The 57,671-nt window shown below is 68.5% G+C and carries 50 protein-coding genes (2 of these 50 cut by a window edge); 23 read left to right on the top strand and 27 right to left on the bottom strand.

Going from position 1 to position 57,671, the window contains the following annotated elements:
- Positions 1-970: the 5' portion of an FHA and sigma-54 interaction domain-containing protein gene (locus tag KEG57_RS21060; protein WP_272421345.1), read on the bottom strand. It extends 425 nt beyond the left edge of the window; 970 of the gene's 1,395 nt are visible here — the first part of the coding sequence; its start codon is at positions 968-970; its stop codon lies off the left edge, out of view.
- A gap of 92 nt (positions 971-1,062) precedes the next feature.
- On the opposite strand from KEG57_RS21060, the gene KEG57_RS21065 reads away from it, so the two are divergent.
- The gene (locus tag KEG57_RS21065) at positions 1,063-1,245 is read left to right on the top strand and encodes a hypothetical protein (RefSeq protein ID WP_272421343.1); all 183 of its coding nucleotides are present in this window, start codon (positions 1,063-1,065) and stop codon (positions 1,243-1,245) included.
- A gap of 18 nt (positions 1,246-1,263) precedes the next feature.
- Here KEG57_RS21065 and KEG57_RS21070 read toward each other — a convergent pair whose 3' ends face one another.
- Positions 1,264-2,760: an OmpP1/FadL family transporter gene (locus KEG57_RS21070; protein ID WP_272421342.1), complete on the bottom strand. Its 1,497-nt coding sequence runs from the start codon at positions 2,758-2,760 to the stop codon at positions 1,264-1,266.
- A complete protein-coding gene (locus KEG57_RS21075) occupies positions 2,757-6,662 on the bottom strand; it encodes a hypothetical protein (protein WP_272458731.1) in 3,906 nt (1,301 codons plus the stop codon). The genes KEG57_RS21070 and KEG57_RS21075 overlap by 4 nt, the downstream gene beginning before the upstream one ends.
- 110 nt (positions 6,663-6,772) lie before the next feature.
- On the opposite strand from KEG57_RS21075, the gene KEG57_RS21080 reads away from it, so the two are divergent.
- The gene (locus KEG57_RS21080; protein WP_272421340.1) at positions 6,773-7,690 is read left to right on the top strand and encodes a hotdog family protein; all 918 of its coding nucleotides are present in this window, start codon (positions 6,773-6,775) and stop codon (positions 7,688-7,690) included.
- Between the two features lie 7 nt (positions 7,691-7,697).
- On the opposite strand, the gene KEG57_RS21085 is transcribed toward KEG57_RS21080, so the two are convergent.
- The 3 genes from KEG57_RS21085 to KEG57_RS21095 are packed head-to-tail and all read right to left on the bottom strand — an operon-like array spanning position 7,698 to position 10,443.
- Complete coding sequence (locus KEG57_RS21085; protein WP_272421339.1) at positions 7,698-8,519, bottom strand: metal ABC transporter permease; 822 nt, start codon at positions 8,517-8,519, stop codon at positions 7,698-7,700.
- 5 nt (positions 8,520-8,524) lie between these two features.
- The gene (locus KEG57_RS21090) at positions 8,525-9,352 is read right to left on the bottom strand and encodes a metal ABC transporter ATP-binding protein (protein WP_272421338.1); all 828 of its coding nucleotides are present in this window, start codon (positions 9,350-9,352) and stop codon (positions 8,525-8,527) included.
- Positions 9,349-10,443, bottom strand: a complete 1,095-nt coding sequence (locus KEG57_RS21095) for a metal ABC transporter substrate-binding protein (RefSeq protein WP_272421337.1) — start codon at positions 10,441-10,443, stop codon at positions 9,349-9,351. The genes KEG57_RS21090 and KEG57_RS21095 overlap by 4 nt, the downstream gene beginning before the upstream one ends.
- Positions 10,444-10,571: 128 nt before the next feature.
- Between KEG57_RS21095 and KEG57_RS21100 the strand changes: the two genes are divergently transcribed.
- From KEG57_RS21100 to KEG57_RS21120, 5 genes are all read left to right on the top strand, one after another.
- Positions 10,572-11,540, top strand: a complete 969-nt coding sequence (locus tag KEG57_RS21100) for a hypothetical protein (protein ID WP_272421336.1) — start codon at positions 10,572-10,574, stop codon at positions 11,538-11,540.
- A 10-nt stretch (positions 11,541-11,550) separates the two neighbouring features.
- Positions 11,551-12,603, top strand: a complete 1,053-nt coding sequence (locus tag KEG57_RS21105) for a carbon-nitrogen hydrolase family protein (protein ID WP_272421335.1) — start codon at positions 11,551-11,553, stop codon at positions 12,601-12,603.
- A gap of 64 nt (positions 12,604-12,667) precedes the next feature.
- Positions 12,668-12,943, top strand: coding sequence for a hypothetical protein (locus KEG57_RS21110; protein WP_272421334.1), 276 nt, complete (start codon positions 12,668-12,670; stop codon positions 12,941-12,943).
- 13 nt (positions 12,944-12,956) lie between these two features.
- Positions 12,957-13,604 carry a class I SAM-dependent methyltransferase gene (locus KEG57_RS21115; RefSeq protein WP_272421333.1) on the top strand — a complete coding sequence of 216 codons (648 nt, stop codon included), beginning with the start codon at positions 12,957-12,959 and terminating at the stop codon, positions 13,602-13,604.
- A 50-nt stretch (positions 13,605-13,654) separates the two neighbouring features.
- Positions 13,655-14,872 carry a hypothetical protein gene (locus KEG57_RS21120; protein ID WP_272421331.1) on the top strand — a complete coding sequence of 406 codons (1,218 nt, stop codon included), beginning with the start codon at positions 13,655-13,657 and terminating at the stop codon, positions 14,870-14,872.
- Here the strand turns inward: KEG57_RS21120 and gloB are convergent.
- Complete coding sequence (gloB, locus tag KEG57_RS21125; RefSeq protein WP_272421330.1) at positions 14,869-15,633, bottom strand: hydroxyacylglutathione hydrolase; 765 nt, start codon at positions 15,631-15,633, stop codon at positions 14,869-14,871. The genes KEG57_RS21120 and gloB overlap by 4 nt on opposite strands.
- 189 nt (positions 15,634-15,822) lie before the next feature.
- On the opposite strand from gloB, the gene KEG57_RS21130 reads away from it, so the two are divergent.
- Positions 15,823-18,057 (top strand): beta-propeller domain-containing protein, encoded by a 2,235-nt coding sequence (locus KEG57_RS21130; protein ID WP_272421328.1) that lies wholly within the window; start codon positions 15,823-15,825, stop codon positions 18,055-18,057.
- A gap of 58 nt (positions 18,058-18,115) precedes the next feature.
- On the opposite strand, the gene KEG57_RS21135 is transcribed toward KEG57_RS21130, so the two are convergent.
- The 7 genes from KEG57_RS21135 to KEG57_RS21165 form a co-directional block, all read right to left on the bottom strand.
- Positions 18,116-18,619 (bottom strand): GNAT family N-acetyltransferase, encoded by a 504-nt coding sequence (locus KEG57_RS21135; RefSeq protein WP_272421327.1) that lies wholly within the window; start codon positions 18,617-18,619, stop codon positions 18,116-18,118.
- 95 nt (positions 18,620-18,714) lie between these two features.
- A complete protein-coding gene (locus tag KEG57_RS21140) occupies positions 18,715-19,860 on the bottom strand; it encodes an acyl-CoA dehydrogenase family protein (protein WP_272421326.1) in 1,146 nt (381 codons plus the stop codon).
- A gap of 11 nt (positions 19,861-19,871) precedes the next feature.
- Positions 19,872-21,086, bottom strand: a complete 1,215-nt coding sequence (locus KEG57_RS21145; protein ID WP_272421324.1) for an acyl-CoA dehydrogenase family protein — start codon at positions 21,084-21,086, stop codon at positions 19,872-19,874.
- A gap of 26 nt (positions 21,087-21,112) precedes the next feature.
- Complete coding sequence (locus KEG57_RS21150) at positions 21,113-22,267, bottom strand: STAS domain-containing protein (RefSeq protein WP_272421323.1); 1,155 nt, start codon at positions 22,265-22,267, stop codon at positions 21,113-21,115.
- A 119-nt stretch (positions 22,268-22,386) separates the two neighbouring features.
- Positions 22,387-23,526 carry an acyl-CoA dehydrogenase family protein gene (locus KEG57_RS21155; protein WP_272421322.1) on the bottom strand — a complete coding sequence of 380 codons (1,140 nt, stop codon included), beginning with the start codon at positions 23,524-23,526 and terminating at the stop codon, positions 22,387-22,389.
- 12 nt (positions 23,527-23,538) lie between these two features.
- Positions 23,539-24,720, bottom strand: a complete 1,182-nt coding sequence (locus tag KEG57_RS21160; protein WP_272421321.1) for an acyl-CoA dehydrogenase family protein — start codon at positions 24,718-24,720, stop codon at positions 23,539-23,541.
- Positions 24,721-24,792: 72 nt separating this feature from the next.
- Positions 24,793-25,914: an AraC family transcriptional regulator gene (locus KEG57_RS21165; protein WP_272458732.1), complete on the bottom strand. Its 1,122-nt coding sequence runs from the start codon at positions 25,912-25,914 to the stop codon at positions 24,793-24,795.
- A 221-nt stretch (positions 25,915-26,135) separates the two neighbouring features.
- On the opposite strand from KEG57_RS21165, the gene KEG57_RS21170 reads away from it, so the two are divergent.
- Together KEG57_RS21170 and KEG57_RS21175 are read left to right on the top strand one after the other, a co-directional pair.
- Positions 26,136-26,486: a hypothetical protein gene (locus KEG57_RS21170; RefSeq protein ID WP_272421319.1), complete on the top strand. Its 351-nt coding sequence runs from the start codon at positions 26,136-26,138 to the stop codon at positions 26,484-26,486.
- A 200-nt stretch (positions 26,487-26,686) separates the two neighbouring features.
- On the top strand, positions 26,687-27,007 hold the full coding sequence (locus KEG57_RS21175) for a four helix bundle protein (RefSeq protein WP_272421318.1): 321 nt from the start codon (positions 26,687-26,689) through the stop codon (positions 27,005-27,007).
- Positions 27,008-27,557: 550 nt separating this feature from the next.
- Here the strand turns inward: KEG57_RS21175 and KEG57_RS21180 are convergent.
- A complete protein-coding gene (locus KEG57_RS21180; RefSeq protein ID WP_272458733.1) occupies positions 27,558-28,739 on the bottom strand; it encodes a serine hydrolase domain-containing protein in 1,182 nt (393 codons plus the stop codon).
- A 324-nt stretch (positions 28,740-29,063) separates the two neighbouring features.
- Positions 29,064-29,306: a hypothetical protein gene (locus KEG57_RS21185; protein ID WP_272421315.1), complete on the bottom strand. Its 243-nt coding sequence runs from the start codon at positions 29,304-29,306 to the stop codon at positions 29,064-29,066.
- Positions 29,307-29,516: 210 nt separating this feature from the next.
- On the opposite strand from KEG57_RS21185, the gene KEG57_RS21190 reads away from it, so the two are divergent.
- On the top strand, positions 29,517-29,927 hold the full coding sequence (locus KEG57_RS21190; RefSeq protein WP_272421314.1) for a DUF2795 domain-containing protein: 411 nt from the start codon (positions 29,517-29,519) through the stop codon (positions 29,925-29,927).
- 54 nt (positions 29,928-29,981) lie between these two features.
- Here KEG57_RS21190 and glmS read toward each other — a convergent pair whose 3' ends face one another.
- Both glmS and KEG57_RS21200 read right to left on the bottom strand, forming a co-directional pair.
- Positions 29,982-31,802, bottom strand: coding sequence for a glutamine--fructose-6-phosphate transaminase (isomerizing) (gene glmS / locus KEG57_RS21195; RefSeq protein ID WP_308215637.1), 1,821 nt, complete (start codon positions 31,800-31,802; stop codon positions 29,982-29,984).
- Positions 31,803-31,917: 115 nt separating this feature from the next.
- On the bottom strand, positions 31,918-33,081 hold the full coding sequence (locus KEG57_RS21200; protein ID WP_272421312.1) for an MFS transporter: 1,164 nt from the start codon (positions 33,079-33,081) through the stop codon (positions 31,918-31,920).
- 163 nt (positions 33,082-33,244) lie between these two features.
- Here KEG57_RS21200 and KEG57_RS21205 point away from each other — a divergent pair, with 163 nt between their 5' ends.
- From KEG57_RS21205 to KEG57_RS21230, 6 genes are all read left to right on the top strand, one after another.
- Positions 33,245-33,592 (top strand): hypothetical protein, encoded by a 348-nt coding sequence (locus KEG57_RS21205; RefSeq protein ID WP_272421311.1) that lies wholly within the window; start codon positions 33,245-33,247, stop codon positions 33,590-33,592.
- A gap of 74 nt (positions 33,593-33,666) precedes the next feature.
- Positions 33,667-34,830: an NHL repeat-containing protein gene (locus tag KEG57_RS21210; protein ID WP_272421310.1), complete on the top strand. Its 1,164-nt coding sequence runs from the start codon at positions 33,667-33,669 to the stop codon at positions 34,828-34,830.
- 162 nt (positions 34,831-34,992) lie between these two features.
- Entirely contained in the window at positions 34,993-37,098 is a 2,106-nt protein-coding gene (locus tag KEG57_RS21215; RefSeq protein WP_272421309.1) for an esterase/lipase family protein, read from the top strand.
- Between the two features lie 68 nt (positions 37,099-37,166).
- Positions 37,167-37,562: an MAPEG family protein gene (locus KEG57_RS21220; protein WP_272421308.1), complete on the top strand. Its 396-nt coding sequence runs from the start codon at positions 37,167-37,169 to the stop codon at positions 37,560-37,562.
- A gap of 42 nt (positions 37,563-37,604) precedes the next feature.
- Complete coding sequence (locus KEG57_RS21225) at positions 37,605-39,596, top strand: serine/threonine protein kinase (protein ID WP_272421307.1); 1,992 nt, start codon at positions 37,605-37,607, stop codon at positions 39,594-39,596.
- 83 nt (positions 39,597-39,679) lie between these two features.
- Positions 39,680-41,506 (top strand): putative bifunctional diguanylate cyclase/phosphodiesterase, encoded by a 1,827-nt coding sequence (locus tag KEG57_RS21230; RefSeq protein ID WP_272421306.1) that lies wholly within the window; start codon positions 39,680-39,682, stop codon positions 41,504-41,506.
- Between the two features lies 1 nt (position 41,507).
- On the opposite strand, the gene KEG57_RS21235 is transcribed toward KEG57_RS21230, so the two are convergent.
- From KEG57_RS21235 to KEG57_RS21260, 6 genes are all read right to left on the bottom strand, one after another.
- Positions 41,508-41,945, bottom strand: a complete 438-nt coding sequence (locus KEG57_RS21235; RefSeq protein ID WP_272421305.1) for a hypothetical protein — start codon at positions 41,943-41,945, stop codon at positions 41,508-41,510.
- Positions 41,946-41,959: 14 nt separating this feature from the next.
- Positions 41,960-42,610 carry a DNA-3-methyladenine glycosylase family protein gene (locus KEG57_RS21240; RefSeq protein ID WP_272421304.1) on the bottom strand — a complete coding sequence of 217 codons (651 nt, stop codon included), beginning with the start codon at positions 42,608-42,610 and terminating at the stop codon, positions 41,960-41,962.
- A 62-nt stretch (positions 42,611-42,672) separates the two neighbouring features.
- Positions 42,673-44,043 (bottom strand): hypothetical protein, encoded by a 1,371-nt coding sequence (locus KEG57_RS21245; RefSeq protein WP_272421303.1) that lies wholly within the window; start codon positions 44,041-44,043, stop codon positions 42,673-42,675.
- The gene (locus tag KEG57_RS21250) at positions 44,040-45,545 is read right to left on the bottom strand and encodes a hypothetical protein (RefSeq protein ID WP_272421302.1); all 1,506 of its coding nucleotides are present in this window, start codon (positions 45,543-45,545) and stop codon (positions 44,040-44,042) included. Before KEG57_RS21250 ends, KEG57_RS21245 begins: the two co-directional genes overlap by 4 nt.
- Before the next feature lie 43 nt (positions 45,546-45,588).
- A complete protein-coding gene (locus KEG57_RS21255) occupies positions 45,589-46,347 on the bottom strand; it encodes a hypothetical protein (RefSeq protein WP_272421301.1) in 759 nt (252 codons plus the stop codon).
- 45 nt (positions 46,348-46,392) lie between these two features.
- A complete protein-coding gene (locus KEG57_RS21260) occupies positions 46,393-48,858 on the bottom strand; it encodes an MMPL family transporter (protein ID WP_272458734.1) in 2,466 nt (821 codons plus the stop codon).
- A 129-nt stretch (positions 48,859-48,987) separates the two neighbouring features.
- On the opposite strand from KEG57_RS21260, the gene KEG57_RS21265 reads away from it, so the two are divergent.
- On the top strand, positions 48,988-50,994 hold the full coding sequence (locus KEG57_RS21265) for a vWA domain-containing protein (RefSeq protein ID WP_272421299.1): 2,007 nt from the start codon (positions 48,988-48,990) through the stop codon (positions 50,992-50,994).
- 12 nt (positions 50,995-51,006) lie between these two features.
- On the opposite strand, the gene KEG57_RS21270 is transcribed toward KEG57_RS21265, so the two are convergent.
- Positions 51,007-52,350: an alkaline phosphatase family protein gene (locus KEG57_RS21270; protein WP_272421298.1), complete on the bottom strand. Its 1,344-nt coding sequence runs from the start codon at positions 52,348-52,350 to the stop codon at positions 51,007-51,009.
- A gap of 234 nt (positions 52,351-52,584) precedes the next feature.
- Between KEG57_RS21270 and KEG57_RS21275 the strand changes: the two genes are divergently transcribed.
- The 3 genes from KEG57_RS21275 (at position 52,585) to KEG57_RS21285 (ending at position 55,559) form a co-directional block, all read left to right on the top strand.
- Entirely contained in the window at positions 52,585-54,204 is a 1,620-nt protein-coding gene (locus tag KEG57_RS21275; protein ID WP_272421297.1) for a sigma 54-interacting transcriptional regulator, read from the top strand.
- A gap of 141 nt (positions 54,205-54,345) precedes the next feature.
- On the top strand, positions 54,346-55,068 hold the full coding sequence (locus tag KEG57_RS21280; RefSeq protein WP_272421296.1) for a patatin-like phospholipase family protein: 723 nt from the start codon (positions 54,346-54,348) through the stop codon (positions 55,066-55,068).
- Positions 55,065-55,559 carry a cupin domain-containing protein gene (locus KEG57_RS21285; protein ID WP_272421295.1) on the top strand — a complete coding sequence of 165 codons (495 nt, stop codon included), beginning with the start codon at positions 55,065-55,067 and terminating at the stop codon, positions 55,557-55,559. Before KEG57_RS21280 ends, KEG57_RS21285 begins: the two co-directional genes overlap by 4 nt.
- A 16-nt stretch (positions 55,560-55,575) precedes the next feature.
- On the opposite strand, the gene KEG57_RS21290 is transcribed toward KEG57_RS21285, so the two are convergent.
- Complete coding sequence (locus KEG57_RS21290; RefSeq protein ID WP_272421294.1) at positions 55,576-56,163, bottom strand: PepSY-associated TM helix domain-containing protein; 588 nt, start codon at positions 56,161-56,163, stop codon at positions 55,576-55,578.
- Complete coding sequence (locus KEG57_RS21295) at positions 56,156-56,872, bottom strand: molybdopterin-dependent oxidoreductase (protein WP_272421293.1); 717 nt, start codon at positions 56,870-56,872, stop codon at positions 56,156-56,158. Before KEG57_RS21295 ends, KEG57_RS21290 begins: the two co-directional genes overlap by 8 nt.
- A gap of 354 nt (positions 56,873-57,226) precedes the next feature.
- Here KEG57_RS21295 and KEG57_RS21300 point away from each other — a divergent pair, with 354 nt between their 5' ends.
- Positions 57,227-57,448, top strand: coding sequence for a KGG domain-containing protein (locus KEG57_RS21300; protein WP_272423951.1), 222 nt, complete (start codon positions 57,227-57,229; stop codon positions 57,446-57,448).
- Between the two features lie 56 nt (positions 57,449-57,504).
- A protein-coding gene (locus KEG57_RS21305; RefSeq protein WP_211365420.1) for a KGG domain-containing protein crosses the window boundary here: on the top strand, positions 57,505-57,671 show its 5' portion. 163 nt of this gene lie beyond the right edge of the window; 167 of the gene's 330 nt are visible here — the first part of the coding sequence; it begins with the start codon at positions 57,505-57,507; its stop codon lies beyond the right edge, outside the window.

Raw genomic sequence — 57,671 nt, forward strand, 5'->3', positions numbered from 1 at the left:
GCACGAGCACGTCGCCCGTTCGCCTTCGCAGCGGCGGCAGCTCGATCCGCGCCACCGCGAGCCGGTAGAACAGATCGTCGCGAAACCTCCCCGCCTGGATCTCGTGATCGAGATCGCGCCGCGTCGCTGCCAGGATCCGCACGTCCACGCGGATCCATCGGTTCGATCCCACGCGCTGCACCTCCGAGCGCTCGAGCGCGCGGAGCAGCTTCGCTTGCAGCGGCAGCTCGAGATCACCGATCTCGTCGAGCAAGAGCGTGCCGCCGTGCGCCTCCTCGAACACGCCCTTGCGTGACTCGGTCGCGCCCGTGAACGCCCCGCGCTCGTGCCCGAAGAGCGCGGACTCGACGAGGTTTGGCGGCACGGCCGTGCAATCGAAGACCACGAACGGCCCCTGCTTGCGCGGCCCGAGCTCGTGCAGCGACTCGGCCAGAACCTCCTTGCCCGTGCCCGTCTCGCCCTCGATGAGCACGGGCACGTTCGCGCTCGCGAGCCTTTCGCAGAGCGGATAAAGCGCGCGCATCTCGGGGCTCGCGCCGACCATCGCGCCGAACCGCACGGCCGAAGGGATCTCCGCGGGCGCCTGATCCGCGAGCCTGTCGATGCGGATCTGCGTCTCGCCCACCGTGACGACCTCGCCGCCCGCGAGCAGCGCGCCTTGCACGGCCACGCCTTGCACCGACGTACCGTTCGTCGAGTCGAGATCCGTCACGCGCAGCTTGCCGCGCAGGATCTCGAAGGCCGCGTGCCTGCGCGAGACCAGCCGATCGTCGATGCGCAGATCGCACATCGGACTCTGCCCGACGAGCACGCGCGATGGGTGACCGGGCGCGATCGTGAACGTCTGTCCGCGGCTCGCGCCGGCGACGACCACGAGCGAGAACCCGGGCGCGGCCGCGCGATCGGGCCTGCGCACGAGCTCCGTCTCCACCTTGTCGTCGAACTCGTCCTCGTCCTCGCGCCCGCTCATGCGCCGCCATCTGAGCACGCACGCCCGCGGACGTCACGGGCCCGCGCGCCCCCCGCTTTTCGCCGGAGAGTCGCGGCTCCATGCGTTCGTGCATGAACCTCGAGATCGCGGACGAAGAAGCACGGGAGCTCAGGATCGCGCTCGACATCCGGCTGCGGGAGATGCGCAACGAGCTCGTCCACACGGACGACCACGCGTACCGGGCCGACTTGCGAAGGTCGCTCGAACGGCTGGAGAAGATCGCGCAGAAGGTCGGAGGAAGCGGGCCTGGCTGAACCGCGCCCGCGCGGCGTCTACGTCCCGTTCCCTGTGGCGCTCGCCTTTGCCGGCGCCGCCTTCCCGAACGTGTACATCGCGCCGAGGCCGACGATCGTCGCGCTCGCCGCGTAGTTCCCGCCGTTGATGATGTTCGGTTGCGGCGGGGGGTTCGCCACGAGCGGGCTCACCTGCGGGATCTTCGCTTCGCGTGGATCGACGTCCTGCGAGAACAGGATGGCGTGCGCCACCACGAGGTCGAGCCGAACGGGCCCGATGTGGAGGCCCGCGCCGATCGACGGCGTCAGCTTGTTCGAATCGATCGTCAGCACCGAGACGTACTCGTTCGGCACCGCGCTCGTCTCGAAGCGCAGCCCTGCCCGCACGTCGAGCTGCGTTTTTCCGAGGGGGATCGTGTATTCGCCGCCGACCTGCGCCGAGAACGCGCCCCGAAAATTGCGCGGCAGGTTCACGGGCGGCAAGAGGTACGTCTCGGGAAAACCCACCACGTTCTTCAGCGCGACCCCGTTCGGATCCACGCGAATGCTGTCGTGAACGCCCCAGTCCTCGTAGGCGAGCGCGAGCTCGGCCCGGAGTTTGTCGTTCGGCCGCGCCTCCACGCCGAACCGCACGTTCCACGGCAGCTCGAAGGCCACGTCCGCGTCCTCGCCTTCCTGCCGCGCCGTCGCGAACGGCGCGGCCGACGGCAGCCGCGTCCGGATCGTCCCGCTCGACCGCACCCAGAACGGCAGATGCCCGGACAAACCCACACGCACCTTCGGGTGCGGGATGTAAATCAGGCCCGCGTTCGCCGACGGCGCCACGATCGGCCCGACGGCGAGCTCGGCGAGCACGTCCCACGCCGGCTGCTCCGGCGCGCAGAAAAACCTGTCCGGCACGCAGCCCGAGAACACCACCGTGCTCCGGAACGTCCCCGCGAGCAGCTCGAACCCTGCGCCGATCCGCAGCTTCGGCGTCGGCGCGTATGCCGCGTACACGCCGCCCACCGCGAGGATCGATCCTTCGAGCGAGAGGAGCGAATACCGCTGCGGCGCGGGCTGTCCGTTCGACGTCTCGGGGTACGTCGCGATGCCCACGTACGGCGCCCAGACCCCGACGCCCACGACCCATTGATCGTGCGGGACGAACGAAAATCCGAGCGTCGGGATCGGCAGAAACGGCGCGCTCCCCTGCACCGGATCGAACGTCTGCACGCCCTCGTTCACGGTCGCGCCCGTGTTCGGATCCGTCTGCCGGACGACGGTGCGTCGCGTGTATTCGCTCGAAAAATGAACGTAACTCGCGTCGAAGAGCACGCTCATTCCGGCGTCGTAGAGCCCCGCCGGGTTGTAGACGACGGAGCCGAGATCGTCGGCGCCCGCGACGAACGCCCCGCCACGACCGAGCGGGCGCACGCCGCGCTCCGACAGATAGAGGCCCGCCGCTCCGGCGGATTCGGTGAAAAGCCCGAGAGAAACGGCGGCCAGCGCGCCCATGGCGAGGGCGCGCTTCCGCGGGGAGGTTTGTCCGTTCATTCGCGGGGCCGCTTCTGCACGATGGTGTAGATCTGCTCGAGACCGCGGGTCGGGCTCGTCAGGAAATCACGCGCGGAGCCGAAGATCGTCTCGTAATCGTTTGGCGCGAGTGGCCCCGGGTTCGCCGCCGCGTCGATGCGGCTCACCTCGGCCACCGTGTCCATGATGATCTCCAGCGGCGAGAGCCTCGCCACGCCGTTCACCGGCTCCATCGGCGTCACGAGGTTCGGCAGGATGTAATCCATCACGTGGTACTTGTCGTACGTGTCCGAATTGAGCGCCTTCAGGAGTTGCAACGCCGCCGGCAATGCGCCCTTGTTCCCCGTCTCGTCCTCGGGCCGCGCGCCCGGGGCCGCCGCGTTGAGGAGCGGCGCGATCTCGGTATCGGCGAGCAGCGCTTGCAAGGTGTCCGCGAGCGACGACAACGTCGCTTCGAGCGCCTGCCCATCACTCGAGGCCGACAGGAGATGATCGAGCAGCCGCTCGAGCTCACGCCGCGCCGTCTCGTCCTGCCGAATCTTTTCGAGGAGGTCCACGAGCGCGGCCACCATCGGGCTATCGAGCCCATCGGCCAGCGATTTGCCGAGCTCGTCCTTCGCCCAGGTGCACGGCGTCCCATTCTCGCGATCCGGGCAGTGCGCGTTCACCTGCTCGCGGAACGCGCGCAGCGTCGTCGACAGCGCCCGCGGAATGCCCGGGTTCGCGAACTTCGCCGCCTCGCCTTCGCCCTCCACGGCGAGGAACTGATCCACGAGCTGCGAGCGCGCCCGCTTCCATTGCCCCTTGCGCCGATCCGCATCGGCCTTGCACGTATCGTACGCCGCCTGGCAATCGGAGAGCTCCTGCCCCGTCTTCCCGGAACAGCCGCACGCGTTGTCGAATCGCAGATCCATGGCGTGGAGGCCATCGGCGAACAACGTGAACACCGTGTGCTGGGCCTGCGGCGTCCCATCGACCCACGTCGTGCCCTTGTTCCCCTTCCGATCCGTCATTCCCGCGGCCTCGGCGTACGTCGGGTCGAACAGGATCTTCGCGGTCTTCTCGAGCACGTCGGCGCCCGTGAGCACCTGGCCCGCGTTCGGCCCGCGCGCGACCGTGACCTTCGAGACGTCGCGCATCGCCTTCGAGAACTCGTGCAGCGCCGGCACGATGTCGGTCACGAACGCGTCGGCGAGGATCGGCTCGTACGTGTTCACGCCCGCGCCCGAGCAATAGAGCGGGTTTGTCTGGGGATCGCCGCTCGAATTGCACTCCTCGCCGTGATCGGACCCCGGCCAGTGGCGCTTCAGGATCTCGATGAGATCGAGCAGCATGACCTCACCGTCGCTGTTGGACGAGACGTCCGCGAACGTGGTCACGAGCGGCCGCAGGTAATCGTAGAAGCCAAACCGTTCGAGGACGAACAGCGTGTTCTCCCCGCGCAGCCGAAGGAGGTCCGACGACGTCTGACACTTGCGCGTCTCGAGCTGCGTCTGCGGACAAACCACGGTGGGGACGGGCTCGATCAGGTTGGAGACGAAATCATTCGTCTTCTTGTTTTTGGCATTGCCGCCGAGGATGTAGAGGTCGAGGTCCGGCAGCACGCTGAACTGATCCGACGTCGCGCCGAAGAAGACGAGCCGGTTCAGCGCGCTCGGCTCCGGCTTGAGCGTGAGGCCCGTGATCCCCGAGGACTGCTCGAAGAGCGCGCCCTTGTCCGTGAAGACGCCGAGGAAGTTCAGGATGCCCTCGAGCGTGCCCGATTTGATCTTGAACTCGGCCCGCTTCGGGTGATCGGCCGGCAGGACCGAGTCGAGGTAAAACACCGCGAGATTCTCGAACGAGAGCAGCTCGCATTCATCGTAGCTGCCGATGAGCGGCCACGTCACCGTGAGGCTGCCGAGCGCCGCCTTCACCTTCGCGCCCTGCTTGTTACACGCCTTCACGTTGTTCGCGTGGTGAATGATGTCGAGCGTCCGCTCCCAGCACGAGCGGTTTTCCCCCGCGAGCGACTTCGTCCGATCCACGGGCGTCGACGGATCGAGCGTGTTGTTCGTCGTGACGTTCCACGCCGGACCATTGAGATCGTCGTCGTAATACGTCATTTCGTCGCGGTTCGTCATGAGCCGCATGAGCGACTCGCCCATGTGCGAGACGCCTCCGGTCGGCGTCACGAACGCCGGATCGCCAAACGATCCGATGAGCTTCGCCGTGAGCCCCGGCCGCTGCGTGATCCGCCCCATCACCTGGGCAATCTCGTCCCAGATCGGCGCCTCGTACGGTATCTGCGCGAATTTCTCTTTGCCCTGCGCCGCGAGTGCGTCGTGGTCGAGCGCGATCTTCCGGATCTTCAGCGCCGCGCCGAGCAGCCGCGCGAGTTCCTGCTCGTGGTTCTCCACGAGATCGATGAGCCCGAGCACGAGCGCGTCCGACTCCGGATCCGCGAGGATCTGCCCGAGCGCATGCGCGAGATCCGGCAGCGGCGAGGTATCGGCCTTGAAGCGCCGATACGGGACACAGCTTGCACACTCGGTCCCCGCGGGTTTGACCTCCTCGGTCTCGAGATCGTAGACCGCGTCCTCGCGATCGCCGAGCAGCATCGTCGCCCCCGCGACCGCGTACATCAGGGTCTCGTGCTCGCTCTGCCACGCGTCCTCGCCCTCGCTCGGCGCGTACTCGGTCGCGTCCACGAGCGGCGCGAGGTCCTGCGCGACCGCGCCGATGAGCGTGCGCGACGTGTCGACGTATTCGTACACCTGCGGCTCGGGCCGGCCAAACGCGTCCGTGCCCGGCGTCCCTTGCGGGCTGAACGGCGCGAGCGCGGAGACGGGCACGTTGATGTTCGTCACGAACTGCCCGAACTCGTCCGTGTCCGCGAGCCCATCGCCGTCCGTATCCGCGAACGGCGCGGGCACCGTGCCCGCTTGCCCCGGCACATTGCCGAACGGCACCACGAACCCGCGCCGATCACGCCGCGCGATCCACGTCGGCGCCGCGTCTTGATCCTTCGCGTACCGCACGTCTTGATCGAGCAGGATCCGCGAGAGCATCTCGAGCGTCTCCATCGGCCGGCTCGGCTGCGCCGTCGCCGCGTCCACCGTGAGTGGCGCGAGCGGCGCGAGCGTCGGCTTCGCGGTCGCGAGATCACGCTCCACGACGCGCAGGATCTGCGTGAGCTCGGGCGCCATCACGCCCTCGGGCGCGAGCACGTCGAGCGCGCTCCCGAGCAGCGGGCGCAGGCGCGGATACGAGAGCAGCGGCCGCACCGCGCCGAGGGACGCGCCCGTCGGCCTGTAACCTTGCCGCCCCCATATCTTCGAGAAAGCCTGCCGCGCGGGTTCGCTGCTCATGAACGAGGCGAAGACCTCACCGAGCGCGCGCGTCGACGCGGGCACCGTCGGCGTTCCTTGGGGCTCAAATGGATTCGACTCGTAGAGGCGCGAGAGGTTCTGGCTGAACGAGAGGAGCGCGTCGTGCAGCCGCACCTTGTCGCCCTCGGCCTCGGTCGTGACGTCGTCGATCTCGACGTCGGGGAAGATCGCGTTGAAGGCCTGCACGAGGTCGCTGCGTCGCTTCGCCATGGCCTCGACCTTGGCGATGCCGAGCGCGCGCGCCTTCTCCTGCTCGGCCCCCCTCGCGGGCGGCAGGAAACTCGTATCGACTTTGTCCGCGTAGATGCCCTGGTTCGAGTAGTGGCAGATCGCGTGGTACGAGCCGCCCGTGAGATCCTCGGTCAGCGAGCTCGCGCCGATACGATCGCAGAGCACACCGTACAGATCGTCGCCGAGCGTGGCCTTGGGCGGCGCAATCCGGGTGGTATCGATGCCTTCGTGGCACGACGCGGCCGCAGCGACCGTCGCGGCGAGGCCGAAAGAACGAAGAACGCGACGCAAGACAGGCGATCGAGTCAGACGAGCGCGCATGGCGACCCTCCCACGCAAGTGATTCTACATGAGCTCTGGCTCACCAGGAACGGCGTCGTTCGACAATTGTCACGGGCGGGACGACCAAAGGTTGCTACATCTCGCCGCGCATGACGTTCATCCCCGCGGAACCCGACGTCCCGGCCGCGCAAACCGCATCGGGGCCGCTGGTCATACGTTACGAAGACATTAACCAGAACGGAAAACTGCTGCTCGATGCGATGCCCGTGGTGCTCGGACCATCGGTATGGCGAGCGGTGTGGCAGCACCGCGCGACGGCTGCACTCGCAGCGGAAGGGATCCTACCGATCCTGAGCCGCTTCGTGATCGAGGGTGGCGAGGGCCCGCTGTCGGTGATGTCGGCGATCAAAGGGGAGGGAAAGTTCCAGCTTGCCCATACCGTGGGGGAGAATGGAGCGGTCGAGCGGCTGGTCCTCAACATGTGGTGCAACGTGTACGGCGAAGCGGGGCGCACGCACGGGCCTCCGCCGGCGAACGCGGGCGAGCGCCTGCTCGCGGGTCGCGTCTTCGCGGAGCACGTGATCACGCGCCCGTTCGGCCCGCCCGAGGCGCGCAAGGTCACGCGCATCTCGGTGCCGGGTTTGCCCGAGGTGCCGCCCGATCGTTACACGTGGCGACCGCCCGAGGCCTCGATCGAGCTGCCGCCGGGCGCGCGCTGGCTCGACGACACATTCACGCTCGACGCGACGCCGGTGATCTTCGGGCTCGACCATACGGACTCGAACCAGCACGTCAATTCGCTGGTCTATCCGCGCCTGTTCGTGGAAGCCGCGCTGCGCCGGTTATGGGACCTCGGCCGGAAAAACCCGCTCCTCGCGCGCGCCGCGGAGATCGCCTACCGCAAGCCGAGCTTCGCGGGCGAACGTGTGCGCGTCGCGCTTCGCGCGTTCGCACGGGACGACGCGGCCGGGGTGGCGGCGATCCTGGTGTCGGACGAGGAGGCAGAGGGGCCGATCGGGAAGGCGCGGCCGCGGGTGTTTGCGAGGATTTGGTTTGCGGAGGCGTGAGCGACGCTCACTTCTTCCTGAACAGAAGCGACAGCCCGAACACCGCCCCCAGCGTCAGAATGATCGTCGCTCCGCTGGCCACGTCCGCGTGGTACGAAAGCATCAATCCAATCGACGACCCGATGACCCCGATGGCAATCGCGAGCAGCGCCACCCGCCCGATGCTCCGGCCCACCATTTTCGCCGTCGCCGCCGGGATCACCACGAACGAGCTCACCAGCGCGATCCCCACCGTTTTCACGGCCACCACGATCACCACCGCCGTCAGCGCGAGCAGCATGTAATCGAGCGCGGCCACCTTCACACCCGACAGCGCCGCGAGCTCCGGATCGAATGTCGCATAGGCGAGCTTCGTCCACGTGAATGCCATCAAAAGCGACGTCACCACGCCGACCACGCCCACCGTGATCAGATCGTCCGGGGATATCGCCAGAATGCTCCCGAAGAGCACCGTCTCCACGTTCACCTGTGGCCCGTCCGTGGATCGGAGCCCCAAGAGCAGCACGCCGAGCGCGAACGAAACCGCCGAAAACACGCCCGTCGCCACATCCCCGCGCAGGTTCCCGCGCCGCAATACGTAGCCGATTCCGAGCGCGATCAGCACCGTGAACGGCAGCGCCACCCACGTCATTCGCTCCAGCGACACGCCGAGCAAAAGACCGAGCGCGATGCCGCCGAACGCCGCGTGCGCCAGGCCGTCGCCGATGAACGACAACCCCCGCTGCACCACGAAGACGCCGATCATCGCGCAGAGACCACCCACCACCGCGCCGGCGATCATCGCCCGCTGCATGAAGGCCACCTGCAAGGGCTCGAGCAACGCGTTCACGACGTTCACTCCTCGTCCGGCAATTGATGGTGATGCGAATGCGCCGCGTGATCGCCGCCCGCCACGGCCGAGATCGCCGAGAGCGACGCCTGGCCGAGCAGCTCGCTCGGCAATCCCCACGCCGAGACCCTCCCTGCGTCGAGGTACACCACCCGCTCGGCGCACCGCGCCACCGCCGCCAGGTTGTGCGTCACGAGGATCGCCGCGAGCTCGTCGCTCGCCGAGATCTCCGCCAGCAAATCGAGAAACTCCGCCCGGCCCTTCACGTCGACGCCCGCCGTCGGCTCGTCCAGGATCACGAGCGACGGCTTGTTCACGAGCGCGCGCGCCAAAAACACCCGCTGCGTCTCGCCGCCCGAGAGCCGCGCGATCTCCTTTTCGAGCAGCTTCTCCCCGCCCACGTGCCGCAGGATCTCGATCGCGCGGGCGCGCTCCTCCTCGCGGATGCGCAAGGGCCAGCTCCCACGCATGCTCGCCACGATGAGATCGATCGAGCGGGCCGGGAACGTCATGTCGCTCGTCTTGCGCTGGGGCACGTAGCCCACTTCCCGCAGCGCTTTTTGTGCGGGTTTGCCCATGATCCGGATCGAGCCGCTCGTCGGCGGCATCAGGCCGAGCACCGTCTTCAGGAACGTGCTCTTGCCCGCGCCGTTCGGGCCGCAGAGGCACACGAACTCGCCCTTCGGCACCCAGAACGAGATCCCGTCGAGTAGCCTCCGCCCGGGCACGTCGACGATGAGATTCTCCACCTCCAGGACCCGCGGCAACGACGGATCGGGGAGCGTGAAATGGCCTTGCGGCATCCCATCCGCTTCGGCGTGTACGGCGCTCATTTCAGGGCCTTGTCGAGGACGTCGGCGTTCTTGAGGAGCAGCTTCTCGTAGGTCTCGGCGCCGGCGCTGCCGCCGACCGGATCGAGCTCGAAGAGCGGCAGCTTCGCCTGATCGGCGATCACCTGCGCGGGCCTGCGATCGAGCTGCGGCTCGGAGAAGAGCGCCGCGGCCTTGCTCTTCTCGACCGCGGCGAGGACGTCCTTCACGTACCGCGCCGTCGGCTCCTTGCCGGGGAACGGCTCGATCACGGCCGCGATCGAGAGGCCGTAACGCTCGGCGAAATACCCCATCGAGCCGTGGAACGTGACGATCGTCTTCTTCGTCCAGCCCTTCGAACGCGCCTCGAGCTCGGCGTGCAGCTTGTCGAGCTCCGCCTCGATCGCCTTGCCACGCGCCTTGTAGCCTTCGGCGCCCTTCGGATCGAGTTTCGAAAACGCCTCCACGAGCTCGGGCACGACCGACTTCATGCGCACCGGATCCAGCCAGAAATGCGGGTCCTCGGCGCCGTGCGCGTGGTTGTGGCCGTGGTGGTCGTGCTCGCCCTTCGCCGCGCCCTTGGGCTCGGGCTTCGGCGCGTGATCGCCGTCGTCGTGCTCGCGACCGTCGGCGTGCTTGTCGTGCTCGTGCTCGTGCTTCGCCTTGTCGTCGGCATGATCGTCGTGCTCCTCGCCCTCCTCCGCGGCCTCGGCGCCGACCTCCTCGGCCGTCATGCGCCGCGGGTTCGCCTTCGGGCCGAGCTGCACGATCGGCACGTCCGTGCCCGCCGCGCCGCGCACGATCTTCTCGAGCCAGCCATCCATCCCGAGGCCGACCGACACGCCGAGCTTGCTCTTCGCGACCTGCGCCATCTCCTTCGGCGTCGGGTCGTAGCTGTGCTCGGAGCGGCCCGGCGGAAGCACGAGCACGACGTCGAGGCCGTCGCCCGCGACGCGACGCGCGATGTCCCAGAGCGGGAAGATCGAGACCGCGACGCGGGGTTTGTCCGAGGAGGCGGCGGGCCCGTCCTTGCTGCGGCTACTGCAGGCCGCGGCGACGAGCACGACGAGGACGAGGACGATGGAGCGCAGAACCGTGGCGAGTCTCGGCGTCATGAACAAGGCTTCCCCCCGGGCGAGGGCCGGGGCGGCAGGATCGAAGCGAGGGGGGATTCGTGTCAAGCAGGCTCGGATGCTGCTCCGGCGATGCCTCGACGAGGCCTCGTAGTACGATGCGCCTCTCGATGTCGTCCACGTCCCTCACCGTCTCCAAAGCGAACCAGACGTCGATCACCCCACGCGCCGCATTCCCCCGCGCCCGCGTGTGCGTCGACTGTCGCACGCTCCTCGGCCCCAAGGAGGCTTGTGACGGCGGGCCCAAGCACCGCGTCGTTTCGATCGAAACCCCCACGGGACGCAACGCGCTGCGCACGGAGGTGTGGGGCCCGCCCTCCGTACGCAGGCGCGCCAAGCAGCTCGCGAAGGCCGGCGGCACGAGCCTCGGTGCAGGCTCGATCTTCGAGGGGTGTACCGGCTGTAGCGACTGCGGCACGGCCGCGCTCGAAGGCGAGTTCGTCGTCATCGTCGCCGTGATCGCGCTCATCGCGGCGGCCGGCGTCGCGCTCTACTGGATCATCGCCAAGATCGTCGAGGCCATCCGCGCCTACCAGAACCGGCCTCGGCCGAACGGCGGGATCACGAAGCCCCCGTCGCTCGGGCGCAGGGCGGGGCCGAGTGGGGTCGTGATGGGACAAACCGGCATGCTCGCGCCGGCGACGGGCACGTCGTGCGTCGCCTGGTCCCTCGATCTGCGCAACAAGCGGTTCCTCGGGACCGACCTCATGCTGCACGACGCCGAGACCTCGGGCTTCGAGGTGAAGCTCGACGACGGCACCACCCTGCGCGTCCCCGGCGGCCGCATTCGCATCGAGGGCCCGCGAGAGCGGGTCGATCGATCGGACGCCTCCCCCGTCGATGAGTTCGTCCAGACAATCTCGCACGAGGACGACCCCGAGGACGCCGGGCTCGACCCCTTCCCATTCGATACGGTCGACGAGATCGTGGTTCGTCCGGGCGATCGGGTGCGTGTCTTCGGCGAGCTCGAACGCGAGGCGGACCCGGCGGCGCCCGGCGGTTATCGCGCGTCGAACGTGCTCCTCGTGCCGAAGGGCGTGCCCGCCCTCCGCGTGGAGCGGCAAGAGGACCGGAAATAGGAGGCCCGAGATGCCCCAGAAGGTCGAGCTCGCAGCCTGTCAGGTCCACGTCACGCCCGACGATTACGCGTCCGCCGAGACATTCGAGGCGATGCTCGGTCGCATCGGCGACAAACTCGCGAAAGCCCGCGCGCGCCTCGCGAACGGCGCCTACGAGCACCCTTGCCTCGCCGTCTTCCCCGAGATGATCGGCGGCTTCTTGCCGCTCGCCGGCCGGCTCGACGCCGTCCGCGACGCGCGCACCATCGACGAGGCGCTCACGAAGGTCGCGATCCGCTCGCCGTTTCGCATGGCGTCCGCGATGCTCCGCGGCAAGACGACCCGCACGAGCGTGGGCTTCCTCCTCGCGGTCGCTCCGGAGGTACGGCGTATCTATCGCGAGGCCTTCTCCCGCTTCGCGCGCCGCTACGAGGTTTGGACCGTGGCCGGCAGCGCGCTCTTGCCTCGCAATGCCCACGGAAACCTCTCCGATTCCTTTTCGCCGGCCGAGGGACGCGTCTACAACACCTCCTACACCTTTCATCCCTCGGGCCGACACATCGGCGTCTCGCGCAAGGTGAACCTCGTCCCCACCGTCGAGGACACGCTCGGCCTCTCGCCGGGTCGACGCGGCGAGCTCATGCCGTTCTCCACGCCGTTCGGCCAGGTCGGCACGCTCATCTGTTACGACGGCTTCGCCGTCCCGCACACCGCGCGCGAGCCCGACTTCTGCCCGCTCCTCTCCCATTACGACGATCACGGCTGCAGCGTCGTCGCCCAGCCCGCCGCGAATTTCTGGCCTTGGGAGACGCCGTGGACCTTTGGCGGAATGGACGGACGTTCGAGCCGCAAACAACAATGGCTCGACGAGGGACTCTTCTCGCAAATGGAAAGCACCCCGCTCCGTGCCGTGCGCTACGGCGTGACCGCGCAGCTCCTCGGCCGGGTCTTCGACAGCCACTTCGACGGCCGCTCGCAGATCCTCGCGAAGGACGGCTCCTCCGTGCGCATCCTCGCCGAGGCGGCGCGCGGCGACGCGTCTCCCGAGGCCGAGGAAGTGCTCCTCCGCGTGGTCGAGGTGTAGACATTCCAGCGTCGGGGTCTTACCTTCGGGCGCCGGCGACGAGCCTCCGAGGACCTACCGCGACATGAATCAACCGAACCCGTGGATCCTGCTCATGGGAGGCTTCGCGCTCTTCAACGTCGCCGGCATGGCGTACGGGATCAAGGCGCCGGAGTGGGCGCGGATCGCCGCGGCGCTCGCCTGCGGGCTGCTCGGCGTCGTCTGCATCGTGCTCGCGTTCAAGCGGCAATTCGGCAAGAAGCCGGTCCCGCCGCCGAAGGTCGAAAAGCGCGCCACGCGCGCGCAGAAGCCCGCGTCCCCGCGCCCCACGCGGGCGAGCGACGCGGGTGACGTCTCGTAGAGAAGGCCGCTCGGTGTCGCGCGCGGCCGGCTCGATCTTCCGCAACGAAGCGCGCAGGGCCCTGCTCGCGGACCTCGCTGCGGGCCGCGTCGTCTCCGACCTCGCTTTCGACCGGCTCTACCCTGAGCGCATTCGCAAACTCTCGAATCGATACTGGACCCCGGTCCACGTGGCCCGCCACGCCGCGGGCCTGTTCGCGAAACACGGCGCGCGCCGCGTCCTCGACATCGGCGCCGGCATGGGGAAGTTCTGCGTGGTTGGTGCAATCACGACGGAGCTCGAGTTCTCGGGCGTCGAGCAACGGGAAACCCTCGTCGCCGCCGGCCGGGAGGTCCTCAAGGCGTACGCCATTCCGCGCGTCACCTTGATCCACGGCATGCTCGACGACGTCGATTTCGACGCGTACGACGGGTTTTACCTGTTCAACCCCTTCGAAGAGAGCACGTTTTCGCCCTCGCAATGGGTCGACCGAACGGTCCCGCTCTCCGAGGAGCGCGCCACGGAGGATGTCGCCCGGGTCGAGGCCGCGTTCGCGCGGGCCCGGCGCGGCACGTGTATCGTGACCTTTCACGGATTCGGCGGAGCGATCCCCAAGGGATTCGTGTACCTGCCCGAGGAGACGCGCGGCGTTCCGTTCCTGCGGCTCTGGGTGAAGGATTGAGCCTGCGACGAGGGTGGCGCGGGCTCGCTTTCCGCTGGTAAGCTCGCGTCGTGCAAGGCGATCTCGATTTCGGCACGCGCTCCCGGGTGCTCGGCGCGATCTGCGCCTTCGCGCTCGCGCTCTTTTTGCTCGCGCTCGCGTTCGGCATCGTCTCGGCGCCGTTCCACATGCATCCCGTCCTCGCCGCGCTGCTCAAGGGGTTCATCGTGCTCCTCTTCGGCTCGATCGGCGCATTCCTCGTGTCCATCGCCACGCAGACCCTCACGGGCACGCGCGCAAAGACCCGGGACGTGCCCGACGAGGCGCTCGCCCATTGCCTCACGTGTGGCGAGCGCACCCCGAACGACGCCGTTTGCCCCGTCTGCGGCGAACCGCCTTGCGACCGGTCCCACGCGTTCAGCGTCAACAAGGAAGGCTGGGCAGGCTCGGCTTTCGGGATCGCGCTCTTCGGAGCCCTCCTGTGCCTCGGGCTCTTTGTCCTCATCGGGCCTTATCACGACGGCGAGCGCCGCGTCTGGGTGCTGCTCGCTTGTGGCGCGCTCGGATTGCTCCTGCTCGCCGTGGGCGGCGCGGGCGTCGTCGGCGCGATCCTCGTGCTCTGGGGCGCACTCGGGGGCGAGTCGACCCTCCAGTACACGGTCACCAGCACGGAGTGGCGTGCGAGCGGATCGGGCGCAGCCTCGTGGGGCAAGCTCATTTGGCTCTCGGGCCATGCGCGCGTGGTCTCGCCGCTCTCGCCCTCTCCGAGGAGCGAGGGCGGGTATCGGGTATCGCCGGGCGACATCGAATTTGCGGAAATGGTCGCGACCCTCGACGCCGCGGGCATCGTGCATCTCGCGGACGTGACGACCTATGACTTTCTCCTCGGCGACAAACCCGCGAACGGGGCCCGCCCGCGCGCCCGACGAAACGTCCCGCTCCCGTTCACCCGCACGAAAAACCGATCCCTCCGCATCCGGCTCGCGCCAGTCTTTCGCACGGTAACGCCGGAAGGCGAGTACGACGATGGCCTCTCGGACGTGTACGTCAAGGATGAGCTCCTCGCCTCCGAGCCTCGGAACACCGTGAGCCATTTCTTCGCGCAATACCTGCTCGAGGAGGCGGACGTCCGAAAACTCCGCCACAGGCTCGACGAAGACCCGGTGCACCGCGCCCAGGCCATCACCCACGCCCACGCCTTGCGCGAAAGCGGGATTGTCGTCGCGCAAGAGCTCGTCGATGCCGTGCTCGGCGCCCTGGGCGACGCGAACGCGAACCCGAAGGCTTAACGGAACCCGTCCTTCGCCGCCCGCACCTTCCCGAGCGTCTCGGCCCCGTTCGCCCCGCCAAACTTCGCCCGCAGGCTCGGCTCGTCCACGCGCAAGAACGGATTCGTCCGGTGCTCCTCCGCCATCGTGGAGGGAACCGTGGGCTCGCCGCGGCTGCGTTTGTCCTGGGCCACTTCGAGCGCGCGCTTCACGTCCTCGTTCTCGGGCTCCGCGAACGCGGCGAACCGCAGGTTGCTCACGGTATACTCGTGCCCGCAATAAAGCTTCGTCTCGTCCGGAAGGCGGCCCAGCTTCTGGCACAAAGAGGCATACATCATCGCGGGTGTGCCCTCGAAGAGCCGCCCGCAGCCCGCGACGAACATCGTGTCCCCGGTGAACACCGCGTCGTTCACGACGTACGCCACCGCGCCGAGCGTGTGTCCGGGCACGTGAAGCGGCCGGAACGTCAGACCCGCCACCTCGAACGGCGTCCCCTCCTCCACCCCAACCGTCTGCGCCGGAATCCGCCCCTGTGCCAAATCGCTCGCGTGTCCATACACGGGCACATCTCCAAAACGGCCACGCAGCGCCTCGTTCGCGCCCACGTGGTCCCAGTGGTGGTGCGTGTTCAGGATGGCCACGAGCTCGAGCCCCTCGCGTGCGAGGGCCGCGAGCACGGGCTCCGCCTCCGAGGGGTCCACGACCACCGCCTCGCGCCGCCCCTCGTCGGCCACGAGATACGCATAGTTATCGCTCAAACAGGGAACCGTCACGACGCGCATGCGGGACACCCTACTGCGCCCGCCGTCGCTCCTCAATAGATGCCACCTGTGCCATCCGCCCGCCGCCCCTCCTGGCAGCAGCGCCTCCGATGGCACACTCCGGCACCCCGGCACAGTCCCTTTTCGTGAGGAAATTCGAGGGGCGGGGTCCGAGCGCTCGGTGGCCCGGCGCTTGCTCAATGGCGGGGCATGATGAAACACGCTCGCTCCGCCTGGTGGCTCTTCGCTTCGCTTCTCCCCCTCACCGCGGCCGGTTATGGCTGCAGCGGCTCGATCGACGCGCCCACACCGCCGACGGCCGAGGCGCGCGGCACGCTGACGCAGGCCCAGAGCTGCGCCGATCTCGAGCAGATGCTCAAGCAGGACGCGGTCGCGAAGATGAACGCGCAGATCGACGCGATCATCGCCGAGATCGAGGCCAACGGCGGTTACTGGGGCTACCCCGATTACGGCTGGGAAGACGGCGGCGACGTCGGCACCTCCACGGGCAACGGCGGCGTGCCTTCCCCGCCCCCCGGCGGCGGCGTGGGCGGCTCGGGCGGCGCCAGCGGCGGCACGGGCGGCTCCAGCGGCGAGCCGAGCAACGGCGGCGACGGGAGCGGCGAGCCCCCGGCGCATTCCGAAACGAACACGCAGGTCGCGGGCGTCGACGAGGCCGACCTCCTCAAGACGGACGGCAATTACATCTACCTGCTCCACGGCCAGAGCCTCGAGATCCTGAAGTCCTTCCCGGCCTCGGATCTCGCGATCAACACGACCACGGCGGTCGAGGGCAACCCGATCGAGATGTTCGTGACCGACGACCAGCTCGTCATCTACTCGCAGGTCGACGGCACGCAGCTCTACAAGGACGCGGGCGTCGATCCGCGCTCGCCCTACTACGATTATTATGGCGGCGGCGTGGCCTACGACGGGTATTACAACCCGTACTACGCGCCGCTCACGAAGATCACGGTCCTCGGCCTCGACGCCGGACAGACGACGGGCGTGCAGAAGGAGGTCTATTTCGAGGGCAACTACGCCTCCTCGCGCCGCGTGGGCCAGCACGTGCGCACGGTGCTCTCCGGCGGCCAGCATGGCCCGGTGCTGAGCTACTACCCCGAGTTCGCGAACGAGTCCGATTACCCGCAGACGGTCGAGCAGTGGACGACGGCGTTCGAGGATCTGCGCTTCAAGAACGCGCTCGCCATTTACGCCTCGACGCTCAATGACTGGCTGCCCTACCGCTTCGAGAAGAGCAACGGCACGGTCTCGCTCGTCCCGCCGAGCTGCAGCTCGTATTACGTGCCCACCGAGGGCTCGACGGTGTACGGCATCACGCAGGTGGAATCGTTCGCCCTCGACAACCTCCACGCGCCCCTCGTCGAGACGAGCATCGTCGGCGGCGTGGACACCGTATATTCGAACGCCGATTCGCTCTACCTGGCGGCGCGGGCCTGGAAGGACCCGGGGCTCAACTGGAACCTGCCCGTCGAGGCGGTCGACACCACCGAGACGTTCGTCCACAAGTTCGACCTCGCGGCGAATCCGGCGCAGCCGGCCTACGTCGCGTCGGGCAAGGTGCCCGGCCAGGTGAAGAATCAGTTCTCGCTCGACGAGAAGGACGGCCAGCTCCGCATCGCGACGACGCGGCAGCTCGCCTCGCAGACGGACTGGACGACCTCGAACGACGTGTACGTCCTCGGCCAGAACGATGACGAGCTCGTGCAGGTCGGCGCCGTCACGGGCCTCGCCCTCGGCGAGCAGATTTATTCGACGCGGTTCATCGGCAACCGTGGTTATGTCGTGACGTTCCGCCAGGTCGACCCGCTCTTCGTGATCGACCTCTCGACGCCCACGGCCCCGGCCGTCCTCGCCGAGCTCAAGATCCCGGGCTTCAGCGAGTACATGCACCCGATCGACGACAATCACCTGCTCACGATCGGCCAGGACGCCACGAATGACGGCCAGATCATCGGCCTCGCGCTTCAGGTCTTCGACGTGACGGATCCGACGGCGCCGGCGCTGATGCACAAGTACACGTTCTCGGGCGCGGATACGGGTTATACCGAGGCGGCGTACAACCACAAGGCGTTCAACTATTATGCCCCGAAGAACCTGCTCGCGTTCCCCTTCAGCGGCTGGAACCCGAACACGGGCAACCTGAAGAGCTCGCTCGAGCTCTTCGACGTGACGCTCGACGGCGGCATCCAGAAGCGCGGCTCGATCGACCACACGAGCTTCTTCCAGGCCGATCCGTACGGCTACTGCGGTGGCTACTACGGCGTCGACGTTCGCCGCGGCGTGTTCATCGACGATTACGTCTACGCGATCTCGTACGGCGGCGTGACCGCGAGCGACGTGACCAGCCCTGAGACGATCGTCTCCTCCGTCGCCCTGCCCCAGCCGGTCCAGCCCTACGACTCCTGCGGCGGCGATCTCTGAAAAAAACCCGCCGCGCCCCGAGGCCCTCTCCTCCCCAGCCTCGGGGCGCGGCGATTCCTCAAGACGAACGCTCCCGCGTCATCTCGGTCATCGTCGCGCGAAACCCGAGCGACGCAAAAAGCCTCTGCGCCGCTTCGTTCTTCGAAGCCGTCGAGAGCACGACGCGCGGGGCGCCGAGCTCCGAAAGCCTCTGAATCATCCCCTCGCAAAGCGCGCGCCCCGCGCCGAGCCTCCGCCCCTCCGGCTCGACGTAAAGGTCGTGCAGGGCGCCGTACGCGTCGAGCAGAAGCGCCCAGTCGCGACCTTCGAGGCGACCCCAGGCATACCCGACGACCCGCCCCGCGCCGTCCTCACCCCGGGCCTCGGCCACGAGCACGATCGAGCCCTGCCGGCGCATCTCGCTCGCGAGAAAGGCCCCGTATCCCCGCTCGTCGCTCACCAGGCAAAATCGGAGCGGATCGAGCGAATGATGATACTGGACGAGCGCCGTGCCCATGCGGCCGAGCGCGACGACGTCTTCGGGCTTGGCCGGACGAACGAGAACGGGAGGGGAAAGCGTCATGGGAAGTCCTTAGGAGCGTGCATGCCGAAAAAGAAGGCGGACGGCTTCGAGCGTCACCAATCGCGGAACCGCTGCCGGAGTTTTTCCACGCGCGCCTAGCCGTCGATCACCATCTCCGCGATGCGCCTCCGGTGATGCGCCGCGTCCCCGAACGCCGCGCGGCTCCACTGCGCGCGCTTGAAATAAAGCTGCACGTCGCACTCCCAGGTAAAACCAATGCCGCCGTGGAGCTGCACGGACTTCGCCGCCGCGAACGCGTACGTATCCGACGCGTGCGCCTTCGCCATACGCGCGAGCTTCTCGGCCTGCGCGGGCGCGTGGTCGATCGCCACGGCCGCGCGATACACGAGCGAACGCGAGAGCTCGATCTTGGCGAGCAGATCCACGAGCGGGAACTTCACGGCCTGGAAGGCGCCGATCGGCCGGCCGAATTGCTGCCGGATCTTCGCGTATTCGGTGGTCGTGCCGAGCAGCCGATCCGCGCCGCCCACCATCTCCGCCGCGAGCGCCGTCCAGATTCGCGGCATCACCCGGCCGAGGATCGACACGGCCGCGCCTTTTTCACCGATCCGATCGGCGTCGCTCACCACCACATTCTCGAACCGCACGGCCCCGCTCCGCCGCGTGGCATCCACCAGTTTGTCCGGCGACACCGTCACGCCCGGCGACGCGGCCGGCAGGGCGAACAGACTCGGCCCCTCGGGCTCGGTCGCCGTCACGAGCAGGAGAGCCGCGCTCGGCGCGTCCACGACGAGCTCCTTCTCGCCGGAAAGCAGAATACGCTCTCCCTCGCGGCGCGCCGTCGCCTCGACGTGCCCGACGTTCCAGCCCCCGCGCCGCTCCTCCAACCCCACGGCCGCGCGGACCTTGCCCTCCGCGATCTGCGGCAGCCAACGTGCCTTCTCCGCCTCGCTCGCCGCCTCCCGGAGGACGAGCGTCGCGAAGAGCGTCCCGACAAACGGCAGCGGCGAAAGCACGCGGCCCATTTCTTCCATCAGGACCGCGAGACTCGTCATCGACATCTCGCTCCCGCCGTGCGCCGCGGGCACCACGAGGCCGAGCCAGCCTGCCTCGGCGGCCCGCGCCCACAGACCCTCGTCGAAGCCCGCGGGCGTCTCCATCCATCGCCGCACGTCCTCCGTCTTGCAGGAGGATTCGAGCAGCTTCCGCGCTTCGCGCCGGAGGAGCGCCTGCTCCTCGCCATAACCGAAATCGTCGGGGATCCGAGCGTTCGTTTGCATGGTCCCTCTCCTCAGGTGCTCTTCGGCAGGCCGAGGATCCGCTCGCCCACCAGGTTACGCTGAATCTCGCTCGTCCCGCCGCCGATGGTGAAGCCGAAGCTGTTCATGTAGGCCCGCTGGAAATGGCCCCCGTCCGCCGCGCGCTCGGCGCCGAACGCGTATTGCGCGAGCGGCCCTTCGAGCTCCTGGCCAACCGCCGCGAGCTTTTGCCCGAACTCGGTCGACACCAATTTGCTCAAAAACGGAAGCGCGAGCGGGCGCTCCTCGACGAGCCCGGGGACACGCGCCCGGAGCGCCGACGCGAGCAGCGCTTCCTCTTCGATCGCGAGCTCCGCTATGCGATCCCGCATCACGGGATCCTCACTCGCGGGACGACCATCACGAGACACTTCTTTCGCGAGCGCGACGAGCCGCGCGACCTCACCGCCCGACGCGAGCGCCCCGCCCGTGGCGCTGCCCTCGGACGCGCCGCGCTCGAATGCGAGCGTCATGACCGCGAGGCGCCAGCCGTCCCCTTCCCCGGCGAGCAGGCACGACGCCGGGACCTCGACGTCCTCGAAGAGCACCTGATTGAACCCGCCCTCGCCCGTCATCTTCACGAGCGGCCGCACCGACACGCCCTTCGATTTCATGGGGAACAGGAAATAACTGATCCCCGCGTGCTTGGGCGCGTTCAGGTCCGTGCGCGCGAGGAGGATCATGAAATCGGCCCAGAGCGCCTGCGTCGTCCACACCTTGTGGCCATTGACGATGTAATGGTCGCCCTTCCGAACGGCGCTCGTGCGCAGGCTCGCGAGATCACTGCCCGCGCCGGGCTCGCTGAAGCCCTGGCACCAGACCTCGTCGCAGGAAAGGATGTTCCGCAGGTATCGTTGCTTCTGCTCCTCCGTGCCCACCGCGAGGATCGTCGGGCCCGCCCAGTCGAGGCCGATGCGGTTCACGAGGAACGGGACGCCGGCGAGCCCCATCTCCTCCGCCACGACACGCTGCGACCCGGGCGGCAAACCCTTTCCGCCATACGCCTCGGGCCACTCGACGCCGAGCAGCCCCGCGTCATACACCTGCTTTTGCCAGGCCTTGAGCCAGAGGAATTGCTCTTCGGACTCGACCTCCAGAAATGTCTGCGGGAGCTTGAAGCCCGGATCGGACGGGCGGTTGTCACGGAAAAACGCTCGCGCCCGCTCGCGCAGGTCACGCTTCTCGGCGGTGTCTCGGCTCGGGTCCATGCTGAAACGCATGGTACCACGAGGTTTTACCGCTGCGAAGAGCTCACGCTCGGCTTCGGCGCGCGTACGCCCATCGAACGAAGCGCGCCCTTGAGGCCCTCTTCGAGGTCCGCGACCGTCGTGAGCCCCGAGAGATCGACGCCAAGCTCCACCATGGTCTGCGCGACCTTCGGCCGGATGCCGCTCACGATCGCGCGCGCCCCGAGCAGCTCCGCGGCGCGCACGATACGCAGGAGGTGGTCGGCCGTCTCGGCGTCGAGTGTATCGACGCCCGTCAGATCGAGGATCGCATAGTGCGCGCCGCGCTGGACGATCTCCTGGAGCAAGGCCTGCATGATGGTCGTCGCGCGCGCCGCGCTCACTTGCCCGACGATGGGCAACGTCAAGATGCCCTCCCATATCTGGATGATGGGGGTCGAGAGCGCCGCGATGGTCCTCGCTTGCTGCTCGATCAGGAAGGCATTCTCTTTTTCGGTGCGGCGAAGCGCGTCCTCGGTGACGCGGCGCTCCTCGACCTCCTGCCGGAGCCGCTCCAGCGCGACCGCGAGGTCCGCGCGCGTGGCCGCGTCCGCGGCGAGGAGGCGCTCGAGATCGCCCTCGATCGTGCGATCCGAGGGGCGCACGATGAACTCGTCCGCCTCATCGCCCCGGGCCTGGAACATGACCTGCTGCGCCCAGCAATTCTTGCCGAAGAGGCGCGCGCAAAGCCCGGCGAACTTGCCGCCCATCATGCCCGAGCCCCAGCACGCGGAGAGAGTGCGCTGGTAACTGGCCTCCCAGCCGTTCTTGCAGCGGAATCGGCCCACCTCGGCCTCGCGGTCGAGCGAGACGATCTCCCAGATCCCCCAGCCCGCCGCCGCCGCGATGCGCGCGAGCGAGGCAAACCCCTCCTCGAAGCTCGCGAACGTCTCGATGTGCGCCCAGTCTCCGTCGACGCTGTCGCGCCCGCCACTCTGCAACGCGAGGTTGAATCGCTCGACGCCCACCATGCGTGAAAGGCCGAGCATGAGGCCGGCGACGGTCGTCTCGGTCCACATGATCACGGACGGATTGCCGCCACATGACAACATGCCTTTCCGCATATCGAAGGACACGGACACGTCGCCGACCTCGCAGGCGACGATGGAATCGTGCTTCTGTTGATCAGGGACTTGGCTCCCCGAGAAAAGAACGCCGGTCATGATCACCCCCCGGTGAATGCCGCACGATACGCGTCCGGAACGCGTTCGTATGCTCGGGCCAATCCTGAATGAGGGGACCGGGACGTGCCCCAAGCGCGCCGGGGCGCGGGCGTATGGGATCAGAACGCAGGTTGCGCGGCGAATCGGACGAGGTGATGCTCCTCGTCGCCGAAAAGGGCGTTCAGGACGTGCATGCGCTTGAAATACAAGCCGATATCGTGCTCGTCTGTAATCCCGATTCCGCCGTGGAGCTGGATGGCTTGTTGCGTGACGTAACGTCCGCAAATGGCAAGCTCGACCTTCGCCGCGCTGACGGCGAAACGGCGCGCGGCCGGATCGGGGTCCGAGATCTTGATACTCGCGAGGATCGAGGTGCCCTTCGCGAGCTCCATGCGGACGAACATGTCGACCGCGCGGTGTTGCAAGGCCTGGAACGTGCCGATCTTCACGCCGAATTGCTCACGCGTCTTCAGGTAGTCGACGGTCATGGCGACGGCCGCGCGCATGACGCCGAGCCCCTCCGCGCACGCGGCCGCGGCGCAAAGATCCATGATTTCATCGAGCACGGGCGCCGCCGCGCCCTCGGGCCCGAGGCGGTTCGCGCCCGGGACGATCGCGCCGTCGAGCTTGATCGTCGCGGCCCTTTGCCCATCCATCGTCTTCACCGGCGTGATGCAGAGGCCCTTGGTCTCCCGCGGGAGCACGAAGAGTGAGATGCCGTCGCTATCGCCCGGAGCGCCCGCGGTGCGGGCCGAGACGACGATCACATCCGCGGCGTGGCCATTCTGGACGAAAATTTTCTCGCCCTGGAGCACGTAATCGTCGCCCTTTTTCGTGGCCGTCGTCTCGACCCATGTCGAATCATAACGACCGCCGCGCTCGGCCCAGGCGAGCGCGAGGCTCGTGTCGCCGGCGAGGAGCGGCGCGAGGAAGGCCTCGTGTTGCTCGGCGCTTCCCGCGCGCAGGATGGCCGTGCCCGCCGAGAGCACGGACGCGACATACGGCTCGGGGAGGAGCCCCGCGCCGAATTGCTCGAGGAGGATCGCGACGTCCACGAACGAGCCGCCGAGGCCGCCCGCGGATTCGGGGAAGGCGAGACCGATCCAGCCGAGCTCGGCCATCGTTTTCCAGAGCGATTTGCTCCAGCCGATGGAGTCTTCGCGGAGGGCGCGGAATCGCGTGACGGGAGATTCCTTCTTGACGAAGGAGGCCACGGTGCTTTCGAGGAGCTTCTGATCGGGAGTGAGGTCGAAATTCATGGCGAGTCCCCGTCAGCTCGGCAGGCCGAGGATGGCTTTGGCGATGACGTTCTTCTGGATCTCGTTGCTGCCGCCGTAGATGCTGGCCGCGCGCGTGTAATTGAACTGCGGGGGAATCGAGGCACAGCCCTCGGGGACCGTGCCCGGCTCGTTGTGCCAGGAGAGCGAATCGTGCCCCATCAGGTCCATCGCGAGCTCGTACATCTGCTGCATGATCTCGCTGCCGCGAATCTTCAGGATACTCGACTCGGCCCCCGGCGCGTGTCCGAGCTCGGCCGAGGCGATCGCCCGGTAATTCGCCATCTTGAGCGCCCAGAGCTCGATCTCCATCCGGGCAATCCGCGCGCGCCACGACGGCACCTCGATGAGCGGCACGCCCTTCTCCTTCGTCGCCGCCGCGATGCATTTGACGCGCCGGAGCATGCGCGTCGACAACCCCACGGCCGCGATGTACGTGCGCTCGTGGCCGAGCAGCGCCTTCGCCAGCGTCCAGCCACCATGCAGCGGGCCGACGAGGTTTTCCGCGGGCACGACGACGTTCTCGAAGAACGTGTCGCAGAACGCGAGCGTCCCGGCGATCGTGAGCGTCGGCCGCGCCGTGACGCCAGGCGCCTTCATGTCGACGAGGAAAAAGCTGATGCCCGATTGCTTCTTCGCGGTCTTGTCGGTCCGCGCAAGCACGAAGATCCAGTCAGCGTACTGCGCGTACGTCGTCCAGGTCTTTTGCCCATTGAGGACATAATTGCCTTTGCCGTCGGGCTCGGCCGAGAGCTTGAGCGAGGCGAGGTCGCTGCCGGCGTTCGGCTCCGAATACCCCTGGCACCAGACCTCCTCGCCCGCGAGGATCTTCGGCAAGAAGCGCCTGCGCTGCGCGTCGCTCCCGAACTGGAGGATTAGGGGCCCGACCATCGTGAGGCCGAACGGAGAGAGCCCCGGGGCGCCGGCGAGCTCGAGCTCCTCGGTCAGGATGAAGCGGCGCGTGACGTCGAGCCCAGCGCCGCCCCATTCCGCGGGCCAATGGGGAGCAACCCAGCCCTTCGCGTAAAGGATCCGGTGCCACTCCATGATTTCGTCGTGATCGAAATGCCCGTCGACGTCCGCTTTCTCGCGGATGCGCGGAGGCATGGCCTCCCGGATCCACGCGCGGACCTCGTCGCGGAAGGCGATCTGTTCAGGGGTGAAGGACAGGTCCATCAGGCTCTCCGGGGTCGGTCCATAGTGCGAACGGGCGCCGGAGGGAAGCCCCCTCGTGTCCTTCACGGGGCCTCAGAGGCTTCTCCCGGTTTCGTCCCGGTCCACTTTGCGCAGCTCCAGCGGGGTGCCCCCCGTCCAGCGGCGGAAGGCGCGATAGAAGCTGCTGCGCTCCGTGTAGCCGAGGAGGAAGGCGATCTCCTGAATCGAGAGGGATCGATCCTGCAGATAGCGGTCGCAGAGAGCGCGGCGCTGCTCGTCGAGGAGGTCGTTGAAGACGACGCCCTCGTCCTTGAGGCGGCGCTGCAAGGTGCGCGGGCTGAGCGCGAGGCGCCGGGCGATGTGATCTTGCGAGGGAGCGCCGCCGCGCAGCTCCTCGACGAGGAGGCGGCGCACGCGATCGGCGAGCCCGTTCTCGTGCGGGAGGCTATCGAGCTGGATCCGGGCCTGCTCCTCGAGATAGGCGCGGAGGCGTGGATTGGCGAGGCGAAGCGGCCGCTCGAGCTCTTCGCGATCGGTGATCATCCGGGTCTCGGGCATCTCGAAGCGCACGGGGCAGCCGAACGCCTCGTCGTAGGGGCGGAGATCACGCGGGGCCGGATGCTGGAACCAGATTTCGCGCGGCCGAAAGGCCTCGCCGACGTAGATGCTGAGGCTCTTCACCCAGGTCGCTGCGATCGACTCCGCCATCGCGCCGATCCGGCCGATGGATGGGTGCAGCACTCGGCGGAGACAGGCGTCGCCGCCCTCCAGGTCGAGGGCAGGGAGCAGCATCTCATGAACGAGATGCCGATAGCGGTCGGCTTGCAGCACGGCCTCGCCGAGCGTGGCGGCGTGCGCCGCCATGTACGTGAGCAAATTGCCGTGATCGAGCTCGAAGCTGGCGCCAAAGGTCAGGCCGAGCGAGCCCTTCGGGAAGCGTGGCGCCGCGATTCGCCACAAGGCCACGTACCGAGCCATGGGGACGCGCAGATCGGGATCCACGAGATCGGTCTCGGAGGCGCCCGCCGCGGCGAGGAGCGGCCGTGGGTCGAGGCCGGCGCCCTCGAGGACGCTCACGACGTGCCGGAAGGCGCCCGCGTGCACCGTGCTCGTCACCTCCGGCGCGCGGAGCGATCGGGCGCGCTCGCGCGGCTCTGTCTGGCTGGGCGCCTCTTCCGCGGTCGTATACGTATCCATCACGTCTGTCCATGACACCGGCGCGACGGGTGTCGGCGTTGGTTTCTTGCCGCGCGTGTCGGTGGACGCAACAACATTGTCGCAGGCGGACACTGGCGGGATTCCGGGAGAGCAGGCATCCTCGATTGCATCGATGAGCGCAAACAGCGCGGGGCGCGCCGGATCGGCTGCCTCTCATGCCTGCGTTCGCCACTCGTATCCCACCCGACCGCGTGTCGGGTGACGGAAGGAGGATTGTCATGCTCAAGAAAATTCTCGCTGGCCTGGGTCTCTCGCTTTCTCTCATGGCCTGTCTGGGCGCGCCCGAGGAAGGTGTGACCGTGGACGAAGGCCCCGTCGCCACCGCAGAGCAGGCGCTGCGGCCTTCGGGTCGCTATCGGACCTACTACAGCGACAACACGTACACGGTGGCGGTGGGCTGGGAAAACCGCGAATGCGATTGGCGGTACGACTCTTCCGACGGCGACTTCTCCGCTTACTACAAGGAGTTCCGTTACGATTGCCCCGAATACAACGATCCCTTCCTGCCGTCGACGAAGTGCTGGGACTGTACGACGGCGACGTCGTGCACGCTCCAGCCGTGCCCGTAAAAGGCCTGTCAGGGGCACGCCGGCGGGACGAACGCCGGATCGACGAGATCCACCGCCACATTGCCCGCGCCGCCAAAGTCGTTCTCCGGCTCCCACGGGTCGACGTCGAAGAAAGCGGGCTCGGTCCAGCCGTTTGACGCATTGATGAGGTTTCTGTCTGTCGTTGCTTCCTCCTCACCCAGGCTTCGCCTGGCGCACTGGTGCTCAGGATCTACAGCGTCACGATCGAATTGCTGCGGCGGCTGCGGCCCATCATCGAGAAGATCGGCGGGAAGGATGCGAACCTGGCGGATCAGCTACGGCGCGCCGCCACAAGCGTGCCGCTGAATCTGCACGAGGGCGCGTATTCGCAGGGGCGGAACGAAAGGGCGCGGTGGCACACGGCCATGGGTTCGGCGGCGGAGGTGCGGGCATGCCTCGATGTGGCGGAAGCACTCGGATACGTGGATAGAGTGGACGAGGAGCTGCGCAACAAGCTGGACCATCTCGTCGGTACCCTGCATCGGCTCACGCGGCGATAATGGTTCGTGCGGGCCGTCCTCCCCCAGGGCGGCCCGCTCGCACGGCCTGGATCTCAGCGCCCATGACACCGCACATCGCGCCATTCACGGTGGATCCTGGCGATCCTTGTGCACGGCGAGGGCGGAGCCGCGCAAGAGAATTCACAGGCTGGTGGGACACACAATGTCTGTGCGCGACGGGTCCCGCGTCGTATCCGACCACCGACCGGCGCGTCGAAGACCTCCACGATCTATGTCGACGAAGACCCCGGCCGTTGCCGACAACCGCAGCGAGCCCGTCGACGAAGCCCCCAGCCGTTGCCGACGAGCACGGCGAGCATCTCGACAACCACCCCAGCCGTTGCCGACGAGCGCAGCGAGCATGTCGACAACCACCCCGGCCGTTGTCGGCGACCACGGCGAGCCGGTCGACGAAGCCCCCAGCCGTTGCCGACGAGCCCGGCGCCCTCACGGCGACGGGAACCAAACGCTCGCTTCTCCCGATCGCCCGAACGACCTCCGCGCGCGGCGCCCCATCCCTGTTTCGCCCCCGCGCGGTCGCGGAAATCGTCTACGCTTCGTCGGTCACGGCTCCGACGACACCATCGAAAAACTCCACGCAGCTCGTGTCGTCGAGCAGCCGATTCCATCCGCGCTCGTCGAAAGGCACCGGCAGCCCGTGGTTCGTGAGCAGGACGGCAACGAGCTGCCGCGACGGATCGATCCACATGTACGTGCCCGCGCCGCCCGACTTGCCATACGAGCCCGGCGACAGGCGTGTCCCGCCGTTCGAGAATCGCGGCGTGATGAGCTCCCAGCCATACCCCTTCGGCGTCGACACGAGGTTTTCGAGCGGCGACGTGTCCGTCTTCCGCGCGTCGACGAACGGCGTCTGATTCGCGACCATCGCGGCGACAAGCTCCGGCCCGAGGATACGCTTTCCATCGTACGTGCCGCCGCCGAGCACCATCTGGCAGAACGTGGCCACGTCCTTCACCGTGGAAAACACGCCGTCACAGCCGCACACCCCGCCAAGTAAAAAATCCTGGTCGTCCTGCACCGTGCCCCGCACGACCGCGGTGCGCCGCTGCGTGGCGCCCGTCGCCGCGATGCGCGGGTGCAGCGCCGCCGCGGGATTGTACGTCGTGTCGACCATTCCGAGCGGCCTCCACACGGCGTCGCGGGCGAACGCGTCGAGCGTCATGCCCGAGGCCGCCTCCACGACCTTGCCGAGCAGGCGATACGTGAGGTCGCTGTATCCCACCTTCGTCCCCGGGGGATACTCGAGCGGTGTCGCCGCCATTTTCCGCCATATCTCGATCGGCTTCTCGTCGAAAAAATGGTTGTCGAGCGGCAGGCCCGACGAATACCGGAGCATGTCCCGTACGGTCACCCGCTCCTTGCCCGCCCCCTGGAACGCCGTCAGGTACTTGACGACCGGATCGTCGAGGCCGAGCTTGCCCCGGTCGACGAGGATGAGTGTCGAAATGGCCGTCGACACGACCTTCGTCATTGATTCGAGGTCAAACAGAGTGTCGAGCGTCACGGGCTCGACGCCCCCGCGGACCTTCTTGCCATAGGCGTGCTGCGCGACGACCTTGCCGTGCCGCGCCACGAGGGCCGCAAAGCCTGGAAAGCCCTCGTCGTTGACGCGGCGCTCGAGGCGCGCGAACACGTCTTCGAGCCGATCGAACGACATGCCGACGTTCTCGGGCGCATCCGGCACGAGCGGACCCGTGGAAGACGAAGACACGAGCGGTTTCGGCGTGTCCGCGCCGCGCGACATAGGCTCCGGGCAGCAAGCCGATGCGAGCAGCAGAGACCCGACACCTTGAAGAAGTCGGCGGCGATCGAGGGAGGACGTGAACTTGCCCATAAGAAGGGAGATTCTTCGTCAGCGGAGGGGATGGAAGCGTCACGCGGGCACACAGGGAACGCCCGCGCGCAAGCGCAACATTTTGCCGACCTTTACGTGGGCAGCAAGTTCCACGTCAGGGGGGTGCGCGGTTTTGACGGGGGTTTGGGGGCAGAGCCCGGCGCGCCCGGGCGAGCCCCCAAGCGCCCGAAGCATGGTCGCTCACTTCGAGCCCACGGATTTCCTTGGCGTCCAGGCGGGCGGATCACTGGCGGGAAAAGATTCCTCGGATGCCTCGTCCACGAGCTCGTCGGCGACCGTTTTGGGTTCGAGCACCCGGGTCTCCCCTTCCCATGCGACCGGCGGCCTGCCGTGCTCGGGCTCGTCGGCCGGCGTGCAGCCGCTCGGTTTCTCGGGCTGGGACGTTCGATCGTTGCGTTCCCCGGGGTTCCACGTCTGGGCCATGAGGTTCCTCCACGGGTCTCATGCCCGCCTCGGGGCGGACCGCAAGAGGGGCACGGACCGAACCGGGCCGCCGTCATGCGGGGCGCCGAGCGCATCCTCAATGGATGACTCGGCCAAACCCTGGACGTGGGTCTTTTCGTGCCCAACGAAAGCGGCGAGTCCGAGCCACGCGGCATCCGGCTGGCCGAACGCCACGCGAGGAGACAGATCATGGCCGAAAAAAATAAGGACGAGGGCAAGGGCACGATGACCGTCCAGGAGGCGGGGCACCTCGGCGGCAAGGAGGTTCAACATCAGCGTGATCTCCGCGATCGGAAGGAGGTCCGCGGGCAGGCGTACGACAAGCCAGGACCGCCCGAGGGGACGGCGTTCGGCATCGGCGCGATCACGCAGGCGCTCGCCGGGATGGAATTTCCCGTGACGAAGCAAGACCTGCTCGAACGGGCGGGCGATCAGGAGATCGAATATCGCAAGGGGCAGCCCGTCTCGCTCCGTCAGATCATCGAGGACCTCGAAGACGAGGAGTTCCCCTCGATGGCGAACGTCGTGCAGGCGGTGAGCGGCGCCCTCAAGGAAGAGGGGCTCAGCGGCGGCGGCGAAAAAGAGGAGAAGGCGGCCTAGCGCCACACCCCCGGGCCCCTCTCCATGCCGTGGAGAGGGGCCCTTCAGGGTTCGTCATTCGACCGTGACCGTCTTCGCGAGGTTGCGCGGCTGGTCGACGTCGTTGCCCTTCAGGTTCGCGACGAAATACGCAATGAGCTGGAGCGGGAGCACCGTGAGGAGCGGGAGCACCTCGTCCGGCGCTTTCGGGATCCACACGATGTGCTGCGCGAGCTCCAGCATCGGCTCGTCGCCCTTCGTGGCAATGGCGATGACCTGACCCTCGCGCGCGCAGACCTCCTGCAGGTTCGAGAGCATCTTCTCGTATTGCGCGTCGCGCGGGCAAACCGCGACGACCGGGAGCTGCTCGTCGATCAGCGCGATCGGGCCGTGCTTCATCTCGCCCGCCGCGTAGCCCTCGGCGTGCGCGTAGGAGATCTCTTTCAGCTTGAGCGCGCCTTCGAGCGCAATCGGGAAGCCGAGCCCGCGGCCGAGGAAGAGCACGTCCTTCGCGTGCACGAGCTTCTTCGCGATGGCGTGCACGTAATCGGCGTCGCCGAGGATCTCGCGCTGGTGGCTCGGGATCTCCCAGAGCGCCTGCAGCACCTTCTGCGCGCGCTCCTGCGGCAGCGTGCCGCGCCGCCGGCCCATGTACACCGCGAGCAAGAGGAGCGCCGCGAGCTGCGTCGTGAAGCATTTCGTCGAGGCCACGCCGATCTCGGGGCCCGCGTGCGTGTAGAGCGCGCCGTCCGCCACCCGCGGGATCGCGCTGTCGAGGACGTTCGCCACCGCGAGGACCCGCGCGCCGCCCGCCTTCGCCGCCTTCACGGCCGCCAGCGTATCGGCCGTCTCGCCCGACTGGCTCACCGCGATCACCAGATCGTCCGGGTAGAACAGCGGCTCGCGGTAGCGCACCTCGCTCGCGAGCTCCACGACCGAGGGCACCTTCGCGAGCTGCTCCATCCAGTAACGACCGGCGATCGCCGCGTGGTGGCTCGTCCCGCAAGCCACGAAGTACACGCGCCGGATCTGCTTCGCCACCTCGGGCGGCACGCCCATCTCGGCCGCGTAGACGTCCCCCTCGGCGAGGTCGATCCGGCCGCGCAGGGTCGCCTCCACGACCTCCGGCTGCTCGTGGATCTCCTTGCGCATGAAATGCTTGTAGCCCCCACGTTCGGCCTGCACCGGGCTCCAGTCGATGTGCTTCGCCTTGCGGGTCACGACCTCGCCGGCGACGGTCTCGCAACGCACCCCCGAGGCGCGTAGCTCCACCACGTCCCCGTCCTCGAGGAACATCATCGAGCGCGTGTGCGCGAGCAGCGCCGGAATGTCGCTGCCGCAGAGCATCTCGCCCTCGCCGAGGCCCACGACGAGCGGCGAGCCATGCCGCGCCGCGACCACCACGTCCGGCTCCTCGCGCGACACGACCGCGATCGCGTAGGCGCCCACGACGTGCCGCAGGGCCGCCTGCACCGCGGAGAACAGCGTCTTCTGGCCGCGCGAGAGCTCGCGGTGGATGAGGTGCGCGACGATCTCCGTGTCCGTGTCCGAGAGGAACTTCACGCCCTCGGCTTCGAGCTCCTGCCGCACGGCCACGTGGTTCTCGATGATGCCGTTGTGCACGACGGCGACCGGCCCGGCCGAGTGAGGGTGCGCGTTCGCCTCGCTCGGGCGTCCATGCGTCGCCCATCGCGTGTGCCCGATGCCCGTCGAGCCCGCGAGGGGCCGCTTCTCCAGCGCCTCGGACAAACGCGCGAGCTTGCCCAGCGTCCGCACAATCTCGATGGAACGACCGTCATGGATGGCGACGCCGGCCGAGTCGTACCCCCGGTACTCGAGCTTCCGCAACCCGTCGACGATGATGGGGGCCGCATGCCGCGTCCCGACGTATCCCACGATCCCGCACATCGGATGCCTCGCTTCGGAAAGCGGCACGCGCGCCGCTGCCGAGGTGTAACCCGAGCGGTGGCTCCGAGCGAAAAAACTTCGACACCGGCCGCGGTGCGGTGCGTCAGGAATCCTCGTTCCGCCCCGCACGCGTACGGCGCGCGAAGGCGATCGCGATCCCGCAAGCGAGCGCGGACACGAGCGCGGCGCCCCCGAACGCGAGGGCCCCGCCCCCGCGGCGATAGACGTGGATCCAGCCGAGCATGCCGGTGACGGACCCCAACGAGATGGTGGCCACGAACACCCCCTGCGCCGTTCCGAGAAGGTGCTTGGGCGCACGATCTTTCACGTAAGCGAGGGCCGAGACCCACGGGAGGCCGAAGGTGATCGCGTGGAGGGGCTGGAGCACGAGGAGCGGCCAAAAGCCCGGGACGAACCCGATGAGGATCCAGCGGAGCACGGCGACCCCGTACGCGATGGCGAGCAGGACCGGGGCGCGGACACGCGCGGCGAGGGCGCTCGCGTTCGCCATGAGCACGACCTCGGCGGAGACGCCGACGGCCCAGGTCGCGCCGAGGATCCGCGGCGAGGCGCCCCGCGCGAGCAGGTGCAGCGAGAAGCACTGGTCGTAACAAGCGAAGGCGACCTGCGCGAAAAACGCCGAGGCGAGGAAGAGGCGCACGTCGGCGCTCGTGAGCAGGGCGCGGATCTGCGCGGCCGAGGGCCTCGCAGGGACGGGCACGCGGGAAGGGAGCGCGAAGCTTATGCCGAGCGTGACGAGGAGGAGCGCGGCGATGGCGAGCGGGATCTGCACAGCAGACGTCGGCTCGAGCCCGCCGGCGAGGATCGCGGCGACGAGAAACCCCATCGAACCGAAGAGGCGCGTCATGCCGTAGGGCACGTGCCCCTCGCGGGCCGCTTCGAGGGCCACGACGTCGCCCAGCATGGTCATGGGCGTGCGGAAAAACGCGAAGACGACGACCGGCAGGAGCAGCGCGGCGAAGGTCCCGCCCCCGGCCCCCGCGAGCGCCGCGACGCCGGCAAACCCGACGAACGCCCCTGCGCACGCGACGCGGAGGAGATGGCCCCGCAGGCCGAGCGCGTCGGCCACGAGCCCGAACACGGGCGGGCCGATCACGCCCATCGCGGGGTACGTGGCCATGAGCAGGCCGAAGTGCACGCCCTCGATGCCACGCGCGGCGAGCCAGGGCGGAAAAAACGGCAAATACACGCCGAGCACCGCGAAGCTCGCGAGGTAGTAGAGGCGGAGCGCGACGACGCCGGGCACGTGCGGCGCGCACTTTGCACGACGAAACGGGCCACCGCAATAGGGCCTGGACACCAATGGTCGCGCCCGACCGAGCGCAGGAAATTCCCTCGGTGGGGCCTCGGCGAACCCGGGGGTACCGTCGTCCGATCGAAAGCGCCAGGCAGTGTGAAGGAGGAAAGCGATGCACGATCACGCCACGCACGGCAGCCACGCGCACGAACATGGAGAGGGCTGCGGCCACACGGCGATCCGGCACCAGGGGCACACCGATTACCTGCACGATGGGCACCTGCACCACGCGCACGGCGATCACACGGACGAGCACGTCATTGCAGTGGACCAGGCGAACCGCGCCGAATGCACGCCCTCGCACGCCTGCGGCGAGCACCAGCAGAGCCACGTGCACGGGCCTGCATGCGGGCACGAGGGGGTCCCGCACGGAGATCACCTCGATTACCTCGTCGGCGGGCACCTGCATCATCCGCACGGCGGGCATTGCGACGATCACGGCAAGCTCGAGCTCGCCTGATCCAGGGCTCCCGACACGCGTCTTGCGGCCCGACCTGGCCGGCTGGTAGCCTCCCCCGGCTGGAGGGTCTTTTCATGAAATCGAAGGATGATCGGCAATCGATCGAGCGCCCGCTCGGGCGCGTGGTTCTCTCGTGCCTCGGCATCGCGCTCGCCTCGCTTGCCGTGGCCTGCGCGGGCGGCTCGAACAACAACCCGACCGGCGGAGGCGGCGAGGGCGGCGACGGCTCCGGCGCGGCGGGAGGAGGAGGCTCGGGCGGCGCGGGCGGCGAGGGCGGCGAGGGCGGCGGCGCGATCGTCTACCCCGTGGCCCCGGAAGAGGTCGTGAAGTTCAACCCCGCGCTCGGCGAGCTGCCGGAGGGCATCGCGATCGACGGGACCACGGCGTACGTGAGTTACTCGGTGAACCCCAAGGTCGTGAAGCTCGACCTCGAGACCGGCGCCGTCACCGATTACGGCACGATTCCGGGGCCGGTCGGCCTCGCGTTCCCGCAGGGCGTCGGCATCGACGCGAACAAGAACGTGTACGTCGTGGTGAAGAGCGAAAGTCCGCAGCAGTTCCAGGCGGGGGTCTACAAGTTCCCGCCGGGCGGCGGCGAGGCCACGTGGGTCCCGGGGACCGAGACGTTGACCTACCCGCGCGCGATCACGTTCGCGAGCTTCGGTTCGGGCTTCGTGTCGAACCCCGTCGCCGCGTCGTTCACCGAGATCCAACCGGGGGACGCCGTGGGCTCGGAGATTGGACCCAGCAAGGAGTTCTCGGGCGACCAGATGTCGGCTTGCGCGTACGGCGAGATGATACCGAGGGGAATCACGAGCGTCGTCGCCTCGGGCACCAGCATGGCCGATGCCTCGTTCTTCTGGACCAACGCCGACCGGGCGACGATTTACCAGGGCGGATTCGTCCCCGCCGGGGGCGGCGCGGTCACGTTCCAGCTCGGCGGCGCGATCGCGGGCCCCGATTGCGCGCTGCTCGGCGGCGTCGAGAGCCTGATCGAGGATCCGGTGGACGTGAGCCTGCTCGTCGTCGCGCGCGCCGCGCACAAGATCGTCCGCGTGCAGTTCACCGGAGAAACCCAGGTCCTCTCCGAGGGGGAGGGCTTCTACGAGCCCTCCGCCATTGCGATTGGCAAGACGAGCAAGGGCCGCTTCCTCTACATCACGAACTCGGCGCACACGACGTACAACAAGGGCGGCATCCCCGGCGTCGTGCGTATTCCGCTCCCCGACGCCAAGTAAACGCCCGCCCGGCGACCTTGCTGCACCGCAGCAATCCTCTCCATCCTCTCACATCGTAACCTTCATTTCCGTGCCTGCGGCGCGTGTTGCACCGCCGCAGACGACGCTTGCCTTCCTGCACCCGCGCGCCTACCCTCGATCCGATTACGGTGGAGGTTTGCCATGGCATTGCGTGAGGTTTCCGTAGGCGTGCTTGTTTTGCTTCTGGCGGCGGCCTGCGGCCCGACTCCGGATCCCGAGGCGACCGGTGGCCAGGGAGGCCAGGGCGCATCGGGCGGGAATGGGCCCGGCGGCTCGGGCGCGGGCGGCGCGGGCGGCGCGGGCGGAGAAGGCGGCAGCGTGCCGTATCCCTCTGCGGATGCATTCGACCCGGCGTACGACGCTTATTTCGATCCGCCCGCGGCCGGCGCGTACGTCGACGATTACCGCGTCGTCGGCGAGATCACCCCGCCGTCCTGGTCCTGGGGCAAGATCGAGCTCGTCGAGGGGCTTCAGCGTTACCGCACGGAGGGTTACAACGTCCGCACGCAGAAGCTCCGCTGGGAGGACACGTTCGAGGACGACACGTACAAGCTGAAGACGTATTTCGGCGCGCTCAATCAACAGCTCGTCGACGGCTTCAACATCCATTACAAGGACGCGTGCGCCGGCGAGGTGGGGAAATCGGGCGCGCCGGCCTGCGGCAAGAAGGGGCCGATGCGCCCCGAGGCGCGGTTCGTCCTTTTGCACCACGGTCCGAAGACGGCGTCGCTCTCCTGTGACAAGACGAAGACGCCCGTCTTGCTCGTGCACGGCGCCATGCAAAACGGCAACGTCTGGCTCCTGCCCGGCGGCGACGACGGCGCGGGGAGCGCGTACCCGGGCACGGCGCAGAAGACGGGCTTCGTGCAATGGCTCGAGGAGCGCGGGCATTGCACGTACGCGCTCACGTTCGGCACGTTCCACGGCGACAACTTCAACCAGGCGACGAACCTGGCGAACGTGATCCGCCGCGTCTCCGCGCTCGTGGGCCAGCCCAAGGTCGACATCGTGGCCTGGAGCAAAGGCGTCCTCTCGGCCGACCTCTACCTCTCGAATGTTTCGAGCTGGAAGGATTGGGGCTCAAAACATTTCGAGCGCGTCGCCGCGGACTCTGCGAAGAACGTGCCCGCCTTCCGCAAGGACGTGCGCACGTACGTCGCGCTCTCCGGCCCGCACCTCGGCATCGACCTGAACTTCCGCCACCCGTTCAACAACCTCATCATCTACAGCACGCCCGACGCCGCGCCGATCGGCCAGGGCCCGGTGACCTGGGGATGGATGAGCGCCGTGCAATGCGTGACGTTCGGATATGCCTCGGGGCCGAACTCGATCTTCCCGAACCCCTACGCCTACTCGGCCTGCGAGAACCGCGGCGCGACGTGGCCCGATTTCTGGACGCGCATCTACACCTCGAACATCACGGGCCTCGACGCCGAGGGCAAACCCGTCTCCGCGATGAGCCTCGAAGCCCTGAACGCAGCCGAAGGCGTGAGCGGCGCGGACTTCGATTTCGATCAGTACAACCACGCGATGTGGGGCTCGCTCGACGAGTCCGGCGCGTATGTCTCGGCCTACCTCGGGCAGCTCCAGACGGCCTACGACCTGCGCAGTTTCTACCCCTTGCCGAACCGCCAGGATGATCCGGTCTCGTACGATTGGTCCGAGCTCGACACCGACGAGTCGAAGTGGCGCGACTGGGTGAGCGTCTACAAGCTCGGCTACAACCCGGCCGGGGCGTGGGGCACCGGTGGGTGGATCGAGGACGACGACGCGCACATCACCTGCCGCGCCACCGCCTACGAGCCGCAAACCTCGCCCTGCAAGGCGAAGCACGCGTATTACGATACGACGCACGCCGAGGATTATTCGTTCGGGTACGCGACGTACACGCTCATGGACGGCGTCGGTATCGAGGCCGTCATGGAAATGGGCGGCAACTTCATCGAGCGATTGAAGAACCACGGTCTGAGCCCCGACCTCGATTCCCTCTACGTGGTGCACGGCCAGAAGCCCGGCGCGCCCGGCACGATCTTCGAGATCGACGGCATGGAGTGCCCCACCTGCGATCCGAAAGGCGACGGCGTGCTCTTCGACGTGAGCATCGCCGCGCAGGATCAGCTCACGCAAGGCTGGTCGGCCGATGCGAAGGCCTCCCGCTCGAAGCAGGAAGGTGTTCCGTTTGGGCACCTCGAGGTCGGCGTCGCGCCGGCCGTCTGGGAGAAGATCGGGGCCGTCTTCGACAAGTGATCCCGACGCACGCGGCGCGGGCCCGCGCGGGGCTTTCCCCCGAGGCCCGCGCCGCGGTACAACGCGCCATGTCCAAAGACCTCGCCCTGCCCGCATTGGTGACGATTGTCGCCCTCGTGACGTATTTCGTGCTCACGATCAACGTCGGCCGCGCCCGCACGAAATTCAACGTCCCGGCGCCCCAGACCTCCGGGAACGCCGATTTCGAGCGCGTGCTGCGGGTGCAGCAGAACACCGTCGAGCAGATCATCCTGTTTCTCCCGAGCCTGTGGATGTGTGCCCTGATCACGAGCCCCAAGATCGCCGCGGGGCTCGGCGCCGTGTGGATCCTCGGCCGGATCGTCTTCGCGTGGGGCTACTACCAGGCCGCGGAGAAGCGCGGGCCTGGCTTCGGGATCACGATGCTCGGCAACATGGGCCTGCTCATCGGATCGATCTACGGCGTGATCACGACCCTCCTGTGATAGGCTCCGGCGGAGCCGCGTCGAGGAGGGCCGGAGAGTTCGATGCTACTTGCGCCGGGGACCGTGATCGCGGGCCGATACCGCCTAGAGCGGCCGCTCGCGTCCGGGGGCATGGGCTCGGTGTGGGTCGGGCGGCACGTCACGCTGCAGACCGACGTCGCGATCAAGTTCATCTCCACCGAGTCGACCGCGTCCCAGGCCGCGCGCGCGCGCTTCGAACGTGAGGCGCGCTCGGCGGCGCACCTCCGCCACCCGAACGTCGTCGCGGTCCAGGACTACGGCATCGAGAACGAGACGCCGTACCTCGTGATGGAGCTCCTCCGCGGCGAGAGCCTGGAGGAGCGCATCCACTCGCACGGCCGGCTCTCGCTCGCGGCGCTCGCGCAGATCGTGCAGCAGATGAGCCGCGGCCTGCGCAAGGCACACGAGGCGGGCATCGTCCATCGCGATCTCAAGCCGGGCAACGTCTTCCTCGCGCGGGACGACGACGACGAGGTCGAGGTCGTGAAGATCCTCGACTTCGGCATCGCCAAGGAGACGGACATGTCCCTCGGCGAGGCCACGAAGACCAGCGAGCTCATGGGCTCGCCGCATTACATGAGCCCCGAGCAGCTCCGGAGCTCGAAGAAGACCGACGTGCGCAGCGATCTCTGGTCCGTCGGCGTCGTGCTCTACCGCGCGCTGACGGGCAAGATCCCCTTCCCCGGCGACACGCTCGCCGAGGTGATGGTGCAGGTCTTTTCCGCGCGCCTGCCACCGGCGACCTCGATCGTGCCGGAGCTGCCGCCCGCGATCGACGCGTTCTTCCAGCGGGCGCTGGCGAGAAATCCCGACGATCGGTTCCAGTCGATACGCGAGCTCGCCGAGGCGTTCCAGTCGGTCGCGAGTGGTCGCGGCATGCCAGCGGCGCCCGCGCCCCCGAGCCCGCCGGAGGGCGCGCGCGGCTCGCTTCCGAGCGTGAACGCGCTGGGTACGCCGCTGCCCGTGGCACCGCCGATGGGCGGCGTGCCACCTGCGCCGTCTTCGTCACCGGGTCTGTCGGCGCCGCAGTTCACGTCCCCTGCCCCGGCGTCCTCGCGAGGTTTTGGGGGGCTCACGCAGCCGGAGGCTGCACTGCGCTCCCCACACCCCCCAGGGGTGCCGGCTGCACCGAACTCCTCGCGAAGTCCTTCGGCGCCGCAGTTCGCGCCGGCTGCGCCGACGTCCTCCCCCGGTTTGTCGGCGCCGCCGATCTCTTCGCCAGGTTTGTCCGCACCGCAGACCTTGGCCTCCACGACGACGCCGCCCGTGCCCGTGGTTGGTCCGGACGCACCTCCGCCGCTCGTGCCGGGAGGCCCCACCGCGCCGCCCGTCTCGATGCCGACGTTCCCGGAGGCGGCCACGCCGCAGCCGCCCGCGGACGCCTCGGCCGCGCCGCTCGGCGCCCCGTTCCAGGAGCCGCCCGCGGCCGCGCCCTTCCCTGCGCCGCCGGGCGCCGCCGCGCCGGAGCGCGAGCCCCCGAACCCGCTCGACCCGCGTGCGTCCCGACGAACCCGGCAGGTGCAAGCGGCCGTGATCGGCGTGCTCGTCGTGGGTCTCTTGGTCGCGATCGTGCTCATCGCGTCGCGCCGCTCGCCCGATCCCGAGGCGGCCGCGTCTCCGCCCGAGGCGACATCGCCCGATTCGGCGGGAGCGGCCACGGCGGCGGGCACGGCGCTCACGCCGGACGAGATGGCCGCTGCAGTCCCGGACGAAACGCCGATCGAAATCCTCGCGGACGAAGCGGCGGCCGCCCCGAGCGCAACGCAGGCGCCGCGCCCCTCGGGGTGGAAGCCGATCCCGAAGGGCCACGGGCGACTCCTGATCCGTGCCAAGGGAGGTATCTGCAAGGTCACCGTCAATGGCGTGTACTACGGTGTGACGCCGGTCGACGCGATCGTGGAGACGGGAAAGCAACGCATCTTCTGCCGCATGCCCACGGGCTCCACGCGATCCAAGGAGCTACGCGCGCCCGAGTTCAAGGTGACCAAGGTCGAGTTCGAAGTGAAGCAATGACGGCGGCCACGGGCGGCCTGCCACGCTCGGAATTTGGCGGGCGACGAAACGCTAGGCTTTCGCTATAGGTAGTATTGGCCAACGTGACGAGCTCAGATACGAAAGACGATCTGCCCGAGGAGATCGAGGCAGACCTCGTAGAGGACGACGAGGAGGAGCGCCGGGACACGCGCGAGTGGCGTACCCGCTCGTGGCTGCCGAAAGCGCCGCTCTTCGGGCTCGACGCGAGCTTGTCGGAGCTCGGCGTGGCGATCCTGGAAGCCGACGCCGAGGGCCGCCTCGTGCGCATGAACGCGACCGCCGAGCGCCTCACGGGCGAGAGCTTCGAGGAGAGGCGCGGCGCGCAGCTCGACGAAGTCTTCCGCGTGCGGCCCGCATCGCCCCCGACGCCGTTCCCGTCCGAGGGCTCGTCGGTCGGCCCGCTCCCGACGGGCATGCTCGGGCAAACCGCGTTGCTCGAGCGGAAAGACGGGCAGATCGTGGCCATCCGCCACGCGACGGGCATCTCGACCGCGAGCGAGGGCGCGACCGGGCGCGCGGGCAAACTCGTGGTCTTCCGCGACGCGAACGTCGAGCAGCTCCTCTCGCTCCAGATCGCGCGGCAAGCGCGCTACGACGCGCTGACGGGTCTCTTGAACCGCCACGCCTTCGCCGAGCGCATCGAGCAAGCGCTCGCGCAGAGCCGTGAGCGCGGCGTGCGGCACGCGCTCGTGTACTTCGACCTCGATCGGTTCCGGCTGGTCAACACGACGTGCGGCCACGACGCGGGCGACGACCTCCTCCAGTGGGTGGCGACGCGCCTGCACGAGATCATGGGGCCGCAGGACGCGGCGGGTCGGATCGGCGGCGACGAGTTCGTGGTGCTGCTCCATGGGCGGGACACGCTCGAAGCCGAGCAGGTCGTGCGCAAGCTCCAGCGGACGCTGCACGAGTTCCGCTTCGGCTGGCAGAAGAAGACGTTCCCGGTCGAGGCGAGCATGGGCCTCGTGCCGTTCGGCGCCGAGTTCCACCGCGCGGCCGAGGTGCTCGGGGCCGCGGATCAGGCCTGCCGCTTGGCGAAGGACAGCGGCCGCGGGCGCCTGCAGATCTACATGAACGACGACCAGGACATGGCGCGGAGCCGGCGCGCCATGCAGTGGGTCGCCAGCATCCAGCGCCACCTCGCGGACGGGCGGCTGCGCCTCTTCGCGCAGGAGATCCACGCGCTGCCGCCGACGAAGCGAAGGGGCCTGCATTTCGAGGTCCTCGTGCGCGTGGTCGGCGACGAAGGGCAGCTCGAATCGCCGGTCGGGATCATCCAGGCGGCCGAGGACAGCCGCATGATGGACGAGATCGATCGGTACGTCGTGTCGAGGACGCTGGCGACGCTCGGCTCGCTGCCGAAGGAGCACCTGAAGCACCTGCACACGTGCGCGATCAACCTCTCGGCGCTCTCGCTCCTGCGCGAGGGGCTGCTCGATTTCCTCGTCGAGCAGCTCGGCAAGTACAAGGTGCCGGCGACGAAGATCTGCTTCGAGATCACGGAGACGGCGGCGTTCGCGAACCTGCAGGAGGTGCTCTGGATGATGCAGGAGCTCGGGGCGATGGGCTGCCGGTTCGCGATCGACGATTTCGGCAGCGGGCACGCGTCGTACGGGTACCTGGAGAGCTTGCCGGTCGATTACGTGAAGATCGACGGCATGTTCGTGCGGAGCATGCTGGACAGCCCGCTCCACCGGGCGATCGTGGAGAGCGTGCAGCGCATCGGCGGGATGCTGGGGATCGAGACCGTGGCCGAATCGGTCGAGACGCAGCCGATGGCGGAGATGCTCTCGAACATGGGCATTCATTATGCCCAGGGCTGGCTCTACGGAAAACCGAAGCCGATCGGCGACGTCCTGGCGACGCTGGCCTTGCCGGACGGGAAATGATCTACGGGCACTCGCCCGTGACCGACTCGGTCATTCCCGTCCCCAGGTTGCACATGACCTCGTAGTTGCACGTGGCGCTCGCGAAGGAGCACGACGAGGCGAGGTTGTTGTCCTGGCAATACGAATCGACGCATTCGATCCCGGGATCCGTGGGCGGCGCGGCGGGCGGGCCGGCGGCGCTGGCCCAGGAATCGCAGACGAGCTTGCCAGCCTCGCAGGAGCATTCGTAGCCCCATTCGATGAAGTTGAGCTTGCACGTCTCGCCGGGCTGACACCCCACGTCCTGCCCACAGCGCTTCTTCGCGCCCGCGAGCGAGCCGCCCGTGCCGCCGCCACCATCCGAAGCGCTCCCGCCCTCGTCGCTGCAGGCCACGAACAGAAGCAGGCCGGCTGTCATGGCCATGAGGCCGCGCAGAGGAATCTTCGTAAGAAAAGCCATGGTGGGTCTCACCTTCATTTTTTGGTCTCGTGAAGTCTCCAGAGGTACCAGCAAGCAACCGAACGATAAGGCCTCCAGGGCCGCGCGAGCTTGATCATTCGCTCGGGCGTCGGATCCTTCCGGAGTCCGTGGAGCTTTTTCATTCCCTTCTGGATACCGAGATCCGCGACGGGGAGCACGTCGGGCCGGCCGAGGCGGAAGATCAAGAACATCTCCGCGGTCCAGCGCCCGATGCCTTTGACGCGCCGCAGGTGCTCGATCACGGCCTCGTCGTCGAGCGCGGGCAGCTCGTCGAGCACGAGCGTGCCATCGAGGAGTTTTTCGCAAAGGTCCCGGATGAACTTGACCTTGGACCCCGACAAACCGCAGGTCCGGAGCGCCTGCTCCTCCACGCGGAGGAGCTCGGCGGGCGGGAGGAGTTTTCCTCCGCCGAGGGCGAGGACGCGGCCGAAAATGGTATCGGAAGCCTTCACGGAGAGCTGCTGGCTGACGATCGACTCGACGATGGCCTCGAAAAACCCGGGCGTATGAAAAGGCCCGCTCGTCTGGGCGGCGGAGCCGAGACGACACGGGCCAACGGAATGGATGAGCTCGGCGAGGCGAGGATCGGCGGCGGAGAGGAAGCGGAGGGCCTCGGCGTGGGGGTCGGGGGCGGTCGGGGTCATGGAGCGGTGATCTTACCGAGGAAGAGGTTGTTTGTCGTGGTGTGTCGCGGAAGATCCGTTCTTCATTTCCCTCGCCTCCGAAAACTCGCCCCCAGATCCCACCCATCCCCGCCCCTCGCGAGCACGAGCTCCGGCATCAATCCTCCCGCCACCCGAAGCTCCCCGAGCACGCCCACCCGCAGGCTATGCGTCAGCGCCCGCGCAGATGCATTCGGCGCAAGCTTCGGCGGCTTCATCGCGAGCTCCTTCGCCCGCGCCGCGTCGTCCGCCGTCGCCAGCGATAACAATGCACCGAGCGGCCCCGGCTGCGACGGTCGTACGATATCGATCGAAAGCGCCACCTGCCCCCGCGCGCGGCGCCGGCCGAGCTCCACGCGCGGGAGCGTCGTGGCCGTCACCTCGTGCCCGGGCCTCGACAAGATCGGCGCGAGCGTTCGCGCCACCTCGACGAGATGCGCCGATGCTTCGTCCACCAACAGCTCCGAAGGCGGCCCGCCCCAACCCGGATCCCCATGGGCCGGCGGCAACGGCCCGAGCCCGAGATGCGACAAACGCTCCGGCGGAACCGCGTCCACGAGCCGCTGCGCGACCGACGGCGCGCCGTAGCTTCCGGCCTGGGGGCCGATCTGCAAGACGATCCACGCAGCACGGCCGAGGTCGAATCGGACTGCGCCTTTGCGCTCGCCGTGCAAGCCGAGCCCGAGCCAGCCCACGTCGTCCCGCTCCGCCTCGAATCGTCGTAACGACGTCGCGAGGTCGTCCGCGCGCGCGACCTCGATCCCGTCGAGGAACGCCGAGCCACGCGCCGCGAATCCATTCTTGGAGAGCACGAGCCCACGGTCGCCGCATTCCGCGCGGAATGCCCCCGTCCCGTCCGGCGCGCTCGGATCGAATTTTTGCGGCACCACCGAGACGAGCGGGGAAGCAAGCGCGCGGGCGAGCTTGTGCGGGTCGGTCGTGCCAAACACCACCGCAAGCGGATCCTTCGGGTAAGGCGTGGGCTTCGGGACCTCCGCGAGCACCGCCGCCGCGCCCCGGCCGCGGGCGCGCTCGATCGAGAAGATCACGTCCGCCGCGCCGAGCGTCTCCTTGCGCGCCGTGCGCAGGCCCTCGCGCAAGCGCACGACCGTGCCGAGCGCCTCCTTCGAAGGGAGCGATTGCGCGAGCGCCGGGACCGGGTGGCCCGCGGTGTCGAGGGCGAAAAGCGGATCGGCGATCGCCGCGCCGAAGAGGGCCGCAGTCGGGTCGCGTAGGTCGTGCGGGTCGATCGTGCGCGTGGGCCAGGGCAGGTGCAGCGAGAAGCGGCCGCCGTGCGGGGTGCGGCCGAGCGCAGCGGCGGGGGGCGTCGCGGCCACGAGCGCGCTCGCCAAGGAGGCGCCGAGGAACGTGCGCCTGGACAAACGATTGTCCGAGCCGAACATTTCGTCGCTCATCGCACCACCCAGATCTCGTCCGCGGTCGCGACCACGAACGGCGCGCGTCCCGGGCCATCGGGAGGGCACACCGCGAGCGCGCGCACGCCCGCCGCCGCCGGCAAGCGCATGATCTCGCGCGCGCGCCCCGCCTCCCGCGCCGCCGCGCGCGCCCAGGTGCGCACGACGACCGCATCGTCGAGAGCATTCGCCACGTCGAGCCCGCTCAAGATCTCCGGATCGCCGTCCTGATCGAGATCCCCCACCGCGAGCTGCGCGCCCGCGCCGGTGATCGTCTCGACGTGCCCCGCGTCGTCGCGCACCTCGACCGCGCCGCGATCGCTCCGCGCCGCGATCACGGTGAAACGCTGGCCCCGCGGCGTCACGAGCGAGGCCGCGGCGAGCACGTCGAAGTTGCCGGCCGTGACCGGCGTGATCGCAGTTTCTCCCGGCAAACAAGGCACGAGCGGGCCCGTGAGCCACCCCGACGCGATACGCGCGCAGCCGCTCGCCTCACCCGCCGAGACGGGCAAACCCGCGAGGGGCGCGACGACCGCGAGCTCCGCGTCGAGGCGTAGTGCCTTCGCGCGATCCGTCACGCCGACGTCCGCGAACCGTTTGACGCCGCCCGCTTCGTCCTTTTGCTCGACGAGCCCTGCGAGGCCGATCGGCTCGCGCAGCGGCGACGGGTGCAGCGGCGAGAGATCCGACCAGGAGCGCGAGCGCAGCGGTAAAACCTTGCCGTCACGGATCCGCAGCGTGGTCACGCGGCGGCGGCTCGTGCTCAGGATCTCGAGCGCGCCGTCGCCGTCGAGGTCGCCACACGCGAGAGCCACGACGTCGGACTCGAAGTTCTGGCCACGCGTGACGTTTGCTTTCGCGAGCGGCACGGGTTCGAGGAAGCTACGAATCTCGGCGTCGATCGGCGCCTCGGCGAAGGCGTGCGCGAGCGGGCCCGGCTCGGGATCCCGAATGCGCGCCCAGACGGTGCGCGGGACGGGGAAGACGTCAGCGGTGACGCGCAGTTTGCCGCCGCGGATCTCGACGACGAGGTGGACGAACGATCGCTCGCCGCGCGCCGCCACGCGTGCATCCGCGAGCGAGAGCGGGCTCGGGTGCGCGGAGCTGCCCGCGCCGAGGCGACCCGCGAGGAGCGAGGCGATGCGCGCCGTGAGCTCGGCCCCGCGCGGCGCCGGCGTATCGGAGACGAGCGGCGCGGCGACGACGAGGGCGCGAATGGGAGCGGACGCGAGCTCCGCGGCGAGGGATTCGGCCACACGGGCGACGGAAGCACGCGGCGGGCGCGGCGCGGCCGGCGGAGGGTTCGTCGGGGCCGGGTTCGTCTGCGCGGGGTTCGTCGGGGCCGGCGCGGCGGGCTTTTTTGGCTGGGCGCCGCCGTTTCGCGGGACGAACAGGGCGAGGGCGATCGCCGAGACAAACGCCCCGCGCGCGAGCCTTCCGCGCGAAATTCCCCCGAGCTCGCGCGGGCGCGTCCCCTCGGTGCGTAGCGGCAGGGCGGCCACGCGAGCAGAATAAGCGACCGGGGGGCGCGTGGCTACTCTGCGATCAGCGCGACCGTTCGGTCGAGGGCGCGGCGTCTTCCTCCTCGGGCAAACCCGCGAGCCTGCGCGCCGTCGGACGGATCCCCTCGGCGAGCGCGGCTTGCCCCGCGAGCGCGTACAGGCCGCAGGCCGCCTCGGTGACGCCCTGGTACGTCGAGAGCCACCGGGCCATCGCCAGGTTCTTCGTGCTCTGCGAGAGGATGGCCTCGCGTCGCTCGCGGTCGACGTCGACGAGCGCGCGCCGGAGGTCCGCAATGGCGAGCCCGAGGTCTTCCGCGACGGCGAGCGGCGCGATGGCGAGGCTCTTGATCTTCGGCGGCTCGACGAGCGGGCGCTCGCGAAGGAGGCGCTCGACGGTGCTCGCCACGCGAAGAAGAACCTCGGGATCGTCGGGGATCTGCGAGGGGATGCCGTACGCGGCGGCGACGGGCACGCCATAGGTGCTCGCGAGCGTGGTGCGGAGCGAGAGGAGCAGGGCTTTGAGGCCCTCGACGCGCTCTTCGGCGAGCGCGCGCGGAGCGTCGTCGTCCGCGAGCTCGCGCGCGTGGGCGAGGTCGGCGGCGAACATCGTCTCGGTCGAGCGCGCGAGCAGGTCACGCAGCGCGTGGAGGAAGCTGGCGACGGTGATTTCGCGTGGCAGGCCCTCCGGGAACAGCGCGATTTCGAGCTCCGTGGCGATCTCGGAGGTGTGCTCGTTCAAGGAGCCGAGCACGGTGCGGCTGATGGAGACGCGATCCGCGACGAGCTTGGAGGGTTGCGACATGGGAGGGGACTATGGATACCGCCCCGCGGGCATGCTGAGAAGACCTCACGCCTTCCAGAGCCGGAGTCCCGCGGGCACGACGACGAGCGCGACCACGAGCCCCGCCACGCTGCCGAGCGCGCCCACGAGGCCGAGATCCCGCAGGCCGTCGAAGCGGCAAAGCGCGAGCGCCGCGAAGCCCGTGGCCGTCGTGAGCGCCGTGGCCGCGACCGGAGGACCCTCGTCTCGCAAGGTCTCGCGAATCACATCGTGCTTGACGTCCGGGGCTCCGGTGAGCCCTGAGGGCCGGCCTGTGCCCTCGATCCCCCCGTCGACTTCGCGGGCCCGGTACAGCAAGAACATGCCCTCGTCGACGGTGATCCCGAGCAGCACGGGCAGGACGAGCGCGTCGTAGGCGTGCAGCGGGATGCCGAAGATCCGCACGAGGAGGAGCACCGCCGCGATCTCGCAGAGGACGACGATCGCCGCAATCACCACGTCCCGCGCGCGCCGGAGCGACATCGCGAGCGCGGCGACCACGAGCACCGCGGCGACGCCGCCGATCTTCGGCAGGTCTTGCGCGAGGCTCTGCCGCAGCACGACTTCGAGCCGCGCATACCCTGTCAACATGGCTTGCGGATCGGTCTGCCGCAGCGCTTGCTCGACCCGCGCCGTCGCGCCGGGCACCTCGCGCGGCCGCACGTAGAGCGCCACGAGGTGATCGCCGTCGTCGGTGCCGAGGTAACGCGACAGGAGGATCGAGGCCGTGGTTTTGCGGAGGTCCTCGATCTGGACGAGGTCACGCGAGGGCGCGCGCATCGCATCGAGCGCGCCCGAGAAGCGCGCCGGGGCAAACCCCGTCTCCACGAGCGCTTTTTCGAGCTCGTTCGCCTTCGCCGGGAGATCGAGCGCGTCGCGCGCCGAAAAGCGCGCCTCCTGCGTCTCCTTCGCGGGCGCGAGGGCCGTGAGCGCATCAACCGCCTCGACGTCGTCCTTCATCGCGGAGAGCGTCTCCGCGAGTCGGTCCCCGCGCGCCCGCGCGCGCTCGAGATCCCGATCCGCGACGAGCACGACCCATTGCCCGCGTTTGCCCCCGAACGCGTCGAACACCGCCTGCTGCACCTTCAGCGGCTCGAGCTCCTTCGGCCGCACGGCCACGATCGATTCCGACAAACCCGGCGCCGCGCCCAGGAAAACGGCCCCGACGGGCAGGAGGGCGACGAAGGCGAGGAGCGCCGCGCGCCTGCGCGTGCCCGAGAGCCAGGCGAATGCATCGGTCCAGCGCACGGGCGCCGGTGGAGGCGGAGGCTTTCGTTCGAGGAGCGCGCCGACCTCCGGCGTCACGAGCACGATCGCCACCGCCGTGAGGAGCTCGCCCGCGGCGCAAAGGAGGCCGAGCTGCTGCATGGCCTCGATGCTCGAAAACGCGAGCGCGCCGAACGCCGCAGCCGCCGTCCCGGCCGCGAACAAGACGCCGCGCGCCGTCTTCGCCCGCGCCACGCGCGCGGCCTCGCGAGGTTCGAGCCCGGCCCGCCGCGCTTCGAGCAGCGCCGCATAAACGTGCACGCCCGTGTCGACCCCCACGCCCACGACGACCGACATGAACGCGATCGCGATCGCGGACAAACCACGCGGGAGCGCCGCCGCCACGGCCGCGGTCCATACTGTGCCGAGCAGGAGCGGCGGCATCACCGCGACGAGCGCGCGCACGCGCCGGAAGATCAAGGCAAAGACGAGCGACGCGAGCCCCATGGCGATGGTGCTGGAGATCGAGAGATCACGCGTCAGCATGGCCTCGGTCGCCGCTGCAATCGCATGACCACCCGTGAGGCCGAACCGCATCTCGGGGTGGGCCGAGCGAAGCGGCGCGAGGACAGACTCCGCGTCCTCGACGAAGCGCCGCGCGTCCTCGCCACGCAAAGCTTGTCCACGCGGCTCGGCGAGCACGAGGTGCGCCGTGCCGTCGTCGGTGGCGAACGCGCCGTCCGGCTGCGTGCGCACGCCGGAGCCGATGTCCGCGCCCTCGTAGGCGAGTTGCCCGAGCCGGAGCGGATCGGCCGCGAGGAGGTCGGCGACGGCACCGCTGCCCGGCGCGAGGAGCATGGCCCGGCTCTCCGCGAGCCGCGCGCGCATGCCCTCGGGCGTGAGCGCGCCGCGCAGGCGCTCCATCGCGCGTGGATCCGCGTGGCGAAACACGAGCATCGGATCGAGGGCGCGCGAGGTGTCGACCCGATCGGCGGCGCGGGCCACGCTCGGGCGCTTTCCGAGCTCGGCCGCAACCTCGGCCGAAACCCTTGCGTTCGTCTCCGGATCCGGCCCCTCGACGAGCACGACGGCGAGGTCGCCGCCGCCGAAGCCACGCACGTACCGTCGGAGCGCCGCGGCCTCGCCCTGATCGGGCAGGAGCGAGGCTACGTTCGGGTCGAGCCGGAGCCGGAACGTGACCGCGAACAGCGCGAGGAGCGTCATCCCGACGAGCGCGAGCGTGACGGCGCGCCTCGCCGGACGCCCTTTCGACTCGGGAGCAGACATCGGCGCTTCGATACGCCGAGCGCCCTCGCCCGGCAAGCCGTACGTACGCCGGAGCAAGAACGATCCGCTCGATGAAGAATTCAACAAAGTCGGGAACGATGCGGCCCTGTCGATGTCGGGTCCATCGCCATGCGGACCTCCTTCATTTCGTACACGCGCGCGGCTTCCATCCTCGCCTCGATCCTCCTCTCCGCAAACGCCGCTTCGGCCGATGACGTGCGGGGGTTGCGATCGGACAAACTCGTGGAAAAGACGCACGTGGTCGATCTCCGCATCGGCCACGGTCACGCGGACCTGGTCGTGCGGCGCACGGTACACAATGGCGGTCCGCGCCACGATCAGGCGACGTTTTACATCGACATGCCGTCCGGCGCCGTGGCCGTCGGGCTACGCACGCTGGGGACCTTGGACGGCAAGCCGCACTGGTTCGACGGCGAATTGCTCGAGGCGGAGAAAGCGGCGGCGCGGTATCGGGAGCTGACGGGCGTCGGCGGGTATTACCCGAAGGATCCGGCTTTGCTGTCGTGGCGGAGCCAGAACCTGCTCGCGCTGCAGGTCTTCCCCTGCCCGCCCGGCGAGGACAAGACGATCGAATACACGCTGCGGTTGCCCACGCAATACCGCGACGGGCGGCATCACCTCGATCTCACGGCCGCCCTGGGCACCGAGGAGCTGCCCGCCGCAGCCACGGTATCGCCGATGATCGCGGGCGAGGCGCTCTTCGTCGGCGATACGCGGCAAAAAGCGCCGGCACAGATCAGCCTGAAGGAGGCGGTGGACCTGTCGGTCGCGCCCGCGAGCGAAAAACCCGTCGAAGGCGCGCTCGCGTCGGTGGGGTTCGGCAAGCAGAAGAACGTCGTCCATTTCCACGTCGCCGCGGCGCCCGCACTCTCGCGTGTGCCCCGCGGCGCGCACGTCGTGGTGCTGATCGACGCCTCCCGATCGCTCGATCAGGAGCAGGTCGAGGCGGAGGTCGCCATGACGCGGGCGTATCTCTCCCACTTCCCGGACGCCCGCGCGGCGGTATTCACGTTCGATCGCGCGGTGCACGCCTCGAAAAAAGGGTTCGTCTCGGTACGCGAAGCGCTCGCCGGGCTCGACGGATCGCAGATTGTCCTGCGAAACGGGAGCCACATCGACGAGGCGCTCTCCCGCGCGGACGCGCTGCTCGCGGCCTTGCCGGAGAACACGCCGAAGCGGATCCTGGCCTTGACGGACACGCGCACGCGGCAGGAGCTCACGCCGGAGCGTCTGCGGGGTCAGCTCTCGAAGAGCGGCGCGCTCCTGCACGTCGGCGTGGTGGACAGCGCGTTCTCGACCACGCTCACGCGCGACGACACGCACGCCTGGGCGGCGATGACACGGCCCACGGGCGGGCTCGTGTGGCAAGCTTCGATGGATACGGCCGACCAGAGCGACGAGCCCCGAAAGGTGTACGAAGAGCTCGCGCGTCCCAAGCGGATCGATCATTTCCAGGTGCACGCGCAGGGCATTGCCCAGGAGGCGCTCGTGGCTCCCGAGGCGCTGGCGGAGGGCGAGTCGTTCGAGGACCTGCGTTTGTCGGACAAGCAGGTTCCCTTCGTGGAGGTGACCGGCGAGCTCTGGGCGACGCCCGTGCGCCGGGTGCTCGTCGCGGACGAGGCCGAAAATCGAAGGTGGGCGGGGCTCGTGTTCGGCTCGAACCTGCTGCATTCGATCGAAGAGGCGGACATGATGTCGCTCGCGGTGATGGGGCGGGCCGTGTCGCCGGTGACGAGTTATCTCGCGATCGAGCCGGGCGTGCGTCCTTCGACGGAAGGCATCGAGGAGTTCTCGGCAAGCGGCTGGGGCTTCGGGTCCAGCAATTGCCGGCTCTACGGCAGTCACCGCGCGAAGCCGCCGCAGATCAGCATGTTCGACAAGCAGGCGTTCCTGAAGGACGAGCTTTCGCGTGGGCTCGCTGCGTGCGGCGGCGCAGGGAAAAAGGCGACCGTAGGGCTTGAATCGACGCTCGAGGAGATCGTCTCGGTGCGGGCGACGATCGACGGGGAAAAGGCGGGGGCGAAGCTCGTCACGTGCCTGGAAGAGGCGGCGTGGGGGATCGAGCTGCCGGGGGCGTTCGCCTCAGTTTGGCAGGGTTTTACGGTCGTGCTTTGAGCGGCACGTGGTTCATTGCAGCGCGGCGTTCCACATCGCCTGCCAGAGCTCGGGGTACGCGCTCGCGACGCGCGCCGGGGCGTGGTCGCAAAGCGCGCGCGCCGCGAGGTCGAATGCGAGCGCGCCTTCCGTGCGGGGCGTGAGCGAGCGCTTGCATTTGCGGCCCGGTCGCTCGGGCGGGCTCGGCGGGACGGGCAAGGACGCGCGCGCGGCGCCGCGGTTCAGGACCGCGGAGACGCTGCCGATCCCCTGCGCGGCACGGCGCGCGACGGCCTCGGAATAGGCGCCGTCCCCGAATTTCTCGGCGACGAGCTGCAGGATCGAGGTGTGGTCGAGCAGGCCGCCGTGGACCGTGCCGCGCTCGACGAGCGGCGAGACGACGATCGCAGGGACACGCACGCCCGCCGTCTTGAACGGTCCATCGTGGATCGGCGGCGGCGAGACGTGGTCGTAAAAACCTCCGTGCGAGGCATACGTGACGATGAAGAGCGTGCGGCCGAAGCGCTCGGCGTTCGACGTGAGCGCCTGGTAGACCTGGAGCAAGAATCGCTCGCCGGGCGCCATGGGCAGGGGCGGGCGGTTGTCGTTCGGCGGTCGGCCGAGGTGGAAGGGCGCGTCGAAATAAGAGGGTTCGATGTAAATGACCTGGGGGAACGTGGCGTCGGGCTCGTTCCGGACGTCGTCCGCGAGCCGGACCGCCGAGCGGAAGCGATCGCTCGTGACCTCACCGTGCATCCAGGGGCAAAGGGTGAAAAAGGACAAACCGTCGTGATACACACGATATCGGATGCCACGCTGCTTCATCCAGTCGAAGACCGTCTCGTGCAACGGCAAGAGCCGGGGCGTGGTGTCCGCGAGTAGAGAATAGCCGCACGTCGCCATGAGCCGGTTCGGCGCCATACCCGTAGGCAGCGGAGCGAACCAGCGGTCACAGACGGCATAACTCTTCGCCAGGAAGTTCGTGACGGGCGCGCCCGAGCACCGCAGAAAGCCCATCGGCAAGGTTCGCGACGCGCGGTGCGCCGAAAGCGCATGCGCCCGCACGAAGCCATCCATCGCGCGCTCGCCCGAGGAGGTTCTGCGGCCGAGGGAGAGATGGACGGAATGGCTATCCTCGGGCAGCTCCGCGGACATTGCGCCGTCGCGCATCTCTTGCGGATGGTGCACGCGTCCCTCGCAGGTGTTCTCGTAGCGCGTGTCGAGGAGCTTCCCGTCGACCGGCGTGCCCACGAGCCCGTCGAGCTGCCCCTCGTACGGTCCGCCGTCGAGGCTCAGATGGCCGAGGACGTGATCGAACGACCTGCTCTGCATCATCAGGACAACGATGGTGTCGATGTCCTCGAGTTTGTCGGGCACGGCCTACCTCCAACTGGTTACCCGTCGAAATGCGAAAATAGGGTTTGCACGCGGCGTGCCAGCGTGGAACGATGCACTCGTGAGCTTGAATAGGGGCTCGACACACCGCGGCGACACCCCGCGCATCACGGCCCACACCGGACGTATCTCCGACGTGTCGGCGGACGTGTCCGTCGACATGTCGAACGCGTCGTAGGCTTGTCGAACGCCCCCTTTTCGTGATATCAAGAGTACGTGTCCTCACAAGACGCGGAGCTCTCGACGCTCGATGGGCTCAACCCGCCGACACACGCAGACGGCCCCGAGGCGGGGTTCGGGAGTTCCCGCGTCCCCACGTTGACGATTGTCTGGCACCCGACGGTGGAGCGGGTCGGCGATCGGGCACTCTTGCCGCTGCCAGCAGGCGGCGCGGGCACGGAGCTGTCACGCCTCGATCCCGAGTTCTCGCGCCCGGGTTCGAGCCGGCGCGAGCCGCTCGGCGATGCGCACGTGAGCCGCAAAGCCATACGCCTGCTCCGGCTCGAAAACGAATGCATTCGTATCGATACGCAAGGCAGCCCCACGCGTATCGTCGCGAACGGAAGTTTGCTTCAAGGCTGCCGCGATTTCTCGACGGATGATTTGAAGGCCGGGATCGTACTGGAGCTCGCGAGCCGCATCGTGCTCCTCTTGCATCTCGACGAGCTGCGCCAGGAGTCGGAGGATAACCTCGGCCTCGTGGGCGCGAGCCTGGGAATCGAGCGCGTTCGCCGTGAGATCCGGCAGCTCACGAACCTCGACGTGCCCGTTTTGGTGCGCGGTGAAACCGGGACGGGTAAAGAGCTCGTCGCGCGTGCTCTCCATAACACGGGAGAGCGGCGGAGTCGGCCTTTCGTGGCCGTGAACATGGGCGCCATCCCACCCGCGCTCGCCGCCTCCGAGCTGTTCGGGTCCGACAAGGGCGCCTTCACAGGCGCGCGCGCCCACTCCGGTTACTTCGGCGCCGCGGAAGATGGGACGCTATTTCTCGATGAAGTGGGCGAGATGCCGCTCGACGTGCAGGCGTCCTTGCTCCGCGCCCTCGACGTGGGTGAGGTGCAGACGCTCGGGGCCTCGCGTATGCGAGAGACGCGGGCGCGTATCGTCGCCGCGACCGACGCGAATCTCGAAGTGAAGGTGCAAACGGGGGCCTTCCGCGCGCCGCTCTTGCATCGGCTCTCCAGCTACGAGCTCGTGATTCCGCCCCTGCGCCAGCGGCGGGACGATATCGGGCGTCTGTTCGTACATTTTCTCCGCACCGAGCTCGATCGCTTCGGAAAGGCGGACCGGATCCCATTGAACCAGGTGGGGCTCCCCGCGTCGTTCATGGCGGCGCTCGTCCGGCACGATTGGCCCGGAAACGTGAGACAGCTCCGGAATGTCGTGCGGCAGCTCGTCCTCGGAAGCCACAACACAGGCCCGCTGGATCCGGGTCCGGCGCTTGCGGTGCTGCTTTCGATGAACCCGCCGCCCGCGGGCGGAGGCTTCGGGAACGCCGGCGGAACCGAGACGGGGGCCTCGCCGACCAAGGAGCCCATGACGCCGCGACGCAGCCGCAAGCCGAGCGACGTGACCGTGGAGGAGCTGCACGAGGCGCTGCGCGCGTGCGACTTCGACATGAAGGCCACGGCCGAGCGGCTGAGGATTCCGCGGAGCTCGATCTACAACCTCGTCGATCAACACAAGGTGCGGCGCGCGAGCGACCTCGGACGGGACGAGATCCTGCGCTGCTCCCGGGAATGCGACGGGAACGTCGAGCTGATGGCGAGGCACCTCGGCGTCTCGAAGGTGGCGCTGCAGCGGCGCATGCGCGAGCTCAAAATCAGCATCGGCTGAACGCCCGATCGGCGCGCCCAGGGCGCATGTTTCGGCTAGGATGCGCCTCCGCCTGCCATGTCGTCCGCCTCGACCGCCCCCCACGCCTCCGTTCGTCCCACCCCCACGCTGCGGGAGTGGCTCCGCGAAGGTCCCTTTTCCATGGGCCTTTCGTCAGGGTTCTTCGGGTTTTTCGCGCACGCGGGGGTGATGACCGTGCTCGAAGACGAAGGGCTCTTGCCCACGCGGGTCTCGGGCTCGAGCGCGGGCGCGCTCGTGGGCGGGATCTGGGCGGCGGGCGCGAGCGCGGTGACGATCCGCGACGAGCTTTTGCGGCTCAAGCGTGAGGATTTTTGGGACGTGCGGCTCGGGCCGGGGCTGCTCGCGGGCAAACTCTTCCGCGCACGGCTCGAAGCGCTCTTGCCGGTGCGCTCGTTCGATCGGTGCCGCGTGCCGCTCGCGGTGAGCGTGTACGATGTGTTCGCCCGCGGGACGCGTGTGCTCGCGGAAGGGCCGCTCGCGCCGGCAATCCAGGCGTCGTGCACGGTGCCGGGGCTGTTTCATCCCGTCTGGCACGAGGGGCGGCCGCTGCTCGACGGCGGGATCCTCGACCGGCACGGGCTCGCCGGAATGCCCGCAGGTGAGCGGCTTTTTTATCACCACCTCGCGTCGCGCTCGCCGTGGCGAAAGGTGGACAGCCCATCGCTAAAGGTGCCGGAGCGCGCGGGGATGAGCGCGCTCGTCATCGAGTCGCTTCCGCGCGTGGGTCCGTTCCGTCTGCCCGAAGGCGCGCGCGCCTTCGACATCGCGGCGCGGGCGACGCGAGAGGCACTTTCCCGGCCCACGAAGGGCTCCGAAATCCGCGTGCAGGGAGGTTTGGCATGACCGACGAATCCACGAAAAAACCGTGTCTCATCCGGGCCCGCGACCGCGGACCCGAGGCCTCGATGTCGCATCCGTTCAACCCGAATTCGCTGATCCACGGGCACCTCCTGGGAATGGCGACCGGGCTCGAACGAATCGGGGTCAATTTGATCCGGGTGCCGCCGGGGAAAGAGTCGTTCATTTATCATCGCCATCACGGCGAGGAGGAGTTCCTCTACATCCTGAGCGGCCGGGGCATCGCCGAGATCGGGGACGAGGAATTCGAGGTGGGGCCGGGTGATTTCATGGGTTTTCCCGTGCCGTCGGTGGCCCATCACCTCAAAAACCCGTTCGAGGAAGACCTCGTGTACCTCTCGTGCGGCGAGAAGAAGCCGACCGAGATCGCCGAGTTCCCGCGGCTCGGCAAGACGATGATCCGCTCGGGCAACCAGGTCTCGCTCTTCGAGACGAGCGCGGCCGAGGCGTTTCCCGGGCTCGAAAAGGTGAAATGAAGGGGGGCGGGGCCGATCAGGGGCCGCCCGAGAGCACCACGTAGGCGATCGGCACCGCCGCGCCGACGAGCACGAAGATGCCGCCCCGGCCGATCAAACCCTTCCGGCCGGGCAGCATGAACATCCCCGAGAACGCGAGCAAAAGGAGCAGGACCGCGTAGCCGTCGGCCACGAAGGTCCACGCCTTCTTGCCGCGGTTCAGGTGCAGCCAGTTCGCGAGCCGCAGGAAAAACCGCGGCTGTTCGCCCTCGTCGAGCACCTTGCCGGTCTGCGTGTCCACATGGAGCGTGCGCCGGTCGAGCGTGATTTCGAGCTGGTTCGGCGCGGCGCGGTAGACGTCGCTCGGTTTGGCCGGGATGTGGAGCGTTTGAAGGACCCGCTCGGCGACGGCCTGGTCTTCGCCTTCGAGAGGGCCGCCGAGCTCGTGCGTGGATTGGTAGCTCTTGAAATTCGGGTCCCAGTCCGCGATGTGGTTCACCGCGAGGCCGGACGCGGCATACACGAGAGTGAGCCCGACCGCGAGGTTTCCCGCGTCCCGGTGGACCGTGCGCAAGAGGCCTCGCAGGGACAAACGCCGCCGGGGCTCGGGCGCGCCCTCAGCCATGTCGCTCCTCGGCCCACGGGTCGGCGTGGTTGTGGTAGCCGCGCGTCTCCCAGTAGCCGGGCCGGTCGGTCCGGACGAACCGGACGCCCGTCACCCATTTCGCGCTCTTCCAGAAATAAAGGTCGGGCACGAGCGCGCGCGCAGGCGGGCCATGCGGGCGCGTGAGCGGATTTCCCTCGTGCTTGTGCGCGATGAGCACGTTCGGCGCGGTCGCCTCGGCGAGCCGGACGTTGGCCGTGTATCCGTTCGCCGCCTCGAAGATCACGTGGCGCACGGTGTCGCGCACCTTCGCCATCTTCGCGAGCTCGGCGACCTTGACGCCGGTGAAACGCGCGCCGAGCACGCTCCAGCCCGTGACGCAGTGGACGTCGCACGTCTGCTCGGTTTGCGGCAGGGCGAGGAGGCCCGCGAAATCGAGCTCGAAGGGATTGTCGACGTCGCCATGGACGCGCAGCTTGAAGGCTGAGGGGCTCGGGTCGCCCGGCTCGCCGCCCATGGGCTTGAGCGCGTCGAGGATGCGCTGGCCGGGCGGCAGGCGCGGGCGGCCGTCGGGGCGGAGCTGCTTGCCGCGCGGATCGCTGTCGGCGGCGAGGACGTAGGTGCCGCCGCCGAGCGCGAGGAAGGTGGTGCCGGCCGCGGCGGCGCGCAGGAAGGCGCGGCGGCGGATGACGTTTTCGAGCTCGGGGAACTCATCCTTGGGCTTGGACACGGGAGCCTCCTCGATCGAGCGCACTCATCCTAGAGCATCGACCGGTTCGATGCTCGGAAGATCGCGAAGCGAGCTTCCCTCGGGGGGTGAATCGTCCGGGCTTTGCCCGGACGAGAGGGGGACGCGAGGCGTCCCCCTCGGGACAAAAGAGCTAGAACATCGAGCGGTTGCAAACCGATCGATGTTCTAGCGTCCTACGCGCGAGCGTCGAGACGGTTTCAGCGGCGGCTTCGATCTCGATCCGTCGCACGGCGATGGCGGGCCCGGAGCGCGGGAGGAGCCCTCCTCCCGGGGTCCCCCCATTGACGTCCCGGTCTGCCGGAGAATGTTCGGCGGGAGCTGGGAGGGAACTACATGGCAGAGCAGCGCAAAGACGAACCAGGCAAAGGTCAGATGACCGTCGAAGAGGCCGGCCGGAAGGGCGGGCACATCGGCGGCGAACACACGCGGGACAAGTACGGACCCGAGTTCTACTCCGAAATAGGCCACAAGGGCGGCCAGCGCGTCCGCGAGCTCATCGAGGAAGGCAAACAGAGCGAGGGCGAGGGCGGCGGCGGCCAAGGCCAGAAACGCTGAGCCAGTAGCGACGAGCGCGGGCTCGCCGCGCGTTGCCAAAAGAAGAGGAGACGACCATGGCGGAGAAAAAAGAGCAATCCGGTAAGGGTCAGATGACCGTCGAGGAGGCCGGACGGCTGGGCGGTGAGGCCCGCAAGGAAGAGCTCGGCTCCGAAGGTTACGCCGAGATCGGGCGCAAGGGCGGCGAGACCGTGCGCGAGAAGTACGGCCCCGAGTTCTACTC

The sequence above is a fragment of the Polyangium jinanense genome (assembly GCF_028435365.1).

Excerpts from the sequence above, each read along its gene's own strand:
- KEG57_RS21065 (WP_272421343.1), top strand. The coding sequence starts at position 1,063 with ATGAACCTCGAGATCGCGGACGAAGAAGCACGGGAGCTCAGGATCGCG.
- KEG57_RS21070 (WP_272421342.1), bottom strand. The coding sequence starts at position 2,760 with ATGAACGGACAAACCTCCCCGCGGAAGCGCGCCCTCGCCATGGGCGCG.
- KEG57_RS21075 (WP_272458731.1), bottom strand. The coding sequence starts at position 6,662 with ATGCGCGCTCGTCTGACTCGATCGCCTGTCTTGCGTCGCGTTCTTCGT.
- KEG57_RS21080 (WP_272421340.1), top strand. The coding sequence starts at position 6,773 with ATGACGTTCATCCCCGCGGAACCCGACGTCCCGGCCGCGCAAACCGCA.
- KEG57_RS21090 (WP_272421338.1), bottom strand. The coding sequence starts at position 9,352 with ATGAGCGCCGTACACGCCGAAGCGGATGGGATGCCGCAAGGCCATTTC.
- KEG57_RS21095 (WP_272421337.1), bottom strand. The coding sequence starts at position 10,443 with ATGACGCCGAGACTCGCCACGGTTCTGCGCTCCATCGTCCTCGTCCTC.
- KEG57_RS21100 (WP_272421336.1), top strand. The coding sequence starts at position 10,572 with ATGTCGTCCACGTCCCTCACCGTCTCCAAAGCGAACCAGACGTCGATC.
- KEG57_RS21105 (WP_272421335.1), top strand. The coding sequence starts at position 11,551 with ATGCCCCAGAAGGTCGAGCTCGCAGCCTGTCAGGTCCACGTCACGCCC.
- KEG57_RS21110 (WP_272421334.1), top strand. The coding sequence starts at position 12,668 with ATGAATCAACCGAACCCGTGGATCCTGCTCATGGGAGGCTTCGCGCTC.
- gloB (WP_272421330.1), bottom strand. The coding sequence starts at position 15,633 with ATGCGCGTCGTGACGGTTCCCTGTTTGAGCGATAACTATGCGTATCTC.
- KEG57_RS21130 (WP_272421328.1), top strand. The coding sequence starts at position 15,823 with ATGATGAAACACGCTCGCTCCGCCTGGTGGCTCTTCGCTTCGCTTCTC.
- KEG57_RS21135 (WP_272421327.1), bottom strand. The coding sequence starts at position 18,619 with ATGACGCTTTCCCCTCCCGTTCTCGTTCGTCCGGCCAAGCCCGAAGAC.
- KEG57_RS21140 (WP_272421326.1), bottom strand. The coding sequence starts at position 19,860 with ATGCAAACGAACGCTCGGATCCCCGACGATTTCGGTTATGGCGAGGAG.
- KEG57_RS21145 (WP_272421324.1), bottom strand. The coding sequence starts at position 21,086 with ATGGACCCGAGCCGAGACACCGCCGAGAAGCGTGACCTGCGCGAGCGG.
- KEG57_RS21150 (WP_272421323.1), bottom strand. The coding sequence starts at position 22,267 with ATGACCGGCGTTCTTTTCTCGGGGAGCCAAGTCCCTGATCAACAGAAG.
- KEG57_RS21155 (WP_272421322.1), bottom strand. The coding sequence starts at position 23,526 with ATGAATTTCGACCTCACTCCCGATCAGAAGCTCCTCGAAAGCACCGTG.
- KEG57_RS21160 (WP_272421321.1), bottom strand. The coding sequence starts at position 24,720 with ATGGACCTGTCCTTCACCCCTGAACAGATCGCCTTCCGCGACGAGGTC.
- KEG57_RS21170 (WP_272421319.1), top strand. The coding sequence starts at position 26,136 with ATGCTCAAGAAAATTCTCGCTGGCCTGGGTCTCTCGCTTTCTCTCATG.
- KEG57_RS21185 (WP_272421315.1), bottom strand. The coding sequence starts at position 29,306 with ATGGCCCAGACGTGGAACCCCGGGGAACGCAACGATCGAACGTCCCAG.
- KEG57_RS21190 (WP_272421314.1), top strand. The coding sequence starts at position 29,517 with ATGGCCGAAAAAAATAAGGACGAGGGCAAGGGCACGATGACCGTCCAG.
- KEG57_RS21205 (WP_272421311.1), top strand. The coding sequence starts at position 33,245 with ATGCACGATCACGCCACGCACGGCAGCCACGCGCACGAACATGGAGAG.
- KEG57_RS21210 (WP_272421310.1), top strand. The coding sequence starts at position 33,667 with ATGAAATCGAAGGATGATCGGCAATCGATCGAGCGCCCGCTCGGGCGC.
- KEG57_RS21215 (WP_272421309.1), top strand. The coding sequence starts at position 34,993 with ATGGCATTGCGTGAGGTTTCCGTAGGCGTGCTTGTTTTGCTTCTGGCG.
- KEG57_RS21220 (WP_272421308.1), top strand. The coding sequence starts at position 37,167 with ATGTCCAAAGACCTCGCCCTGCCCGCATTGGTGACGATTGTCGCCCTC.
- KEG57_RS21225 (WP_272421307.1), top strand. The coding sequence starts at position 37,605 with ATGCTACTTGCGCCGGGGACCGTGATCGCGGGCCGATACCGCCTAGAG.
- KEG57_RS21235 (WP_272421305.1), bottom strand. The coding sequence starts at position 41,945 with ATGGCTTTTCTTACGAAGATTCCTCTGCGCGGCCTCATGGCCATGACA.
- KEG57_RS21240 (WP_272421304.1), bottom strand. The coding sequence starts at position 42,610 with ATGACCCCGACCGCCCCCGACCCCCACGCCGAGGCCCTCCGCTTCCTC.
- KEG57_RS21245 (WP_272421303.1), bottom strand. The coding sequence starts at position 44,043 with ATGAGCGACGAAATGTTCGGCTCGGACAATCGTTTGTCCAGGCGCACG.
- KEG57_RS21255 (WP_272421301.1), bottom strand. The coding sequence starts at position 46,347 with ATGTCGCAACCCTCCAAGCTCGTCGCGGATCGCGTCTCCATCAGCCGC.
- KEG57_RS21260 (WP_272458734.1), bottom strand. The coding sequence starts at position 48,858 with ATGTCTGCTCCCGAGTCGAAAGGGCGTCCGGCGAGGCGCGCCGTCACG.
- KEG57_RS21265 (WP_272421299.1), top strand. The coding sequence starts at position 48,988 with ATGCGGACCTCCTTCATTTCGTACACGCGCGCGGCTTCCATCCTCGCC.
- KEG57_RS21280 (WP_272421296.1), top strand. The coding sequence starts at position 54,346 with ATGGGCCTTTCGTCAGGGTTCTTCGGGTTTTTCGCGCACGCGGGGGTG.
- KEG57_RS21285 (WP_272421295.1), top strand. The coding sequence starts at position 55,065 with ATGACCGACGAATCCACGAAAAAACCGTGTCTCATCCGGGCCCGCGAC.
- KEG57_RS21290 (WP_272421294.1), bottom strand. The coding sequence starts at position 56,163 with ATGGCTGAGGGCGCGCCCGAGCCCCGGCGGCGTTTGTCCCTGCGAGGC.
- KEG57_RS21300 (WP_272423951.1), top strand. The coding sequence starts at position 57,227 with ATGGCAGAGCAGCGCAAAGACGAACCAGGCAAAGGTCAGATGACCGTC.